The 57,671-nt window shown below is 40.9% G+C and carries 54 protein-coding genes, 1 tRNA gene and 1 pseudogene (2 of these 56 running past the window's edge); 27 read left to right on the top strand and 29 right to left on the bottom strand.

What is annotated here, in order from left to right:
* Window positions 1-93 carry the 3' end of a DUF599 domain-containing protein gene (locus tag HBH39_RS12985; RefSeq protein ID WP_167680080.1) on the top strand. The gene continues 636 nt to the left of window position 1, outside the view, so 93 of the gene's 729 nt are visible here — the last part of the coding sequence; the start codon falls outside the window, past its left edge; it ends in the stop codon at window positions 91-93.
* Between the two features lie 297 nt (window positions 94-390).
* Here the strand turns inward: HBH39_RS12985 and HBH39_RS12980 are convergent.
* The 5 genes from HBH39_RS12980 to rpsU form a co-directional block, all read right to left on the bottom strand.
* Window positions 391-466: transfer RNA gene (locus HBH39_RS12980), tRNA-Ile, on the bottom strand.
* A gap of 183 nt (window positions 467-649) precedes the next feature.
* On the bottom strand, window positions 650-2,491 hold the full coding sequence (gene rpoD, locus HBH39_RS12975; RefSeq protein ID WP_208764160.1) for an RNA polymerase sigma factor RpoD: 1,842 nt from the start codon (window positions 2,489-2,491) through the stop codon (window positions 650-652).
* A 146-nt stretch (window positions 2,492-2,637) separates the two neighbouring features.
* Window positions 2,638-4,365 (bottom strand): DNA primase, encoded by a 1,728-nt coding sequence (dnaG, locus tag HBH39_RS12970; protein WP_167678928.1) that lies wholly within the window; start codon window positions 4,363-4,365, stop codon window positions 2,638-2,640.
* A gap of 90 nt (window positions 4,366-4,455) precedes the next feature.
* Window positions 4,456-4,899, bottom strand: coding sequence for a GatB/YqeY domain-containing protein (locus HBH39_RS12965; RefSeq protein ID WP_167678926.1), 444 nt, complete (start codon window positions 4,897-4,899; stop codon window positions 4,456-4,458).
* Between the two features lie 7 nt (window positions 4,900-4,906).
* Window positions 4,907-5,122: a 30S ribosomal protein S21 gene (gene rpsU / locus HBH39_RS12960; protein WP_006080725.1), complete on the bottom strand. Its 216-nt coding sequence runs from the start codon at window positions 5,120-5,122 to the stop codon at window positions 4,907-4,909.
* A 293-nt stretch (window positions 5,123-5,415) separates the two neighbouring features.
* Between rpsU and tsaD the strand changes: the two genes are divergently transcribed.
* Window positions 5,416-6,432 (top strand): tRNA (adenosine(37)-N6)-threonylcarbamoyltransferase complex transferase subunit TsaD, encoded by a 1,017-nt coding sequence (gene tsaD / locus HBH39_RS12955; RefSeq protein WP_167678924.1) that lies wholly within the window; start codon window positions 5,416-5,418, stop codon window positions 6,430-6,432.
* Window positions 6,433-6,471: 39 nt separating this feature from the next.
* Here tsaD and plsY read toward each other — a convergent pair whose 3' ends face one another.
* The gene (gene plsY, locus HBH39_RS12950; protein ID WP_432280157.1) at window positions 6,472-7,059 is read right to left on the bottom strand and encodes a glycerol-3-phosphate 1-O-acyltransferase PlsY; all 588 of its coding nucleotides are present in this window, start codon (window positions 7,057-7,059) and stop codon (window positions 6,472-6,474) included.
* 256 nt (window positions 7,060-7,315) lie between these two features.
* Between plsY and folB the strand changes: the two genes are divergently transcribed.
* The 4 genes and pseudogenes from folB to HBH39_RS12930 all read left to right on the top strand — a co-directional run bounded on the left by folB (window position 7,316) and on the right by HBH39_RS12930 (window position 9,999).
* Entirely contained in the window at window positions 7,316-7,669 is a 354-nt protein-coding gene (gene folB, locus HBH39_RS12945) for a dihydroneopterin aldolase (RefSeq protein ID WP_167678920.1), read from the top strand.
* Between the two features lie 49 nt (window positions 7,670-7,718).
* Window positions 7,719-8,219 (top strand): 2-amino-4-hydroxy-6-hydroxymethyldihydropteridine diphosphokinase, encoded by a 501-nt coding sequence (folK, locus tag HBH39_RS12940; RefSeq protein ID WP_167678919.1) that lies wholly within the window; start codon window positions 7,719-7,721, stop codon window positions 8,217-8,219.
* Between the two features lie 26 nt (window positions 8,220-8,245).
* A pseudogene (locus HBH39_RS12935) lies at window positions 8,246-9,045 on the top strand (undecaprenyl-diphosphate phosphatase).
* A 90-nt stretch (window positions 9,046-9,135) separates the two neighbouring features.
* A complete protein-coding gene (locus tag HBH39_RS12930) occupies window positions 9,136-9,999 on the top strand; it encodes a putative RNA methyltransferase (RefSeq protein ID WP_167678917.1) in 864 nt (287 codons plus the stop codon).
* 132 nt (window positions 10,000-10,131) lie between these two features.
* Here the strand turns inward: HBH39_RS12930 and HBH39_RS12925 are convergent, their stop codons facing one another.
* Both HBH39_RS12925 and HBH39_RS12920 read right to left on the bottom strand, forming a co-directional pair.
* Window positions 10,132-10,398 (bottom strand): Lpp/OprI family alanine-zipper lipoprotein, encoded by a 267-nt coding sequence (locus HBH39_RS12925; protein WP_167678915.1) that lies wholly within the window; start codon window positions 10,396-10,398, stop codon window positions 10,132-10,134.
* A gap of 239 nt (window positions 10,399-10,637) precedes the next feature.
* Entirely contained in the window at window positions 10,638-11,894 is a 1,257-nt protein-coding gene (locus HBH39_RS12920) for a multifunctional CCA addition/repair protein (protein ID WP_167678912.1), read from the bottom strand.
* 128 nt (window positions 11,895-12,022) lie between these two features.
* On the opposite strand from HBH39_RS12920, the gene HBH39_RS12915 reads away from it, so the two are divergent.
* Together HBH39_RS12915 and HBH39_RS12910 are read left to right on the top strand one after the other, a co-directional pair.
* Window positions 12,023-13,648, top strand: a complete 1,626-nt coding sequence (locus tag HBH39_RS12915) for an ExeA family protein (protein WP_167678910.1) — start codon at window positions 12,023-12,025, stop codon at window positions 13,646-13,648.
* On the top strand, window positions 13,648-14,706 hold the full coding sequence (locus HBH39_RS12910) for a general secretion pathway protein GspB (RefSeq protein WP_167678908.1): 1,059 nt from the start codon (window positions 13,648-13,650) through the stop codon (window positions 14,704-14,706). Before HBH39_RS12915 ends, HBH39_RS12910 begins: the two co-directional genes overlap by 1 nt.
* Window positions 14,707-14,762: 56 nt before the next feature.
* On the opposite strand, the gene nhaD is transcribed toward HBH39_RS12910, so the two are convergent.
* The 5 genes from nhaD to HBH39_RS12885 all read right to left on the bottom strand — a co-directional run bounded on the left by nhaD (window position 14,763) and on the right by HBH39_RS12885 (window position 21,686).
* Window positions 14,763-16,010: a sodium:proton antiporter NhaD gene (gene nhaD, locus HBH39_RS12905; protein ID WP_167678906.1), complete on the bottom strand. Its 1,248-nt coding sequence runs from the start codon at window positions 16,008-16,010 to the stop codon at window positions 14,763-14,765.
* A 217-nt stretch (window positions 16,011-16,227) separates the two neighbouring features.
* Window positions 16,228-17,514, bottom strand: a complete 1,287-nt coding sequence (gene hemL / locus HBH39_RS12900; protein ID WP_167678904.1) for a glutamate-1-semialdehyde 2,1-aminomutase — start codon at window positions 17,512-17,514, stop codon at window positions 16,228-16,230.
* A 28-nt stretch (window positions 17,515-17,542) separates the two neighbouring features.
* Entirely contained in the window at window positions 17,543-18,562 is a 1,020-nt protein-coding gene (locus HBH39_RS12895; RefSeq protein WP_167678902.1) for an aspartate carbamoyltransferase, read from the bottom strand.
* Window positions 18,563-18,840: 278 nt separating this feature from the next.
* A complete protein-coding gene (locus HBH39_RS12890) occupies window positions 18,841-19,953 on the bottom strand; it encodes a glucosaminidase domain-containing protein (RefSeq protein ID WP_167678900.1) in 1,113 nt (370 codons plus the stop codon).
* 8 nt (window positions 19,954-19,961) lie between these two features.
* Window positions 19,962-21,686 carry a chloride channel protein gene (locus HBH39_RS12885; protein ID WP_167678898.1) on the bottom strand — a complete coding sequence of 575 codons (1,725 nt, stop codon included), beginning with the start codon at window positions 21,684-21,686 and terminating at the stop codon, window positions 19,962-19,964.
* Window positions 21,687-21,748: 62 nt separating this feature from the next.
* Between HBH39_RS12885 and HBH39_RS12880 the strand changes: the two genes are divergently transcribed.
* Complete coding sequence (locus tag HBH39_RS12880) at window positions 21,749-22,546, top strand: DUF6776 family protein (RefSeq protein ID WP_167678896.1); 798 nt, start codon at window positions 21,749-21,751, stop codon at window positions 22,544-22,546.
* A gap of 19 nt (window positions 22,547-22,565) precedes the next feature.
* Window positions 22,566-22,916: an iron-sulfur cluster insertion protein ErpA gene (erpA, locus tag HBH39_RS12875; RefSeq protein WP_167678894.1), complete on the top strand. Its 351-nt coding sequence runs from the start codon at window positions 22,566-22,568 to the stop codon at window positions 22,914-22,916.
* A gap of 79 nt (window positions 22,917-22,995) precedes the next feature.
* Here erpA and HBH39_RS12870 read toward each other — a convergent pair whose 3' ends face one another.
* The 5 genes from HBH39_RS12870 to HBH39_RS12850 form a co-directional block, all read right to left on the bottom strand.
* Window positions 22,996-23,505 carry a hypothetical protein gene (locus HBH39_RS12870; RefSeq protein ID WP_432280117.1) on the bottom strand — a complete coding sequence of 170 codons (510 nt, stop codon included), beginning with the start codon at window positions 23,503-23,505 and terminating at the stop codon, window positions 22,996-22,998.
* 11 nt (window positions 23,506-23,516) lie between these two features.
* A complete protein-coding gene (locus tag HBH39_RS12865) occupies window positions 23,517-23,903 on the bottom strand; it encodes a DUF2750 domain-containing protein (protein ID WP_167678892.1) in 387 nt (128 codons plus the stop codon).
* A gap of 132 nt (window positions 23,904-24,035) precedes the next feature.
* Window positions 24,036-24,737, bottom strand: coding sequence for an aquaporin Z (gene aqpZ / locus HBH39_RS12860; RefSeq protein WP_167678890.1), 702 nt, complete (start codon window positions 24,735-24,737; stop codon window positions 24,036-24,038).
* A 119-nt stretch (window positions 24,738-24,856) separates the two neighbouring features.
* Window positions 24,857-25,969 (bottom strand): anhydro-N-acetylmuramic acid kinase, encoded by a 1,113-nt coding sequence (locus HBH39_RS12855; RefSeq protein ID WP_167678888.1) that lies wholly within the window; start codon window positions 25,967-25,969, stop codon window positions 24,857-24,859.
* A 60-nt stretch (window positions 25,970-26,029) separates the two neighbouring features.
* Window positions 26,030-27,472, bottom strand: a complete 1,443-nt coding sequence (locus HBH39_RS12850) for a peptidoglycan DD-metalloendopeptidase family protein (RefSeq protein WP_167678886.1) — start codon at window positions 27,470-27,472, stop codon at window positions 26,030-26,032.
* Window positions 27,473-27,652: 180 nt separating this feature from the next.
* On the opposite strand from HBH39_RS12850, the gene tyrS reads away from it, so the two are divergent.
* Complete coding sequence (gene tyrS / locus HBH39_RS12845) at window positions 27,653-28,849, top strand: tyrosine--tRNA ligase (protein ID WP_167678884.1); 1,197 nt, start codon at window positions 27,653-27,655, stop codon at window positions 28,847-28,849.
* A gap of 109 nt (window positions 28,850-28,958) precedes the next feature.
* On the opposite strand, the gene HBH39_RS12840 is transcribed toward tyrS, so the two are convergent.
* The 7 genes from HBH39_RS12840 to gltB form a co-directional block, all read right to left on the bottom strand.
* Window positions 28,959-29,435: a nuclear transport factor 2 family protein gene (locus tag HBH39_RS12840; RefSeq protein ID WP_432280116.1), complete on the bottom strand. Its 477-nt coding sequence runs from the start codon at window positions 29,433-29,435 to the stop codon at window positions 28,959-28,961.
* Window position 29,436: 1 nt separating this feature from the next.
* Window positions 29,437-30,063: a trimeric intracellular cation channel family protein gene (locus HBH39_RS12835; protein WP_167678880.1), complete on the bottom strand. Its 627-nt coding sequence runs from the start codon at window positions 30,061-30,063 to the stop codon at window positions 29,437-29,439.
* Window positions 30,060-30,449, bottom strand: a complete 390-nt coding sequence (locus HBH39_RS12830; protein WP_244325651.1) for a DUF2721 domain-containing protein — start codon at window positions 30,447-30,449, stop codon at window positions 30,060-30,062. The genes HBH39_RS12835 and HBH39_RS12830 overlap by 4 nt, the downstream gene beginning before the upstream one ends.
* A gap of 71 nt (window positions 30,450-30,520) precedes the next feature.
* Window positions 30,521-31,534: a cobalamin biosynthesis protein gene (locus tag HBH39_RS12825; RefSeq protein WP_167678876.1), complete on the bottom strand. Its 1,014-nt coding sequence runs from the start codon at window positions 31,532-31,534 to the stop codon at window positions 30,521-30,523.
* Between the two features lie 66 nt (window positions 31,535-31,600).
* A complete protein-coding gene (locus tag HBH39_RS12820) occupies window positions 31,601-32,293 on the bottom strand; it encodes a 5'-methylthioadenosine/adenosylhomocysteine nucleosidase (RefSeq protein ID WP_167678874.1) in 693 nt (230 codons plus the stop codon).
* Window positions 32,294-32,498: 205 nt separating this feature from the next.
* A complete protein-coding gene (locus HBH39_RS12815) occupies window positions 32,499-33,905 on the bottom strand; it encodes an FAD-dependent oxidoreductase (protein WP_167678872.1) in 1,407 nt (468 codons plus the stop codon).
* A gap of 5 nt (window positions 33,906-33,910) precedes the next feature.
* Window positions 33,911-38,359: a glutamate synthase large subunit gene (gene gltB, locus HBH39_RS12810; RefSeq protein WP_167678870.1), complete on the bottom strand. Its 4,449-nt coding sequence runs from the start codon at window positions 38,357-38,359 to the stop codon at window positions 33,911-33,913.
* A 521-nt stretch (window positions 38,360-38,880) separates the two neighbouring features.
* Between gltB and HBH39_RS12805 the strand changes: the two genes are divergently transcribed.
* The 3 genes from HBH39_RS12805 to oxyR all read left to right on the top strand — a co-directional run bounded on the left by HBH39_RS12805 (window position 38,881) and on the right by oxyR (window position 41,464).
* Window positions 38,881-39,813, top strand: coding sequence for a TIGR01212 family radical SAM protein (locus tag HBH39_RS12805; RefSeq protein ID WP_167678868.1), 933 nt, complete (start codon window positions 38,881-38,883; stop codon window positions 39,811-39,813).
* Window positions 39,814-40,031: 218 nt separating this feature from the next.
* The gene (locus HBH39_RS12800; RefSeq protein WP_167678866.1) at window positions 40,032-40,397 is read left to right on the top strand and encodes an Hpt domain-containing protein; all 366 of its coding nucleotides are present in this window, start codon (window positions 40,032-40,034) and stop codon (window positions 40,395-40,397) included.
* 152 nt (window positions 40,398-40,549) lie between these two features.
* The gene (gene oxyR / locus HBH39_RS12795) at window positions 40,550-41,464 is read left to right on the top strand and encodes a hydrogen peroxide-inducible genes transcriptional activator OxyR (protein ID WP_167678864.1); all 915 of its coding nucleotides are present in this window, start codon (window positions 40,550-40,552) and stop codon (window positions 41,462-41,464) included.
* Window positions 41,465-41,516: 52 nt separating this feature from the next.
* On the opposite strand, the gene HBH39_RS12790 is transcribed toward oxyR, so the two are convergent.
* Together HBH39_RS12790 and mutH are read right to left on the bottom strand one after the other, a co-directional pair.
* Window positions 41,517-42,551: an adenylate/guanylate cyclase domain-containing protein gene (locus HBH39_RS12790; protein WP_432280115.1), complete on the bottom strand. Its 1,035-nt coding sequence runs from the start codon at window positions 42,549-42,551 to the stop codon at window positions 41,517-41,519.
* Window positions 42,552-42,859: 308 nt separating this feature from the next.
* A complete protein-coding gene (gene mutH, locus HBH39_RS12785) occupies window positions 42,860-43,528 on the bottom strand; it encodes a DNA mismatch repair endonuclease MutH (protein WP_167678860.1) in 669 nt (222 codons plus the stop codon).
* A gap of 874 nt (window positions 43,529-44,402) precedes the next feature.
* On the opposite strand from mutH, the gene rppH reads away from it, so the two are divergent.
* The 3 genes from rppH to HBH39_RS12770 are packed head-to-tail and all read left to right on the top strand — an operon-like array spanning window position 44,403 to window position 48,042.
* On the top strand, window positions 44,403-44,924 hold the full coding sequence (rppH, locus tag HBH39_RS12780; protein ID WP_167678858.1) for an RNA pyrophosphohydrolase: 522 nt from the start codon (window positions 44,403-44,405) through the stop codon (window positions 44,922-44,924).
* A gap of 36 nt (window positions 44,925-44,960) precedes the next feature.
* Window positions 44,961-47,201 carry a phosphoenolpyruvate--protein phosphotransferase gene (gene ptsP / locus HBH39_RS12775; RefSeq protein ID WP_167678856.1) on the top strand — a complete coding sequence of 747 codons (2,241 nt, stop codon included), beginning with the start codon at window positions 44,961-44,963 and terminating at the stop codon, window positions 47,199-47,201.
* 40 nt (window positions 47,202-47,241) lie between these two features.
* Window positions 47,242-48,042, top strand: coding sequence for a sulfite exporter TauE/SafE family protein (locus HBH39_RS12770; protein ID WP_167678854.1), 801 nt, complete (start codon window positions 47,242-47,244; stop codon window positions 48,040-48,042).
* Window positions 48,043-48,069: 27 nt separating this feature from the next.
* On the opposite strand, the gene HBH39_RS12765 is transcribed toward HBH39_RS12770, so the two are convergent.
* A complete protein-coding gene (locus HBH39_RS12765) occupies window positions 48,070-48,921 on the bottom strand; it encodes a thymidylate synthase (protein WP_167678851.1) in 852 nt (283 codons plus the stop codon).
* A gap of 370 nt (window positions 48,922-49,291) precedes the next feature.
* Between HBH39_RS12765 and nhaA the strand changes: the two genes are divergently transcribed.
* From nhaA to HBH39_RS12740, 5 genes are all read left to right on the top strand, one after another.
* A complete protein-coding gene (gene nhaA / locus HBH39_RS12760; RefSeq protein ID WP_167678849.1) occupies window positions 49,292-50,464 on the top strand; it encodes a Na+/H+ antiporter NhaA in 1,173 nt (390 codons plus the stop codon).
* Window positions 50,464-50,850, top strand: a complete 387-nt coding sequence (locus tag HBH39_RS12755) for a hypothetical protein (protein WP_167678847.1) — start codon at window positions 50,464-50,466, stop codon at window positions 50,848-50,850. Before nhaA ends, HBH39_RS12755 begins: the two co-directional genes overlap by 1 nt.
* 227 nt (window positions 50,851-51,077) lie before the next feature.
* Entirely contained in the window at window positions 51,078-52,010 is a 933-nt protein-coding gene (gene nhaR, locus HBH39_RS12750; RefSeq protein WP_167678845.1) for a transcriptional activator NhaR, read from the top strand.
* Between the two features lie 42 nt (window positions 52,011-52,052).
* Entirely contained in the window at window positions 52,053-52,301 is a 249-nt protein-coding gene (locus HBH39_RS12745) for a succinate dehydrogenase assembly factor 2 (protein WP_208764159.1), read from the top strand.
* Window positions 52,282-52,725 (top strand): protein YgfX, encoded by a 444-nt coding sequence (locus HBH39_RS12740; protein WP_167678843.1) that lies wholly within the window; start codon window positions 52,282-52,284, stop codon window positions 52,723-52,725. The genes HBH39_RS12745 and HBH39_RS12740 overlap by 20 nt, the downstream gene beginning before the upstream one ends.
* Before the next feature lie 90 nt (window positions 52,726-52,815).
* Here HBH39_RS12740 and nadB read toward each other — a convergent pair whose 3' ends face one another.
* Window positions 52,816-54,423 (bottom strand): L-aspartate oxidase, encoded by a 1,608-nt coding sequence (gene nadB / locus HBH39_RS12735; protein WP_167678841.1) that lies wholly within the window; start codon window positions 54,421-54,423, stop codon window positions 52,816-52,818.
* Between the two features lie 232 nt (window positions 54,424-54,655).
* Here nadB and rpoE point away from each other — a divergent pair, with 232 nt between their 5' ends.
* The 5 genes from rpoE to lepA all read left to right on the top strand — a co-directional run.
* Entirely contained in the window at window positions 54,656-55,237 is a 582-nt protein-coding gene (gene rpoE, locus HBH39_RS12730; RefSeq protein ID WP_167678839.1) for an RNA polymerase sigma factor RpoE, read from the top strand.
* Window positions 55,238-55,259: 22 nt separating this feature from the next.
* Entirely contained in the window at window positions 55,260-55,865 is a 606-nt protein-coding gene (locus HBH39_RS12725; RefSeq protein WP_167678837.1) for a sigma-E factor negative regulatory protein, read from the top strand.
* A gap of 62 nt (window positions 55,866-55,927) precedes the next feature.
* Window positions 55,928-56,857 (top strand): MucB/RseB C-terminal domain-containing protein, encoded by a 930-nt coding sequence (locus HBH39_RS12720; protein ID WP_167678835.1) that lies wholly within the window; start codon window positions 55,928-55,930, stop codon window positions 56,855-56,857.
* Window positions 56,858-56,891: 34 nt separating this feature from the next.
* The gene (locus HBH39_RS12715) at window positions 56,892-57,401 is read left to right on the top strand and encodes a SoxR reducing system RseC family protein (RefSeq protein WP_167678833.1); all 510 of its coding nucleotides are present in this window, start codon (window positions 56,892-56,894) and stop codon (window positions 57,399-57,401) included.
* Between the two features lie 229 nt (window positions 57,402-57,630).
* Window positions 57,631-57,671, top strand: partial view of a translation elongation factor 4 gene (lepA, locus tag HBH39_RS12710; RefSeq protein ID WP_167678831.1) — the start only. The gene runs 1,750 nt beyond the window's last position; only the first 41 of its 1,791 coding nucleotides appear in the window; the start codon lies at window positions 57,631-57,633; its stop codon lies beyond the right edge, outside the window.

The raw sequence follows: 57,671 nt of genomic DNA, 5'->3' as shown, positions 1-57,671 counted from the left end.
CGAGAGTTTAACTCGCGGGCGGTACAAGCCATTACATTAGCGCAAACACATTTAGAAAAAGATCCCAATTATATAAATCTCGATAAACTTTAAGTTTAGCCTTATGGTGGCTAATGGGATTTTTATGGCATTAAAAGGTCATCACCTTTGTTACAGAGGGGCCGGATCATATTTTATTAACATAAGGGAATTTTTTCGTATCAGCCTGATCCGATCGGGCATGTTATTCCAATGAGCTTTATCCATGTCCTTATTTGAACACTTAAACTCATCGAAGATCTTGCTATCAAATCATCCTTGATTGTTCTGTGCAAATTACCATTACAACGCCAAAGCAACCAGAAATGAAAAAGGCGTAGCAAGTACTAACTTGCTACGCCTTATCAGAATTGGTGGCCCTCACGGACTTGAACCGTGGACCTAACGATTATGAGTCGTGTGCTCTAACCAACTGAGCTAAGGGGCCGACTTAAGATAGTCGTCACTATCGAAAGCGGGTGAAAGTATACGAACTTTATTGGTGCTTGTCACCCGTGTTTTTGCATCAATTAACTTATCTTGATTCAATTGGTTATCTGTTAAGCAAATTGTCGATTTATGCGCATAAAAAAACCTGCAAAAGCAGGTTTTTTTTGAAGTGTTTTTAAAATTATTCGTCTAAGAATGATTTTAAAATTTCTGAACGAGAAGGGTGGCGTAATTTACGTAACGCTTTCGCTTCAATTTGACGAATACGTTCACGTGTTACGTCAAACTGTTTGCCAACTTCTTCTAACGTGTGGTCAGTGTTCATGTCGATACCGAAACGCATACGTAATACTTTAGCTTCACGAGCAGTTAAGCCTGCTAGTACTTCGTGAGTTGCGTTCTTTAGACTTTCGCTAGTGGCTGAGTCTAATGGTAACTCGAGGGTGGTATCCTCGATAAAATCACCTAAATGCGAATCTTCATCGTCACCGATTGGGGTTTCCATTGAGATTGGCTCTTTAGCAATTTTAAGTACCTTACGGATCTTATCTTCAGGCATCATCATACGTTCTGCCAATTCTTCAGGAGACGGCTCACGGCCCATTTCTTGAAGCATTTGACGTGAAATACGGTTCAGCTTGTTGATGGTTTCGATCATGTGTACTGGAATACGAATCGTGCGCGCCTGGTCGGCAATCGAGCGAGTGATTGCCTGACGGATCCACCAAGTTGCATAAGTTGAAAACTTGTAACCACGACGATATTCAAACTTATCTACAGCTTTCATTAGGCCAATGTTACCTTCTTGGATTAAATCCAAGAATTGAAGGCCACGGTTGGTGTACTTTTTAGCAATAGAGATCACAAGACGTAAGTTAGCCTCAACCATTTCTTTTTTAGCACGGCGAGCTTTAGCTTCACCGATTGACATACGACGGTTGATGTCTTTAATGCCTGCAATGGTTAAATCGGTTTCTTGCTCAATTGCTGCAAGTTTACCTACGCAACGAACGATGTCATCTTCAATCATACGCAAGCCTTCTGCGTATGGCTTGTTGCTGTTCATTTCTGTGGTGAACCAATCAAGGCTGGTTTCGTTACCAGTAAATGCTTTAACGAAATTTTTCTTCGGCATTTTTGCTTGTTCAACAGCTAACTTAAGAATTAAGCGCTCTTGCACACGAACACGATCCATCATGTTGCGCATGTTTTTCACTAAACGGTCAAACTGTTTAGGAACTAAGCGGAATTCTTTAAACAGCTCACCAATAACAAACAATGAACCGATAGCTTCAGGGTGATCACGCCCCTTTAGTTCAATAATCGCTAGACTTTTTTCATAAGCTTCACGTAATTGTGTGAACTTTTCTTTAGCTTCTTCAGGATCAGGACCTTTTGGCCCTTCATCTTCATCACTAACGTCATCATCGTCATCATCATCATCGTCTTCGTCATCTAATTCTTCATCAGATAATTCGGAACCGATGTGAGTGGCGGTGGGCGCTACATCTTCTTCGTCAGGGTTGACAAATCCAGAGATAATATCAGACAAGCGTATTTCGTCAGCTTCATACTGGTCGAATTGCTCTAAGATCATTGCGATAGCTTGTGGGTATTCACTTACTGAAGATTGAACAGTGTTAATACCTTCTTCAATGCGTTTAGCAATGACAATTTCGCCTTCGCGAGTTAAAAGTTCAACTGTACCCATCTCACGCATGTACATACGTACTGGGTCAGTTGTGCGACCAAGCTCACTTTCAACAGTAGCAAGAGCGGCAGCTGCTTCTTCAGCCGCATCTTCGTCTGTGTTGTCTTCCGACATCATCATGTCATCAGCATCCGGCGCTTCTTCAAACACGCGGATACCCATGTCATTTATCATCTGGATAATATCTTCAATCTGGTCTGAATCGACCATGTCTGCAGGTAAGTGGTCGTTCACTTCTGCATAGGTTAGATAACCTTGCTCTTTACCTTTAGCGAGCAACAGTTTGAGTTGCGACTGCGGAGTGTGATCCATAGATATCATCCAATTTTGGGTAACTGAAATAACGAAGGGACACTTAGCTAAGCTGAGTGTCGCGCAAATCGTCAATTATAGCTGTGTGGACTATTATTCGCTAGTCCATGATATTGTTTAAACGCAATTTTTAGATAAAATTTACGTTATTCACCAATACCTTTCATTAATGAAATCAGCTTAATAAGCTGCATTTTTTCAGCTTTTGTTAACGTCTTCTTTAGACTAAGTTCCTGATAGCGTTGTTCTATATATCGGTTAGACAACCATATCAGGGATTGTTTAAACTCGGTCAACACATTTTCATCCGCCACTTGATGATCCCATTGGGCTAACTTAATTAGAGTGCTCTTTTGTTCATGCTCTCTATGCAGTTCAAGTAGTTGTGCGCTGTTCAATTGTTGAGTTCGAGTTACTTCAAGCAAATGGGTTAGCAAGTCAATGCCAGCCATCTGAATTTCGCTTAATGCGGGTTGTGGTTCTAGCTTATAGCCTAGACTAGGTTGCTGAACAAGCAAGGCGATGGCAAGCCTCAGCGGCGTCCCTCTACCTTGTAAACCTTTTGCATTAAGTGGCTGTGCTTTTTTAGTCGCAAAGCCTAATTTTTTCTTTAAATCATCGCTGCTATTCATCCCTAGTTTATGGGATAAATTTTCTAACAATAGATTTTGCAATACGCTGTCTTGGACTTTTTCGATTAGCGCCATGGCTTGTTTTGCAAGCGCGCCTTTGTCTGTTCCGTAGGTATTGCTTAATGTTTCAAATAAAAACTCAGGTAACAGCATTGCTTGTTGCATTAATGCTTCAAATGCGTCTTTACCTATTTTTCTTACCATAGTGTCAGGGTCTTCTCCCTGAGGTAAAAACATAAATTTTACGTGATCGCCGGGCTTTAATAAGGGCAGTGCAGTTTCTAATGCACGCCAAGCCGCTTCTCGACCTGCTTTATCTCCATCGTAGCAACAGATAACTTCTTTTGCACTGCGGACTAATAATTGAAATTGTTCTGCTGTGGTTGATGTACCTAATGAGGCAACAGCATAATCAACGCCAAATTGCGCTAAAGCGACCACATCCATGTAACCTTCAACAATCAGTACATGCTGGGGATCTCTGTGGCGCTGTTTTAATTCATACAAGCCGTAAAGCTCGTTACCCTTATGAAATATGGGCGTTTCTGGAGAATTCAAGTATTTTGGTGTGCCATCACCTAAAACTCTTCCTCCAAAACCAATAACTCGACCTCGTCGATCACGAATAGGAAACATTAGCCTATCGCGAAATCGGTCATAACGTTTGCCGCTGTCATTTTCAATCAACATGCCGGCGGTTAATAGCTTATCTTGAGCAGCTTGGTTTTGGCGGTAGCGGCCTAATAATCCGTCCCAGCCATCGGGTGCAAACCCAATTCCAAAATGCTTTATTACTTCATCTGATAAACCACGAAAGTTGAGATAATCAATTACTTTTTGTTTTTCTTGGTGTTGGCGTAATTGGCTCTGATAGAAAAGATTTGCTTCTTCCATCAATTGGTATAAATCGCGACTTAACCCTTGGTCTGGACGCTTGCCATTACCTTGTTCACGAGGAACATCTAAGCCAAGCTGGCCTGCAAGCTCTTCAATGGCATCAACAAATTCGAGACGGTCATACTCCATGACAAAATCAATGGCGTTGCCATGCGCACCGCAGCCGAAGCAATGGTAAAATTGTTTGTCTCTGCTGACGGTAAAAGAAGGCGATTTTTCGCTATGAAAAGGACAGCATGCCGAATGATTTTTTCCGGCTTTTTTCAAAGGAACTTTGCGATCAATTAGATCGACAATGTCTGTGCGAGCTATAAGCTCATTGATAAAATCACGAGGGATCGCCATTGATTGCTATATTTTCTCGAATTCACTTTATCAATTAGTTTAAACAAACAAGCCGTGCGAGTGCACGGCTTATTCAACATTAAAATCTTGTTACTTCAATTTTGCACGGATTAAAGCACCAATAGCGCTCATATCTGCACGACCTTGAACTTCAGATTTTAATGCTCCCATTACTTTGCCCATATCCGCCATGGATGCAGCACCAACTTTAACAATTGTTGCATCGATAATCGCTGCAATTTCGTCTTCAGTTAATGGTGTTGGCAAGAAAGTTTCAATTACTTGAACTTCTTCCGCCTCAGCCTGCGCAAGCTCAGGGCGATTCGCTGCTTCATATTGAGCAATTGAATCACGACGTTGCTTGACCATTTTGGTTAAGATAGCTATCGCTTGTTCATCAGTTACCGTCTCGCGGGTATCCACTTCGACTTGTTTGATGGCGGAAAGTGCCATACGAATAGTGCCTAAGCGTACCTTTTCTTTGGCACGCATAGCTTCTTTCATTTGGTCTTTTAGCTTATCGACTAGGCTCATAATGAGATTAGTATAAACGTACGCGACGTGCGTTTTCGCGAGAAAGCTTCTTAGCTAGACGTTTAACTGCAGCAGCTTTTGCGCGCTTACGAGCAGTAGTTGGCTTCTCGTAAAATTCACGAGCACGTACATCAGCTAAGATACCAGCTTTTTCACAAGAGCGCTTGAAACGACGAAGAGCTACGTCGAATGGTTCGTTTTCACGTACTTTAATAATTGGCATACGCCATCACCCCTTAGGTGTAGTTGAGTTGGTTATTAATGTTTTAAGTCGAAACTTAAACCCATAAATAGCCAAAGGCTAATTAAAATGGTGCGGAATTTTACACCGAGCAGAAGGTATTTGTAAACCCTTAGTTCAGATAAGTCTGAGTTTCTCATCGACGTGAGGCTATGGTGAAGCTTTGTTAGTTATCCTTGTTTTGTCTCTGAGAATGGTTTTAGGTGATTTTATCTGGAGAAAAATAGCGTCAACAGCTAGAATTAGCCGCCTTATTTTACTGGAATTGAGACATTATGCGCATTATTGGTATAGAAACTTCATGTGATGAAACCGGCATTGCCGTTTATGATGAGCAACAAGGGTTGTTGTCGCACGTATTATATAGCCAAGTAAAGTTGCATGCTGATTACGGTGGTGTTGTGCCTGAGCTGGCATCTCGTGATCATGTCCGCAAAATTGTCCCGTTAATTAAACAAGCATTATCGCAAGCAAATTCAACCCTTAATGATATTGATGGTGTTGCATATACTAAAGGTCCTGGATTAATTGGCGCGCTATTAGTGGGAGCCTGTGTTGGGCGTTCTTTGGCCTATGCTTGGGGTAAACCAGCCGTTGGTGTGCACCACATGGAAGGCCATTTACTTGCACCAATGCTTGAAGATGATGCGCCTGAGTTTCCTTTTGTAGCTCTGTTAGTGTCAGGTGGCCATTCTATGCTGGTTAAGGTAGATGGCATTGGTCAGTACGAAGTATTAGGTGAGTCTGTTGATGATGCCGCAGGTGAGGCGTTTGATAAAACAGCTAAATTGATGGGGCTTGATTACCCAGGTGGCCCACGTTTAGCCAAGCTTGCCGCTAAGGGCTTTGATGCGGGGTATCACTTTCCACGCCCGATGACAGATCGTCCAGGGTTAGATTTTAGTTTTTCAGGTTTAAAAACCTTTGCTGCCAATACGATTGCAGCAGAACCAGACGATGAGCAGACTCGTGCCAACATTGCCAGAGCCTTTGAAGAGGCGGTAGTTGATACTCTTGCAATTAAATGTAAGCGAGCGCTAAAGCAAACAGGCTACAAGCGCTTGGTTATTGCAGGTGGAGTTAGTGCTAATACACGACTGCGTGAGTCTTTGGCCGACATGATGCACAAGCTTGGCGGTAAGGTTTATTACCCTCGTGGTGAGTTTTGCACTGATAATGGGGCGATGATAGCTTATGCTGGTATGCAGCGTTTGAAGGCTGGCCAAGTTGAAGATTTAGCCGTTAAAGGTCAGCCGCGTTGGCCTTTAGATACCTTGCCTGCGGTTGATTAACACTGGGTTTTGAATTGATAAAAAAGCTTAACTTCGCGGTTAAGCTTTTTTGTTGCGTTTTTTACGAGATACCTTTGATTCTTCGCCGATGCGCAGCCTTTCGATGTTGTCTTTATGTCTGATAATAATAATAGTCGATAGCATTGCGACAGGTAATACAAAGCGCTCGTCTAACCATAAGGTGTAAAATGGGGCTAAAAATGCCGTTGCCATTGCCGCAACCGAAGAGTAACGAGTAAGTAGCACTAATACTATCCATGTTGCTATCAAACACAAAGCTAGATCATGCCCAATAGGGGCCATTGCACCAAATGCAGTGGCAACACCTTTACCCCCTTTAAATTGGAAAAATATTGGATATATGTGCCCCAAGCAGGCTGCTACGGCAATAAATCCAAGTGAAGCCGCATCCATTCCCATTAAGTAGCTTAAATAAGAAGGCAAAGCGCCTTTTAGCATATCAAAAAACAATACCAATACCGCAGAGCTTACACCACCAATTCGCAATACGTTTGTGGCTCCTGGGTTTCCAGAGCCATTCTCTCTTGGATCTGGTAGCCCCCGCATTTTGCAAACCAATATCGCACTGGAGATAGAACCAGCTAAATAAGCCAGAATTATCATCATAATCGTGAGTGCAATGGTGTTCAAATTGGTTTCCTTACTCGTCTTAGGGTATTATCTCGCATAATTTTTTTATGCGTGGTTACTCATATCAAAAATAAACTGAAATCAGTTCTTTCGTTATGATTTGATTTTATCACTTAGGTTTCAAATTGACTTATCCTACTGCTTTACGCTCGCAGGAAAAAGGCTAAACGGTGATTATATTTCCGTTTTTATACAATTTATGGCGTGCTGCAAGTTTTAGAAGGAGGTTTTTGTGGATAAAGTACTTATTCGCCAGTTAAAAGTAGAGACAGTGATAGGTATCTATGAGTGGGAAAAAAAGATCCATCAAACTTTATTGATCGATTTAGATATGGCCTGGGATAACCGACTTGCCGCTGCCACAGATGATTATCAACACGCACTTTGCTATGAAACCGTTTCGAACCGATTATCTGCTCTGATAACAGAAAAGCCAATCGAATTAATTGAAACCGTGGCTGAAATGGTGGCTAGCTGTTTGCAAAATGAATTTAATGTGCAATGGGTTAAAGTGGTCGTAATGAAGCCCGGTGCTGTGCCACACGCTAGTTCTGTCGGCGTTGAAATCGAACGTGGGCATATTTAAGTCTAGTACCTAATGAAAATACCTGTTTAAAAGTGGATTAATATATTCAATGGCAAAGATTTACATCAGTTTAGGGACAAATATTGAACCTGAACAGCATCTTAAAGCGGGTTTGTTGGACTTACAACAACACTTTGGCAAGCTTGAGTTATCAAGAGTTTTTGAAAGTGAGTCAGTGGGGTTTCAAGGTACAAATTTTTTAAATATGGTCGCCAGTGCCGATACTGAGTTATCTATTAGTGATGTTGTTGCAACATTTAAAATGATAGAACAAGACAATGGGCGGATACGTGGTGAAAAGAAGTTCAGCCCACGCAGCCTAGATATTGACCTTTTGCTTTATGATGATCAAATTATCGAATTTCCAGTCGAGTTACCTCGAGGTGAAATCCTCTATAACGCTTTTGTGCTATGGCCGCTAGCAGAATTAGCGCCGCAGCTTACTCATCCCTTGGTCAATAAAAGTTATCAATCACTATGGCTGCAATACGATAAAACCCAGCAAAAAATTTGGCCGATAGAATTTTGCTTCCCAGAACAATTATTTTAATTTTATATCTATAACGAAGGATTTTTATGGACACCATTCAGGTTATTTTACTCGCCTTGATCCAAGGATTAACTGAGTTTTTACCTATTTCAAGTTCGGCACATTTGATTTTACCTGCGCAGTTATTAGGGTGGGAAGATCAAGGTTTATCATTTGATGTAGCCGTGCATATTGGCTCTTTGTTGGCTGTAATTATCTATTTTCGCAATGAAATAGCTGAAATGTTTATCGCGTGGATTAACAGTATGTTTAAAGGTCAGCATACTGAAAATAGTAAGCTAGCTTGGTGGATTATATTGGCTACGATACCAGCTGTGGTGTTGGGATTTGCGTTTAAAGGTATCGTTGAGACACACCTGCGTGGCCCCGGTGTAATTGCTATTACCACAGTTATTTTTGGTCTTTTACTTTGGGTTGGTGACAAAATGTCACGAAACGAATTAACTGAATATCAAACGGGTTGGCGTAAAGCGTTGATGATTGGCTTTGCTCAAGCGTTAGCGCTTATTCCTGGTACTTCACGTTCCGGCATTACCATTACGGCGGCATTAATGTTGGGGTTAAATCGAGAGGCCGCAGCTCGATTTTCATTTTTGATGTCTATTCCTGTTATTGCTGGTGCAGCGTTATTGATGGGTAAAGACATTATTTCTGGCGAAGAGGTGATTGATTATCACGCCATGGGATTGGGGTTATAGTGAGTTTTGTGGCCGCTTATACCTGTATTTTCTTTTTCTTAAAATTGATTAGTCGCATGGGGATGACCCCGTTTGTGTTATATCGTTTGACCTTGGGTGCCGTGCTTTGTGGATTTATTTTTCTATAATTAAAACTGCATGATTTAACCTATAGAAATCTGGTTTAGGCCAGATTTTTTATTTGTTCTATATCGATGGAATATTTGGAATTACTTATTATGTCATTACCCCTCGTTTGCCCTGTTTGTCAGTCGGCCTTACATCAGCATCAAGCCTCGAAAGGCTTTTATTGTGATGCGAAACATCACTTTGACAAGCTTGAACAAGGTTATTATCCATTGATTAAAGTGAAGGCAAAAACACCGCAATCGAGTATTTCGCGTCAGCAAATGCGCTCACGGCAGTTTTTATTGCAAAGTGGGGTATTCAGCCCTTTAGTCAATTGCTTGCAAAAGGTGATATGTCAATTATTTACGGACAAAAAAGCAGACAGAATTGATGGCGAGCATCAATTAAATTGGCTTGATTATCAATGTGCTGACGGCTATTACTTGCGTCAAATATATCAATCATTGGCTGAAAATGGCCTTGATAAATCATTATCAGTTTATGGGGTGTCGGATGCCGAAAATGCGCTATTTGCTGCATCTAAGGCTGGCACTCCGGCAGACTTGCTTTATAGTTCAATGAAAGTCTTGCCTTTTGCTAACCATTCCATTGATTTAATTACTTTGTTTGATGCGCCATTTAAAGGCCAAGAATGCATTAGAGTATTAAAACAGGATGGCCGTATTATTTTAGTACAACCAACCAATCAGCATCTTTGGCAAATTAAACAAAAAGTGTATAGCGATTTAACGGTAAAACCGACTCAGTTGAATATTCCGAAAAAACTTAAAGTAGTGACTCAAAAGCAAGTGAGTTTTACATTAGATGTCACCGGTGAACAGGCATTGAGTTTATTAGACAATAGCCAGTTTGCATGGCGGGCAAACGATGAGATAAGACATCAGATTAAAGCGACTGCAATTGATGGCTTAAGGTGTGAATTTGAGGTGTTGGTTTTAGGGCTTACTGATTAACTCATATAAGCTAGTTTCAACCGGTAATACAAACAATTAAGGCTTGAATTTGATAAATCTGCTTAGCAGTATATCAAGATTCAAGCCCTAATAATCAACCTATGAACATAAGCTAATTTTCAACTAACCGTCTTACTTCTTGTAAGAAGAAGCCATGTTGTCTAAACGGTCGTTAGCACGTTTAGCTTCAGCTTGTGCGTCCATAGAAGCCGCTTTTGCGCCTTTTACGTCAGCAGATAGTTTGCTTTGCTCTGACTTTAAAGAACCAACTTCAGCAGATAGTTGATCAACTTTGTTGCCTAGGTTTGCAACGCTTTCTTCTAAAGCAGTTGTGTTTGCACAGCCACCGATTAAAGCAGTCATAGCAACACCAGCAATCAATAATACTTTCTTGTTCATGAGGGAATCCCTTAATATAGGTTGTAATTTTAGCGAGAAAACGTATGCCTTCTCAGCGGCGTAATTATGTCATAGTTTCTACAATTTACTATAGGTCAAACATAAAAACTCTAACTAAAGTAGCTAATTAAACGAAAAACGCAAGTACTTAGCTATTTTTGTGGTGACTAACCTTTGCTTTTTGTTTGCTTTTGGTGATAAAAACTCAAAATAAGCGAATAAAAGCAGTTAAATCCTCATTAAGAATAGCTGTTAGAATGACTTTTGTCATCCACTTCGGTCTGTTTGATTTTGGCAATTAATTCGATTCTTAAATGGGTTAATTGTTGCTTGATTTGTGCCCCTTGAAACCCTGATTTAATGATGCTTTGTACATCAATGTTAGCGGACTGCTCAAAGCATATGGTTAAGTAATTAGCTTGAGGATAATCAGCGTGCTCAAAGCCGGTTCGTCCTCTTATATCTGCATGGCAGCATAAAAGTGTTTGTGTCAACCGGGAAGGTTTACGCCAAAAATCGGCTTTATCAAAAATCTTGATAATAGTTTCGGGTTTCAGCTCATATGCATTATGAATATTCTGGTGTTGATCGCTGACTAATATGGCCAAGTCGCGGTATTCATTAGGCACTCGTAAGCGTTGGCAAAGTTGCTTAATTAACGGAACCCCTTTTTGTCCATGTCCATGATGTTTAGGCAGGGTTTCTTTTGGGCTTAATGCTTTACCAACATCGTGAGTTAATGAAGCAAAGCGAACGGCTTTATCTGTTGTTAATAAGCTAGCCTGTTCAAGCACCATTAAGGTATGAATACCAGAGTCTATTTCAGGGTGCCATTTCTCAGGCTGAGGTACACCAAATAACGCATCAACTTCAGGCAAAATAATCTTTAAAGCTTGGCACTCTCGTAATACTTGAAAAAATATCTGTGGATTGGCATTACTGAATACTTTATCAATTTCTTGCCATACCCGTTCAGGGGTTAAATGGCTTAGCTCACCGGATAGCGAAAGCTGGGTCATTAATGCTTGGGTTTCTGGTGCAATAGTGAAACCAAGATGATGGAATCTTGCGGCAAACCTTGCCACACGCAGCACCCTTAAGGGGTCTTCTATAAACGCGCCGGATACATGACGCAAAATACGCTGTTGAATATCTTGCTGACCGCCATAAGGATCGACTAGGTTGCCATCATCATCTTGGGCGATTGCATTAATGGTTAAGTCTCGCCTTAGTAAATCTTGCTCTAACGTCACGTGTTCAGATGCATCACAACTAAAACCTTCATAACCCTTACCGATTTTGCGCTCTGTTCTGGCTAAAGCGAATTCTTGCTGGGTTTTGGGGTGTAAAAAGACAGGGAAATCTTTGCCGACTTGTTGAAAGCCTTTGGCAAGCATCTTATCAACACTGCTACCAACCACAACAAAGTCTTTATCTTTTATGTTTAGTCCGAGTAATTGGTCTCGAACCGCGCCGCCGACTAAATAGGTTTTCATTTTTGATTAATTATGGCTAATTTATGCTGTAAAGCTTACCAGAGTTCAATTTTTGCAGCTAATTTTTGACAAGCTAGCATACAAGGATTAACTTGAGCCCTCAGTTTTAGATAAGGATGCTTGGTCGTATGTATAAAGCTTTTTATGGATTAAATGATAATCCATTTTCTATTGCACCTAACCCACATTACATGTTTTTAAGTGATCGCCATCGTGAGGCTCTTGTTCATTTAACTTATGGCTTGGGTGAAACCGGTGGCTTTGTATTACTCACTGGTGAAGTTGGTACCGGCAAAACAACCGTGTCGCGTTGTTTATTGCAACAGTTACCAGAAAATACGGATACGGCATTTATTCTTAACCCTTCTTTAACTGAGCAAGAGTTGCTGGCAACTTTATGTGATGAGCTAAAAATTAGCTATGGTGAAAACCCAAGCATTAAGCAGTTAACCGATTTATTGAGCCAATACTTGCTTCAAAATCATAAAAATGGCCGCAACACAGTATTAATTATTGATGAAGCGCAGCATTTGCGCTCGGAAGTGTTAGAGCAGTTGAGGTTGTTGACTAACCTTGAAACTGACACCAAAAAACTGCTTCAGGTGATTTTGATTGGTCAACCAGAGTTGCAACAGTTGCTAAAGCGACAGGACTTACGTCAATTAGCTCAGCGTATTACGGCTCGTTATCATTTATTACCATTAAACCTTGATGAGCTAGCTTTATATGTGCAACACAGATTGCAAGTTGCAGGTCGCCATCAACCTTTATTTACCGCAAAATCAATTCGTCGCCTCCATAAATACAGCGGCGGTATTCCTCGCTTGACTAATTTATTATGTGAAAGGGCGTTGATGGCTGGATATGGGCAAGCGAAAGTACCGATTGACCATAAAATGGTGGATCAGGCCGCCATGGAAGTATTAGGTGAGGTTGAAAAGTCGAATAATAAGCTTTGGTATGGCGCGGTAGCCGCTGCGGTATTGCTGACATTTGCAGGATCATTTTATTTTTTTAGTCAAGGTGATGACGCTGTTGCTAAACCTGTTAATCTTGACGCAGAACAAACACAACAATTACCAGTTTCTGTTGACGTGACAAATATGGCGCAGGCTACAAATTCTGCAGTGAATGATTCAAGCAAGCACATTATGCAGCAAGCAATGCGCCAAAGTCAGAATATTGATGTTGCTTTTGCTGGCTTATTTGGTTTGTGGCAGTTGCAGCCTATTAGTGGTTTAACGGCTTGCCAAGCTGCACAGCAACAAGGTTTAGCTTGTTATCAACAGCAAGGAAATTGGAATAGCATTATGCGTCTTAATTACCCCGCTGTTGTTTATATGCAAGATCCCCAATTGAGTCCTTTCTATGGTGTGATTGTTGAACGTCAATACGATCAAATCTTACTTCAACTTGGTGAGCAACAGTTTTGGGTAACCAAAGATTGGTTTGATCGTCATTTTAGTGGCACCTTTGAAATTTTATGGCAGCCAGAACAAACCTTACCTCGTGAGATTGCTCAGAGTTCACCATTGGCGCAGCTTCAGTGGTTAGAAAATAGCTTAGCAATGATAGGTAAGCGACCTGCAAGATTGATTAATCAGTTTGATAGTCAATTAGAACAAAGCTTAATAAGTTTCCAGCGATTACATGGTTTAAAACCTGATGGTATCGCAGGTAACCAAACCTTAGTGCAAATTAACTTATATTTAAGCCAGCAAGGGCCAAGATTAAGCACTACGGAGCAAGGCTAATGTCTATATTACTTGATGCGGTTGTGAAGCAAAAGCAGCAACAAGCGGGAGGGGCAAACGACACAATTTTGCTCCCGTCAACCTCAAGGAAAATTAACAGTCATAATGCTGTAGCAAAGTTTGGTTTGTTAGCTGTATCAATTGTATTAGCCGTTGGTGGGGCGTGGGCTTTGCATAAATTGTTAAATCGTCCAGCAGAGCATTTTACTAATACTCAGCCCGCTAACATGGTCAATCGCATCAGAAATACTGAAGATCAAACGCCTAACCCTAGCCAAGCAGTCACTTCGTCAGCTGATTTTAGACTTGCAGGTAAAGTGGCGTTGCCGGTGCCTAAGTCATCCGATAAGCCTTATGCCGTGGTACAAACTCAAGACAATCTTTTTCAAGATAAAATTCAGCCAAGCCTGCCGCAATCCTTTGAGCAAACACCCAGTGACGTTGCGCCGCTTCAGTCTAACAACACAGATGTTGATGGTTTATCTCTGGCGCAATTAGAATTGTTGAGCCAGCAATATGATCAACAGTTACAAAATGCCTACCAACAAGAAAGAATACTTAAGCAAGCTGAATCAGAATCTGAGCCAATTATTCTTGGTGCAAATGCTAATGAAAGAGGACTTCGAGAGTTAGAGGCTCTTCAGTTGCAAGTGAACATGGCTGCTAATGAAGTCGACTTTGCTTCAGTGAAACAGCCGGTAGGTCAAAATGATAATAATCTCACCGCGGCTTTTGCCGCTGCACTTAAAGAAGTGGAGTATGAGCAGTCGGCTAATTATGACGTTACGCCTGATGAATTGAGTCCAATCACCAAGCCTAAACCACAGGGGATCCCTAAATATGGTGATTTACCCGCCAGTGTGCAATTAAAAGTACCAGAATTTAATATCAATGCACATGTGTATTCCACTGACCCTAACAATCGCTGGCTCAATGTTGATGGTGAAGAGTTACAGCAAGGCGATATTATCCAAGGTAAATTGACTATTATTGAAATTCGCCCACGGGATGTGATTTTAGAGATTGATGGTCAAGAGTTTAAGGTGCCAGCGATTTAAAATTGATAGACACTTAAAAGGCGCTGAATCATTGCGCCTTTTAAGTACCTCATAAGTTAGACATGGATATAATTGGCGATCACTAGTGTTAATCCATAACCTACAACATAACAAAGTAACAAAGCGGGGACATATTTTAGGTAACTAACAAAAGTGAGCTCTGGCACTTTGCTCATGGCAATAATGCCCGCTGCAGAGCCGATGATTAATAATGAACCGCCTACACCAACTGAATAAGTTAAACCTAGCCATTGCACTGTGGTTAATACTGGCTCGGCTTTCAGCAACGCCGCCGTTAACGGCACGTTATCTAATAGCGCAGAACCAACACCAGTAAAAAAGTTAGAAATACTTGGGTCATACATAGAGTAAACCTGTGTCAGAAGATCTAATGTACCTATTTCTTTAAGCATTCCGACCAGTAGTAAAATACCTAAGAAGAACAGTAATGTATCAAACTCTACTTGGCGTATATATTCTAGTATTTGCACTTCTTCGGCACGGCTTCTACTGCTTCTACCCACCAAAAACATTAATGATAAGCCTGATAAAAAGGTGAGTACGGGCGGGATGCCAAAAAACACATTTAACACCATGGTCATTACAATGGTTAGTAAGAAAATCACCCCGATAATAATATCAATTTTTTCATAACTGGCTTTTATGGGGGTGGTACTTACTGCACCTTCGGCTCTGAGTGAGAATAATACTGCTAATAATAAAACACTGATTGATGCTGGAATAAATAGCATGAGTAGCTCGGAGATATGTACTTTACCTGCGAGGAAAATCATTAATGTTGTTACATCGCCGGTAATTAACGCTACGCCACCCGAGTTCACTGCAAAGATAATGAGTACCGCCATACGACGGCGCATTTGGCTATCTAAATTAAAGGTGGTAAGTAAGCCTAAAGAAACTAAAGTTGCTGTTACGTTGTCACAAAAGGTTGATAATATGAGCGCAAATGCGCCAACTTGTAGCATCAGCATTCTTACAGTGACTTGCTCTGGAAAAATGGTTTGCACCAGCATTTGGATCATGCCTTTGGCATTAAGATAGGCAACGAAGGTCATTGTCGACATTAAAAATAGCCATAATGTGGCAATTTCGAGTAAGTTTTCATTTAACTGATCAGAAATAATGGCAGTTTTTTCAGGACTTTGTGCTGCAATAAATAGGGTTATCCATGATATACAGCCTAAAAATAAGGTGGTTTTGGCTTTATTAATATGGGTGACTTCTTCAAATACGATACTTAATAAAGCGAGTACCGCAAGGGTGATCAGAAAGGTTTCTAGCATGACGGCAATTCCAACATTGAGTTGATGACATAGCTGCTATGTCATGAATTTAAGCTAGCTCAAATTAAGACAAAATTAATCTTAAATTAAGCTTTCTTCTGGCGCGCAGATCAAATCACACTATTAACTATTTCGCAACCTGGCTCACGCTTTTTGTTGGAAAAATGTCAAAAAAAGGGCTGCCGAATAGGCAACCCTTGTTGTGTAACCGCTAAGGTTATTTCATTGCTGCAAAAACACGATCGACCGCAGCTAATGTTATCGCAATTTCTTCTTCGCCATGAGCCATAGACAAGAAGCCTGCTTCATAAGCACTTGGTGCAAGATAAATACCTTCATCAAGCATCGCATGATAGAAGTGACGGAAATGTTCCATATTGCACTTGGTGACTTGGCTAAATGAAGTCATTGGTGCTGTTTCATCAGTAAAGAAGAAACCAAACATGCCACCCACATAAGTAATAGCAAGTGGAATACCATGTTTGTCTGCTGCAGCTTTAAAACCTTCTGCTATACGCTTGGTTTTATCTGCAAGTGAGTCATATAAACCAGGTTCACATAAGGCTTCCATTTGGGCTAAACCTGCGGTCATTGCAATGGGGTTACCTGACAAAGTACCTGCTTGGTAAACAGGACCTGTTGGGGCAATAAACTGCATGACATCTTTACGGCCACCAAATGCGCCAACTGGCATGCCGCCGCCAATCACTTTACCTAAGGTGGTTAAGTCTGGTGTTACGCCATAGAAACCTTGTGCTCCGCTCATTGATACACGAAAGCCTGTCATGACTTCATCAATAATAAGGAGTGCGCCAAATTCATCACAAATTGCACGAAGACCCTGTAAAAAACCTTCTACAGGCGGAATGCAGTTCATGTTGCCAGCAACAGGCTCAAGGATGATGCATGAGATAGCGTCAGGGTGCTGTTCGAATAGTGCACGAACTGAATCTAAGTCATTATAAGTTGCCGTTAGAGTGTGTTTTGCGAAATCTTCAGGAATACCTGGCGAGCTTGGTTGGCCTAAGGTTAATGCGCCAGAACCCGCTTTAACTAATAAGCAGTCAGCGTGACCATGGTAGCAACCTTCAAATTTTAAAATTTTGTCACGATTGGTAAAGCCGCGCGCAAGTCGAATGGCACTCATGGTGGCTTCTGTGCCTGAGCTAACCATACGAACTTGCTCGATTGATGGCACCATTGAAATCACTTTTTCAGCCATTTTGACTTCAAGTTCAGTGGGTGCACCAAAAGATAAACCATTTTCAACAGCTGCTAATACTGCTTCACGAATTTTAGGGTGATTATGGCCTAAAATCATGGGACCCCAAGAACCCACGTAATCAATATACTTTTTACCGTCAGCGTCATAAATGTATGCGCCATCTGCTTTTTCGATAAATAACGGTGAGCCACCAACGCCATTGAATGCACGAACAGGTGAGTTAACACCACCTGGGATGGTTTGTTTAGCCTGTTCAAATAGTGTTTCGGAACGGGTCATCTGTAATCCTTAAGTATGTTTCTGCCGATTAACGATCAGCTTTACGTGAATACCAGTTTACTGGGCACTCATATTTTTCGAGTTGGTTTTCAACACCAAGAGTTAATGCAAATAACGCCATGCGAATTAATAAGCCATTATCTGCTTGGCGGAAAATAGCCAAACTTGGATGGCTATTTAAATCATTGTCTAATTCGTTTGCTTGTTCGCGTGAATCGCGTGGCAAAGGATGCATGATCACGGTATTCGATTTACAGTGTTGGGTGTAAATATTGTGATTCAGGCGGAATTTACCGCGATATTTATTGGCTTCTTCTTGCGAAGGAAAGCGCTCTTCTTGAATACGGGTCAAGTAGAGGATATCAGCTTGATGTAAATTACCTTCAAGTTGTTCGGTTATTTTGATCTTATGACCAGCATTTTCAATGTCGGCGATCACATAGTCAGGCATTGCTAGTTCAGAAGGGGAAATTAATGTGAACTGGATATCCTTATACATGCACAATAAGCGTGATAAAGAATGGACTGTTCGGCCATATTTTAAATCGCCTACCATCGCAATGTGCATACCGTTGATGCTCATACCTGCATGATGTAGTTCTTTTTGTATGGTAAATAAGTCTAATAAAGCTTGGGTAGGGTGTTCATTAGGGCCATCGCCGCCGTTAATGACAGGTACACGACTACCTTGTGCAAACTCTTTTACTGAGTATGCGTCTGGGTGGCGCATCGCGATGACATCTGAATAAGTTGATAATACACGGGCCGTATCATATAACGATTCACCTTTAGATAATGACGACGAAGCCATTCCTGTGGTTTCGCGTACATGTCCGCCAAGTAAATTAAAAGCACAACCAAAACTGACCCGAGTGCGGGTGCTTGGTTCAAAAAACAAATTGCCTAAAATAGCGCCTTCTAACACTTTGGTGCGCTTATCACGCAGTGCATAGGGCATCATTTTATTAGCGACATTAAAAATAGTGTTGATTGAATCCAGATCTAGCTGGCTTACTGAAAGGATGTGTGAACCTTCGAACTGAGTCATCAGCCTGATTTCCAATTATTAGGGGGTAAACTAAACAGCAAAATATGCCTTTAATCTACCCAAGTTGTGTAGGGTGGCTGAGGCGAAATTGTAGCAGAGATTATTTAACAGTTAAACTTATACCAAGTTGTAATAAATAAATGTTTATTCCAGTTTGTGAAAACACCTGATACGGTGATAGTTTTTTCGATTGTAGATTAACTGTTTATCAAAAAAACTGCCTTATTATCAAGCATTTTCTAAACTGTTTCTGTTCAGTTTTTTTACTATGATTGATATCACTGGTCAGCATTCATTAAATGGATCGGATCGTCATCGGATAAATAAGCCTCGTCCACTTGGTCAAGTTTGTTATAGCGGATCATTTGTCTTAATCCATCAATATAATCTTGACCTCGTTCAGAATATTTATCTAAGGTTCCAGCTAATTCTAGTCCAGTAATGGGTGCTTTCTCTTCACGCAAAGTGGCACGCAAATCACGTAATTTTTGGTAGGCATTATTTGTATTGATGTTAATTAAATAGCCTAGGACAGAATCAAGTGGTGAGTCAAACCGAGCAATACCATAGTTTCCTAGTTCAGTGCGTTGCTGTTTAGGTGCCATGCCGTTACCACTAAAATCCCATTGACCAAAAAAGGCGTTGCCCTCGACGGTGAAGCGTGATGTTGCCCAGCCACTTTCTTCTGCAGCTTGCGCAAGCACTAAAGAGGGCGGAATAATATCAACACGATTAAGTAATGTGGCATATTGCTCATCTGTCAGCGCCAACTCTTGATTAAGCTGGTCAGTCTCAATCACACGATATTTTTGAGCTAGTTGTAATAGCTTTTTATCATCCCGTGCTGACATTTCAATATAACGCCGTTCAAGCAAGGTTTTTTCATTACCTATTAAAATTAATGGGGCCATTAACCTGAAAAAAATCATCTTTTTTTCAATAACAGGAATGCTATCAGCTGTTTCTTGCCAACGTTCGGTTACAGTTTCAAAGGTCAGTCTAGGCACTTCACGGTTACCCGCTTGCCAACTTTCGGAGTTGTAATTAAGTGAGTCGAATAGTTTTTTTATAGTGGATAACGAATGTACTTGAAGCTTTTTGGGTTGCTTTTTGGGGCGGTTATCTGAAATTAAATTAAAACTATTTTGAATTGTGTTGGGCTGATTTGTCGCAAATTCACTCAGTGGCGCAAGTTTTATGTCAACTTCTGTTGCCTGATTTTGTTGCTTGTTTGCTGCATCGGAATGTGTTGATGTTTTATCTGCATTCGTTTGAATATCCGGAGTTTCATTCCCCTTAGAATACAACGCTTTATACCAAGCTAAATTTAATCCAGCAAGACAGGCTAGGGTAATCACAATGATGAATATTTTCTTATTGCTAGATAGCATGAGAGACCTTAAATTTGTCCAGAACGAATTTCTTGTAATAAATTAGCCCAACTAATTACCCCAACCACATTTTTAGGGGTATCACGGTAAATATAGACTTCGCCAGCGCGTTTTGCAGCAAGCGCGTCGTAGGCTTCATTTAATGTAGCTGTATCGGGAAGACCAATCATAAGATGGCGTGATAGCGTGGTTTGATCTTCAAATGATGGAATTTCTAAACGTAACATTTCAATTTTTTGCTCGGCGTTTCGCACTAATACTGGCCGGCCTTCTGCTCTTTTCATCACTTCAAGTAACAATTCTTGGTCATCATTAACGACCACAAATCGTCGATTCATTAGCACTCTGACACCTTTTTTCTGTAACCCTTGGTTCAACGGCGGTACTTTATAATCTAGCCCCATTATTTCAAGTTGCTTTAAAAATACCGAGTCGGTTTTGAAGCCTTGATAGGCAACCAAAAATGCAGGGATGGTGACAAACATGGCCGGCATGATAATTGACGCATCATTGGTCAGTTCAAGTAAAGCGACTAAAGCCGCCAACGGTGCGCTTAAACACACGCCCATCATTGCCGTCATACCGATCACCGTATATAAGCCTGCATATGGCGCAATAGAGGGGAACAACGCACTACTGACTAAGGCCAAAATGGCTCCCACCAAAGCCCCAATCCCATAAAGTGGGCCAATTAATCCCCCTGGAACGCCAAAACCAATTGCAGCAATCGTGGCAATCATTTTTCCTAATAATAAAGCCATTAAGAACAACAGGCTGGGACTTTCGCTTATTGCTTCATGGATAGCTAAATCACCAGAGCCTAACGCTTGAGGTAAGAATAAGCCTACTAAGGTGGTGATGAATCCTGCAATTAACAGGCGATATATTAACGGCCAGTGTTGTCCTTTGGCTGTGACGGAAAGTAGAGTGAAATTAAATAGTGCAGCAGTACACCCTAACCCTAAACCACCGAGCAATAAAATGGGGTAATGATCAAGCGGGATGCGTATAACGTTAATCAATTCATATTCATGTACATTGCCGAAAACTAACTGGCTTGATACCGCACCGCAAATTGCTGACAGCATGATAGGGAAGAAGTAATGGATCTTGTATTCTCTCACAATGACTTCAAATACAAATAAAACGGCAGCTAAAGGGGCGTTAAAGGTTGCCGCAATACCGGCGGCTATGCCACTGGCACACATAATGCGGACACTGTTATCGGGAAGTTTAAATTTTTCTGCCATAACACTGGCACTAACGGCACCAAGATGAATTGCAGGACCTTCTCGACCCACTGAAAAATTAGTTACCAAGGCGATTAATGCTTGAAAGAATTGCCCCGCAGCAGATTGTAATGGCACTTTGCCATAATGAATTTTAAAGCGGTGAAGAACATATGCAATGCCCATGCGGCGATATCGTTTTGAGCCAATTAACGACAACAGCCAAATCAGCAGGGCGCCCAATAGCGGTAAATAGGTTCGCCAGTCAAGAATGATGTCACTGAAGGATGATGATTCAGCTTGGGTGTATTGTTCTGCCCAAATGAGCAGTAATCTGAATAAGATGATGACACAGGAAGCTATGATAGCGAAAAACAAGGCCAGTGCACATAATTGCACACTGATCCGCGCTTGTGACAGTTTATCGCGAAATTCATTGTGCAGATATTTGCGTGTTGCCCTTTTGGCGTGAATAATAGCAGCCTTATTAAGTTTGAGTTGCACTGTTTGCTCTATGTCTCCCAATATAACTTGAACATTATATTTTATTAAGGCCTTGTTACCTAATGCTAAATTATCATCGTTGGCTTGACAGACTTCAAGCAATTGAACGTAAAAAACGCACTTCAGGCAGTTATCTTATTGCATTAATCCTTACCGCATTTGTGATCGGTGTCTTAAGTCATCAAATTTGGTTATCATTTGCGCCAGAAGTGATCCAACATAGCAGCAGTGGTAAACGAAAATTGCTTGATGAGCTTGAACAACAGGCAAAAGTATTAGCAAGTCGTAATCTTGCTTTGACTATAGAGCAAGAAGCCAATAAAAACCTGCAACAAATGTTTAGTGAACAACTTGTTCGTCAAAAAGAGCTTGAAAAGGAGCTTCGTTTTTATCGAAGTCTTATGGTTCCTGAAACCGAAGTTGATGGGGTCATGATTCATGGTGTTGAGCTTCTCCCTGGCATGGTGACAAATCAGCAACAACTGAGGGTGATTTTAACTCAACAGCAAAAGCGTAAAGCAAATGTGCAAGTGAGTGTCGATGCTGATTTTATTGGGGTGCAAGCTGATAACGTGTCCGAATATCGTCTTTCAAAGTTAAATGATAAGACATACCAATTCGGCTTTAAATATTTCTATGTTATGGATACAGATTTTAGTTTGCCTGCCGATTTTGTTTTGCAACGAATTAATATAAAAGTGACAGTTCAGGCAGCAAGAGGTGTCAAAGGTGGGTCTATTGAACAGGTATTTGACCTTGCTGATATCAACACAATAAATAGTGAAATCACAAACAGTGAAAAAGAACCACGGGTAATACTTGAACAAAACAGTCAGGTATCGGATAATTCCCCGCAGTAAACTGAAGTTAGAGGTAGTAATGACTGAACAAACTGATGCAGCAATGCCGATACAATTTACCGATGCGGCAGCAAGCAAGGTAAAAGGGCTGTTAGAAGAAGAGCAGAACCCTGAATTAAAACTACGTGTTTATGTTACCGGCGGTGGTTGCTCTGGTTTTCAGTATGGTTTTACTTTCGATGAAAAAGTCAACGAAGGCGATTTCACTATTGAAAAACAAGGCGTGCAATTGGTTGTCGATCCAATGAGCTTACAATATCTGGTCGGTGGTGAAGTTGATTATACTTCTGGCCTTGAAGGCTCTCGCTTTTTTGTTAAAAACCCGAATGCAACCACAACATGCGGATGCGGGGCGAGTTTTTCTGTCTAGTATAAATGGCTAGATATCAGCAAAAAGCCGTCAATTGACGGCTTTTTCATTTTTAAGCTAATCCCCTAGAGGTTAGCGGCTAACTTAAAATATTCATATTAACTTTAGGTTTGAACCAAGCTTTAACTTTGGCGCCAAAACTTATCCAAACTTGGATAATGCCAATAAAGATCAGCACTGAAAAAATAATCCAGTCAGACACAACCGCTTGAAAAACACCAAAGTCGACCGTCGTTGGCCCAGCTACTAAGTTATCAGGGTCATACATAATCACGGGTAAAAAACTGTAAAAGCCCAATTGCAAAACACTATAACCTCGTAGCATATACAGTGCAGCTTTTTGACGTCCCATGATAGCAATAACCATTAACAAGGATAACAAACACATCATGACACCTAGATCAGATGTAGTTTTTGCAGCCATTAATCCACTGATTGATGCAAAAGTATACACGAGCATTAACCCAGCAAGACGCTTGGGCAATTTGGTTGCTATAGGCTGCTGAGTCATGTTTTGAGCGACTAAAGCCTCTTGTGATCTGGCATTATTAACCAGTGTATCAGCATGGGCTTTAGGCTTGGGGTCCATTGGATTAATCATTAGTGTTTTTGAGATTTTTTCGGCGTTAGACGTTGGTCAACTTCAAATGGCGCGACCACTACACCTAAATCATCTTGTACTGGGAAGACTGCGATAAATAAATCATCATCTTCCATGCCACTTACCCAGCGCTGTTGAAACTCAGCCAGTGGAATTGCTAATGGTTCACAATCTTTCCAATCATCTACGGCCCACTGTGCAGCAGTTTCTTCAGAAGGCCACATTGGAATACAGTCTTCATCTTCAGTGGTTAGCATGACACAGCCATCGTGATCTTGTAATGACCATATGACTTCATTAGCTTTAACTTGTTCAATCATATAATCGTAGCGACCCTCAGGCGTGAGGTTCATTAACTCGGCTAGACTTTTTTCTTTGTTACTCATGTGATTCTCATCTTACTGTTATCAGCATGAACTATGCCGATTCTATAGTTATTTATCGGCATGATAACACTGAGTGATAAATTGAAAAAGTCCGAACCGCCAAGGTTCGAACTTTGGGGGTAATGGCGACGGTTAATCTAATGAAGATGGGGTAAAACTGCGGTAAATAATACCAGCCATAATTGCGCCTATGATAGGAGCAATCCAGAATAACCATAATTGAGATAATGCCCAATCACCGACAAATAAGGCGGGACCTGTACTACGTGCTGGGTTAACCGAAGTGTTTGATACTGGAATACTAATCAAATGAATCAAGGTTAGGCCTAAGCCAATGGCAATTGGGGCAAAGCCTTTGGGTGCTCTGTCATCGGTTGCGCCAAGGATAATCAGTAAGAAAAATAATGTCATGACTATTTCACAGATAAGCACCGCGATTAAGTCGTAGCCCCCAGGTGAGTGTTCGGCAAATCCATTAGATGCAAATCCGCCTGATAATGAAAACCCATCTTGCCCAGATGCAATTAAAAATAAAATACCTGCGCCAAGAGTGGCACCAATGACTTGGGCAATAATATATGGGGCCAGTTCGTTGGCTGGAAAGCGCCCCCCAGCCCATAAGCCAAATGACACCGCAGGGTTAAGGTGGCAACCCGATACGTGGCCAATCGCATAAGCCATGGTTAATACCGTTAAACCAAAAGCCAAAGATACACCTAAAAGGCCTATGCCAACATCGGGGAACGCTGCGGCTAATACCGCACTTCCGCAACAGCCAAGTACTAGCCAAAGTGTGCCTAAACATTCGGCTAACATTTTTTGTTTCATATCCATCTGTTTTCTTCCTTGTTTACATGTGAAATCCGCGTGCGTAGTGATGACGCTGCTTACACATCAAGTTAAGTCAATAGATCAATATGTTGCCAGTTGCCGGTAATGAATATTTATCAAGATTATTTAGCGGAATATTTCCCACCTAATACCGCTTCTCGTCTTGCGCCAGTCACCGCTGGTAAATTGGATGGCAATTGGCGTTCAAAACGCATGGCTAGCCATGCAAATGCAATACCTTCTACCCATTTGGGAACCATGCCTAATTCGGTCGTGGTGGCAAGCTTATAGCCCGGAATTAAGTTACCTAATCGACGAATTAAAGCTTTGTTTAATGCGCCGCCACCACAAACAAATAACTCACCCGTAGCACTCAGCTTATTGATATCATTGGCAATGGTTTGGCAAGTTAAATCCAGCAATGTTGATTGAATATCTTCATCATCAAGGTGGCTATATTCAGCTAGTTGCTGTTCAAGCCAAGCACGATTAAATAGTTCTCTGCCGGTGCTTTTGGGGTAACTTAATGAAAAGTATGAATGCGAAAGTAATTGTTTTAGTAAATCTGGGTTGGTGTTTCCTGATTCTGCCCACTCGCCATCTTTATCAAATGGTTGTTGCTGACAATGATTTATCCAGGCGTCGATTAGGTTGTTACCTGGACCTGTGTCAAAGCCTAACACTTGGCTTGAATCACCCGGAAGATACGTGATGTTAGCAATGCCGCCAATATTAAGGATGACTCTTGTCGTATCGGGTTGAGCAAACATTTGCTGATGAAATGCAGGGACTAATGGCGCTCCCTGACCGCCAAGAGCCACATCTTTGCGGCGAAAATCAGCGATAACATTAATGCCTGTTTCGACCGCAATGGTATTTGGATCACCTATTTGCAGGGTAAATCCCATATCAAGATTTGGCATATGCCTGATCGTTTGACCATGAGAACCAATCGCTACCACTTCACTAGGGCTTACACCAGCATGAGTTAACAGTTGATTAACGGCTTTTGCAAACAATTGACCGACACTTCTATCGATTCTCCCTAAACGGTTGATTTCATCCGTTGCTGGCTGGCATAAGTTCTGTAAGCCTTTAAGTAAATGAGGGGGAATGGGTTCACTGTGAGAGCTAATGAGTACGGGGTAGCCGCTGCTAAAATCGACTAGAACGGCATCAACGCCATCCATAGAGGTGCCTGACATTAGGCCGATATAATATTCAGGCTGAGACATGACTGATTTACCTTCTGTAAATTGGACTTTAATAGGTTATATGACTTGCGATTAAGGGTATTAATTACTGGCCAATTGTTGTTCTTGATTCGATTTAAGTTTAGCCATTAATTGTTTACTAAGGGCATCAAATTTATTTTTTTCACTGCGAGCGATCGGCTCTGATTTGGGTAAATTTACGGTTCTTGGATTACGATGTACACCATTGACGATGAATTCATAATGTAAATGCGCCCCTGTGACTCGGCCAGAACGACCAAGGGTGCCAATGATTTGACCTTGTTTGACCGTGTCGCCACGTTTTACTTTGCGTTTATTTAAATGCAGATATTTAGTGGTATAGGTATCATTATGTTTAATAAATACGTAATGACCGTTGTATTGATTGTAACCTGCCTCAGTCACTTTACCTCGCCCAGCGGCTTTAATTGGGGTGCCAATAGCAGCGACATAATCAACACCACGGTGAGCTTTGACTTGTCCTGTTACTGGGTGTAAACGGCGCGGGTTAAAATTTGAGCTAACATAATTAAAATCAACCGGTGAGCGTAAGAAAGCTTTACGCATGCTACTTCCATTTTCTGAGTAATATTCACCATCTGTGTAACGAACTGCAGTGTAACGCTCACCCTGATTAACAAATTCAGCGGCTAAAATATTACCTGTTCGCACAAATTCGCCATCGGCAAACTCTTGCTCAAATAGCAAAGAGAAATGATCGTTTTTACGAATATCTAAGGCAAAATCGATATCCCAGCCAAATACATTGGCTAACTGCATAATATGGTTGGCTGATAAACCTGCATCTATTGCAGCGTTCCAAAAGCTTGTTTTAATGTTAGCCGTAATAAATGATTGACGAGTTTCTAGCTCTTTCTTCGTAACCGTTTCTTGATACTTATCATTTTGCTTAGTGATCACTAAGGTTGATATTTTATCCATACGGTAACTGAGCTCAGCTAAGTTACCGTCATCGGTTTTACGAATAGCAATTTCTTCACCGGGTATAATTTTTAGCAGGTTCTTTTTTGCAATAGGGAGTTGGGTGATATCGTAAACATCTTTGGCTGTTAGCCCTGCACGTTTAAATAATCCACCTAAGGTATCGCCTTTTGTTACTTCATAATATTCAACCGGCTGTTCAGTTTGTTGGTGACTTTTCTGTTGGGCTACTTCTGCCTCGATTTGATTAATGACTTGATCTGTCTTTGATGACGATGACATTGAACTCAAGTGTTCAGCAAAGGCTATATCATCCGTTGTTATCGCTTGCGACTCTTGACTGCTAGATGCTGCATTTGGTGCTGTAGGGCTTCTAAATGCTAAAGGGACTGAATAGCGAGTATTGGTTTCCAATTGGGTTGACTTATTTGCTGTTTGCTTAGACGCTTGAGCATCTTCTGACGGTAAGAGTAAAATAACGAAGGTAAAGATAGCTAATAAGGCTAATGTGATTTGATGTGCTTTAGGCAGCAAGTTAAATAATGTAATCAGCTTTGCCATTGACTCGAGTACCAATCTCTCTGTTTATTGTTATTTTATCTTCAAGTTGTTTATAACCGAATGCAGTAACTTGAAGTTGCTTGGGTATATTAGTGTACACTCTTTCATTTGCCGTGGCTAACAAGTAACATAGGCCTCTTTATTTTATTCAAATTTTAAGCTCTAGGAGTTTCAGTAGAGATGGCTGAGTTAGATCAAGTATTGGCAGAAATCAAACGTGGAACAGATGAAATTTTACTTGAGGCGGATCTGCTTGAAAAGCTTAAAGAAGGTCGCCCTCTTAAAATCAAATTAGGCGCAGACCCAACCGCACCAGACATTCATTTAGGTCACACTGTCATTTTAAATAAAATGCGCACTTTCCAAGAGCTTGGTCATGAAGTGATTTTCTTAATTGGCGACTTTACCGGTATGGTAGGTGATCCAAGTGGTAAAAATAGTACTCGCCCACCATTAACCCGTGAGCAAGTGTTGGCTAATGCTGAAACTTATAAGCAACAAGTCTATAAAATTCTAGATCCTGCAAAGACTCGTATTGAGTTTAATTCAAGTTGGTTAGAGCCATTAGGCGCTGCAGGCATGATCCGTTTAGCCTCACAACAAACTGTGGCGCGCATGATGGAACGTGACGACTTTAAAAAGCGTTATGCATCAGGTCAATCAATCGCTATTCATGAGTTTATGTATCCATTATTGCAGGGGTATGATTCTGTTGCGCTAGAAGCTGATGTTGAGTTAGGTGGAACAGACCAAAAATTCAACTTGCTTATGGGGCGTGAATTACAAAAAGCTGAAGGCCAAAAACCACAAACGGTTATTATGATGCCATTGCTTGAAGGTTTAGACGGCGTGAAAAAAATGTCTAAATCCGCACATAACTATATTGGTGTGAGCGAGCCTGCTAATGAAATGTTTGGCAAAATTATGTCGATTTCAGATGACTTGATGTGGCGTTACTTTGAATTATTGTCTTTCCGTCCGTTAGAAGAAATTGCGGGCTTTAAAGAGGCGGTTCAAAATGGTACTAATCCTCGCGATATTAAGATTACCTTAGCCAAAGAAATTATTGCTCGTTTCCACGATGATGCTGCTGCTGAAGCCGCGCATCAAGAGTTTATTAATCGTTTTCAAAAAGGTGCCATACCGGATGATATTGAAACGATTACGCTTGAAGCCGGTGAAGGTTTAGCGATTGCTAACTTACTAAAAGAGGCTGGCTTAGTTGGCTCGACTTCTGATGGTATGCGAATGATTAAGCAAGGCGCAGTAAAAATTGATGGTGAAAAAGCTGAAGATACTCGTCAGGTGTTTAATGCTGGTTTTGAAGCGGTAGTCCAAGTTGGTAAGCGTAAATTTGCTAAAGTGGTATTAAGTTAATACGCTATCATGGGCATGCTAAAAAGGCTCTTTGGAGCCTTTTTTTGTTACCTGTAATTGGCAAGTCTGATGGGGTTGCTTGTTATGATTGATTTCAATTGATAGCAGACTACTGAGATTCAAGTTGATCTGACATCGTTTGGTAATCCATTAAATCCATGTGCTCAATAATCCGCTGAGTATTCATATCAAATTTAAGGGTCGTCACCCCTGGCACGGCAATATCAATGATCTTACCGGGTTTACCATATTGATCGCCCGGCCCACGCAAGCGATAACTGCCGATAATCACAACGAGCGAACCATTATTAAACATGTGCTCGATATTAAGTCTATATTCTAAAACGCCTTCGTGAGCGCGTTTTAAAAACTCAATAATATGGCGATTACTTTTGTATTGCACTCCTGCCGTTTTATCAAAAAATACACTGTCACGAGAATAAAAGCGCATTAAGGCACTATAGTCATGATCGGTATAGGCTTTGATATAACGCATGGCCAATTGTTGCTCAGCAGGCATGTCGCCAAGATTAGCCTTCACTGGAAGGCTAATCATTAAGCAAAATAGCAAGCAAATTAAGCGCAAATCAATGTCTCTTTGTTTTTAAGTCAAATGCAGGAAGTGAAAGGTGCCAGCGAATAGCACTTAAGCGAATAACCAGCGTGCTGGTCATGGCTAAAAACATCGATGTCATACTATCCATTCCTGATAGCAAGCTCAAGGTATAACAGATACCTCCAATTATTGAGGCTGTTGCATAAATTTCTGTGCGTAACACCATAGGTACTTGGCGACATAAAATATCACGAATAATGCCACCACCCACACCAGTGATGAGTCCCATCACTACCGCTATCATACCCGAATGTCCTAGTACTAAGGCCTTTTGAGCACCGATCACGGTAAATAAAGCTAACCCAAATGCATCTGCTACCGGCAAGGTAAAAGAGGGGAGTTTGTGCGGCTTACGTACTAAGATTAAACAGGCAATCACGGTCGCTAGTATCACGATGATGTAATTAGGATCGCTTATCCAAAATACTGGCGTAGCCCCCATTAAGGTGTCACGGATACTGCCGCCGCCAATCGCGGTAACTGAAGCTAAAACGATGACGCCAAATGGATCCATTCTATGTTTGCCAGCCGCAAGTGCGCCAGATAGGGCAAAAACGGCGGTGCCACACAAATCAAAAAAGTAGATCCACTGAATCATTTACTTAACTCTTTAAGGTGAATATTAAGTGCGTCCACAGAAATACGGATCTCAATCACTGATAAAATCAAAGAGTAAAGCAGTAATAATAAACTGATCCCAAAAACAATTGAGCCAGTTTGGTTAAAGCCGGTATAAATAAAAATCATACTTAATACGCAAAAAGCAAAACTGCTAACGCCGCCTTCTTGCATGCGGCGAATAATATTAATTCGTTGCTTAAGGTTTTTAATTTGGTTGCTATTGACGGGCTGATTTTTATCACTCAATTGGCGGATCAATGCTGCTAATGCAAAAAATCGATTGGTGTAAGCCAGTAACAATAACGAAATTGCTGGAAACAATAACGCTGGTGTTGTGAGTGATACATGTAAATTATTGAACAATTGGTTTTTCCTGTTAAGAAAATAAAGTCTAGTCAAAGCAGCCGCAAATAATACCGCTTTTAGTTCTAAAATTACATATTTCTTAGCAGTACCCATATAATAGGCGTGATTAAAGAAAGCGTTAAAAAGAAAAATTTACCATTTTGAGCAACTCTAACTGCAGTGGAAATATGCTGATATTGTGGAAATGCGCCCGCTTTTATCTTGGCAAGCTCAACTCTACTTGGTGATGGATTAGGCGCGCCTGTTAATAAGCAGTTGTTATCAATAAATTGCTGAGGACCGCCTAATTCTACTTTTAATAAATGGGCGCCTAAGTGAACGGTATTAAAATCATTGTTCAGCCCTTTGGCGAGTTTATCCTCGGCGACAAGTGAGCCAAAGTGAAAGCGCCCGAATTGCATCGCTAATGAAACATGCCAGATCACTTTAGGCACAAAAAAGATCATTCGATTAAATTGGCTGACAAAACTCGAAAAGTGTTTAAAGCGGGGGTGATAGGGAGGCCAACTCAGCTCTAATTGTCTCAGCAAATGAATCGCTATAACCGTTGACGCACCCCCTATTGCAAAAAATACGATGCTGGAAATGGGGCCATATAGTGGGGTTGTTAAGGTTTTTTCTATAGTTGTTTTGCATAACCCTACAGAGGATAACCCTTGTGAAGACTGGCTCACCCAAGGAGATAGAATGTTTTTAGCTTGCTGGTTATTGCCTTGGCTTAATGACTCGGCAATGGCCTTGGCAGGTTGAGTAAATTGATAAGCGCTTAAACAAACATATAAAACTAAAAATTCAAAAAACCATGGAAAGGCAGCAAGTTTAAGTAAAAGTGCACCAATGACAGTGATCGGGACGACTAATATGATTGTAGCTAAAATGCCGGCAATCATTTGCTGGGATACCGCGCGTTCAGGATGATTAACTTTATGTGCCAACGTTTTGGCTAGTAAACAGAACCATTCAAGGGGTTGCCAGCTTCTTGCTAAAGGCAATAATTGGGCAGCCCCTATTGCAGCGATTAAGATTAAACAGCTCTGAATGGTGTCACTTTGTACAGCAAGTTGGTTAATATCTATCTGCATATCTATTTGCCATAAATGTTATCACGTACATTGTTCAGAGCTAAATCTATATACCTAGCGCCAATTTTATAGTTGTTGCAAAAGTGCAATCACCATCATGGCAGAATGGTGGCCAGCTTTAATGATGTAAGTATCAAAGTCGACTGGCGAGTCATTATTGGCGTTATCAGATAACGAACGAATAACGACAAAAGGAGTATTGAATTGGTGACATACCTGAGCAATTGCAGCGCCTTCCATTTCACACGCGGCCATAGTGGGGAAGTTTGTCAGCATGATTTTGGTGCGTTCAGGGTCACAAATAAAGCTATCACCGGTACAAATTAGGCCTTCTATGGCTTTCACTTCTCCTAATGAGGCAATGGCTTGTTTTGCTGCATTAACTAAGACTGCATCAGGCAGAAAAGCGGCGGGCTGCTGCGCCATTTGACCAATCTCGTAACCAAAGGCTGTCACATCTACATCGTGGTGACGTACTTCTGATGAAATAACGATATCGCCAATAGCTAAGTCATCAACAAAACCACCAGCAGAACCGGTATTAACCACATGACTTACAGCAAACTTCTCAATTAATAAGGTTGTCGCAATACTTGCGGCCACTTTTCCGATACCTGAACGTGTTACCACGACTTCTTTGTCAGCAATTTTGCCACTCACAAATTCAATGCCTGCAATGGTGGTGTGTTCAGGTGATGTGATTGCTTGAATTAAATGAACCACTTCAGGTTCCATTGCGCCGATAATACCAATTTTCATGTAGAGACCTTTGAATACGTTAAAGACAAAATTTGCTGGGCGCTAATATACCATGCACTAGGCTATTTGGTGAAAGCTTAGGTTAAATTCTGCGGTTGAGTTGGTGATATTTTAGGTCTCGACATAAAACAAAAAAGCACATCCAAAGATGTGCTTTTGATAAACTACCTTAGGTTAATCAAGAGATGAATAACCCAACATATGACTAATCAAGGTAATTTAAAATACCTAACGCGGCATCACGGCCTTCTGCAATTGCAGTGACCACCAAATCAGAACCGCGCACCATATCACCACCGGCAAACACTTTAGGGTTGGTTGTTTGGAATGGGTTGGCATCTGTCTTAGTGGCTTTGACTAAGCCCCAATCATTTGTTTCGATGCCAAATTCACTAAACCAAGCTGCAGGGCTTGCTTGGAAACCAAAGGCAACGATAACCGCATCTGCTTCAAGTACTTGTTCACTGCCGGCGATAACCTCAGCGCGACGACGACCTGAGGCATCTGCTTCACCCATTTGGGTTTCAACACATTCAATACCAACGACTTTACCATTTTCAGCCTTAACTGAAACCGGTTGACGATTGAACAAGAAATTAACACCCTCTTCGCGAGCGTTTTGCACTTCACGTACTGAACCTGGCATGTTGGCTTCGTCACGTCGATAAGCACAGGTAACGCTTTTGGCACCTTGACGAACGGCTGTGCGAACACAGTCCATTGCAGTATCGCCACCACCTAGCACAACCACATTTTTACCTTCTAGGCTAATATAAGGCGTGCTGTCATCACTGGTACCCATCACTTTATGGGTGTTACCAATTAAGTAAGGAAGCGCTTGTAATACACCATCAGCATCTTCATTAGGCAGTTTAGCTGGCATGGCCGTGTATGTGCCCATTCCTAAGAATACGGCATCATACTCATCAAGTAAGCTTTGGAAGCTGATATCTTTACCAACGGTAACACCAAGCTTGAATTGAATTCCCATTCCTTCAAGCACCATGCGGCGAGTGGCTAATACTGATTTATCTAATTTAAATGAAGGGATACCATAAGTTAATAATCCCCCAATTTGTGGATATTTATCAAATACCACAGCTTGAATACCGTTACGGGCAAGAATATCTGCACAACCAAGACCAGCAGGCCCTGCACCAACAATTGCCACACGCTCTTTACGTGGGGTAACACTAGTCATATCTGGACGCCAACCTTGGGCGATAGCAGTATCGGTAATGTATTTTTCAACATTACCAATCGTCACAGCACCGAAGTCATCGTTTAGGGTGCACGCACCTTCGCATAAACGGTCTTGTGGACAAACTCGACCACAAATTTCAGGCAAAGTATTTGTTTCATGCACTAAATCAGCGGCTTCCATAATACGCCCTTCTTTGGCTAGTTTTAGCCAATTGGGAATATAGTTATGCAAAGGGCATTTCCATTCACAGTATGGATTACCGCAGTCTAAACAGCGATCAGCTTGCTCTGATACTTGTGGTTGTGAAAACGGTTGATAAATCTCAATAAACTGAGTTGCACGCTTTTCTGCTGCGTGCTTAGTTGGGTCAATTCGGCCAACTTCGACAAACTGAAAATCATTACTCATGTGTATTATCCCGCCTTAACAACTAGTTCTGGGCTTTTTTGCTCGATTTTGAGTAAATCAGCAACGGCAATATTTTTAGGTTTAACTAGCACGAAGCAGTCAATCCAATTGTCAAAATCACTTAAAATCATATTGGCGTGTTCACTGCCGGTTTCGGCAACGTGATCTTCAATTAAGCCTTTTAAATGTTGACGTTGGATAGTGCTCTCAACTTTTAAGGTATCAACCAGTTCGGTATTTACACGGCGATTAAAGCGGCCAAATTGATCAAATATATAAGCAAAACCACCTGTCATACCCGCACCAAAGTTAACTCCGGTTTTACCTAGTACGACCACAATGCCGCCAGTCATATATTCACAACCGTTATCACCTAAGCCTTCAACTACGGCAATGGCGCCAGAATTACGCACCGCAAAACGTTCACCGGCTTGGCCTGCTGCAAATAACTTACCGCCGGTTGCACCATATAGACAAGTGTTGCCTATGATTGCACTGCGTTCTGATTGGAATGGGCTGCCCACAGGTGGATGAATGACAATTTTGCCACCTGACATACCTTTACCGACATAATCGTTAGCGTCACCGCAGAGTTTTAAGTTAAGTCCTGGGCTATTCCAAACGCCAAAACTTTGGCCTGCGCTGCCATTGAAGCCGAGTGAAATAGTTTCTTTAGCACCAGTGACGCCCAACGTTTTGGCAATATAGCCTGATAAGGCTGCACCAACAGAGCGATCAGTGTTATTGATAGCGTATTGGTAAGAGTATGGCTCGCCACTATCAACAGCTTGTTTGCAATCAGCAAGCAATGTTTGGTTGAGTTCACCAATATCTGATGGTGGGTTAGTTTCTTTCCAAGTGAGTGCCGACGTGCTTGGCACAGTAGGCTTGTAAAGAATTGGCGCAAAATCAAGACCACGCTGCTTGTCAGTGGTGCCTTCAAGTGCATGAAGCCATTCTGTACGACCAACAAGTTGTTCAAATTGAGTCACACCCAATGCTGCCATCCACTCACGCACTTCTTGAGCGACAAACTCAAAGTAAGTCATCACGCGTTCAGGTAAACCGTGATAGTGGTTATCACGCAAGTTTTTATCTTGGGTTGCAACCCCTGTCGCACAATTGTTTAAGTGACAAATACGTAAGTACTTACAACCTAAAGCAATCATAGGCACAGTACCAAAGCCAAAGCTTTCAGCACCTAATAACGCGGCTTTGATAACGTCAGTCCCAGTTTTTAAGCCACCATCCACTTGTAAACGGATTTTATGACGTAATCCGTTTTCAACCAGTGCTTGCTGTACCTCAGCTAAACCTAACTCCCAAGGAGAGCCAGCATATTTTACCGAGGTAATAGGGCTAGCACCTGTACCACCATCGTAACCAGAAATGGTGATCATATCGGCATAGGCTTTAGCCACACCGGTAGCAATGGTGCCCACACCGGGCTCTGATACCAATTTAACTGATACCAGTGCGGTTGGATTAATTTGTTTCAAATCAAAAATAAGCTGAGCTAAATCTTCAATCGAGTAAATATCATGATGAGGCGGTGGCGAAATAAGCGTCACGCCCGGGCGAGCATGACGAAGGCCTGCAATTTCAACACTGACTTTATGGCCAGGTAATTGACCACCTTCACCAGGCTTTGCTCCTTGAGCGACTTTAATTTGCAGCACATCAGCATTCACTAGGTAGTGTGCAGTTACACCAAAACGGCCTGATGCAATTTGCTTGATAGCCGAATTACGCTCACTGTTAAAGCGACGCGCATCTTCTCCGCCTTCACCAGAGTTTGAACGACCACCTAAACGGTTCATTGCCACGGCAAGTGCTTCATGTGCTTCCGGGCTTAATGCACCGATACTCATTGCGGCACTGTCAAAACGGCCATATAAGTGACTGGCATCTTCTACGCTATCAAGGCCTATCGCAGCTTGATCACCTTTGATGCCAATTAAATCACGCAAGGTTGCCACGGGGCGATTATCGACCAAGTTAGCGAACTCTTTATAGGCTTGGTAGTCTTGGTTCTTAAGTGATGCTTGTAAGGTATTAACTACATCTGGGTTGAAGCTGTGGTATTCACCACCTTCAACATACTTAAGTAGGCCACCTTGCGGTAATGGCAAATGGGCTCGATAAGCGGCTTTGTGCAGTAGTTTTTGGTCATCAGCAATATGACTAAAACTAACGCCTTCAATTCGACTGATGACCCCTTTAAAGCATAATTCAATCACATCACTTGCTAAACCAACGGCTTCAAACTGCTGGCTGCAACGATATGAACCAACCGTACTGATCCCCATTTTAGACATGATTTTACGCAGGCCTTTGTCGATACCGTAGCGGAAGTTAAGCATGAGAGGTGTCACATCCTCAATACCTTGATTTTTGGCCATTGCAGCAATTGATTCATAGGCTAGGTATGGATAAATTGCTGTCGCACCAAAGCCTAATAATACGGCAAAGTGGTGTGGATCACGGGTTGATGCGGTTTCAACAATAATGTTGGTATCGCAACGTAAGCTCTTATCGACTAAACGATTTTGCACTGCTCCAACCGCCATAGCCGCCGGGATAACCTGGGCATTTTGGTCTACAGCACGGTCAGATAAAATCAATAAGGTTGTGCCACTTCGCGCTAAGCGTTCAGCTTCATCTGTGATGCGATGAATGGCTTGCTCTAAGGATTCGTGCGCGTCGTAGTTTAAATCCACAGTGTTTGCACGGTAGTTTGTACTATCAAGCCCGAGTAATTGATTGAAGTCGCTAAACAACAAAATTGGCGAGTTAAACATTACGCGGTAAGCATTACCCGTGGTTTCACTAAATAAGTTTTGTTCACGACCAATACAAGTGGTTAACGACATTACGTGTTTTTCACGTAATGGATCGATGGGGGGGTTAGTTACCTGCGCAAATTTTTGGCGGAAATAGTCATACAGGGAGCGTGACTTTTTCGATAACACAGCCATTGGAGTGTCATCACCCATAGAGCCAATAGCTTCTTCGCCTTTACTGGCTAAGACCCAAATGACTTGTTCCAGTTCTTCACGAGTATAGCCAAATTGTTTCTGATACTGGAGCAGGGTTTTAGGATCAAATCGCTGCGAACCTTGTTTATTAGGCTCTACTTTTTCCGCAGGGATCAGTGTTTGGCTATTTTTTGCCATCCACTCTTTATAGGGGTGACGACGCTTTAAGTCATTATCAATTTCAAAAGATTGGTATAAACGACCGTTTGCCGTATCTAAAACCAATAATTCACCTGGGCCTACGCGGCCTTTTTCAATCACTTCATCAGCGGCATAATCCCAAATACCGACTTCTGATGCGAGCGTAAGAATGCGATCTTTGGTGATAACATAACGAGAAGGGCGCAAACCATTACGGTCAACGGCACAGGCTGCATGACGGCCATTGGTCATCACAATGCCCGCAGGGCCATCCCATGGCTCCATATGCATAGAGTTGAAGTCATAGAAAGCTTTTAGTTCATCATCCATTTCAGGGTTTGACTGCCAAGCGGGTGGAATTAGCAAACGCATCGCACGGTATAAATCCATCCCACCAGATAATAGCATTTCCAACATGTTGTCTAATGATGAAGAGTCCGAGCCCGTTTCATTCACAAAGGGGGCCGCTTGCTGTAAATCGGGCAACAAAGGTGAATTAAACTTGTACGCACGTGCACGGGCCCATTGACGGTTACCCGTAATCGTATTGATTTCACCATTATGAGCTAAGTAGCGAAATGGCTGCGCGAGCGGCCATTTAGGTGAGGTGTTGGTTGAAAAGCGCTGGTGGAATAAACAAATAGCACTTTTTAATCGAATGTCCGCAAGGTCTGTATAGAAAGACGGTAAGTCCGCAGGCATCATCAAGCCTTTATAGACTATGACTCGGCCAGACAAACTTGAAACATAAAAGTCTTTGTCATTGGTAATTTGTTGTTCAAGACGGCGACGAGCCATGTATAGGCGGCGTTCTAAGTCTTTTTCACGCCAACCAACAGGTGCATTAATTAGTACTTGGTATATTTGTGGTAGGCTCTCGCGACCAATTTCACCGAGAACATCCGGGTTGATAGGTACTCGACGCCAACCTGCAACGCTTAAGGTTTCACGTTGTAGTTCTTTTTCTAAAATAAATTTCGCTTCGTCAGCTTTTTGCTGATCTTGACTAAGAAATAGCATGCCAACGGCAAAGTTACGACTTAAATGCCAGTCGTTTTCTGCTGCTATAGCCTTAAAAAAATCGGTTGGCATTTGCATTAATAAACCACAGCCATCTCCTGTGCGTCCATCGGCTGCAATACCACCACGATGTTTCATGCGATCGAGTCCATGAATTGCAGTGCGCACGATGCGGTGGCTAGCGTCGCCATCCATTTGTGCAATCAATCCAAACCCGCAATTGTCCCGCTCGAAACTGGGATGATATAAGCTCATACAAAAACCCCCTAAAACCTCTACTAGATACGACTCGGGGTAAATGTGAAAAAATTCCATAGATATGCACCCGAACCTCTCAAATTAAACTGACTTAAGCTAAAGGTCAAACGCAATTATTGCATCATTTTGAAATATTATTACTAACTAGACGTAACATTCTACCATGTTTACGTTAACGTAAACTGTTGGTTTTTTCGTATAACGTTATGAATAAAAAGAATTTTAGTGTTTATTAGCTGGTTTTGTAACTTTTTGGTAACAACGAAAGTGAATTGATTTTGAAATAAAAATAGTGAATTTTATATCAAACACAGTCAATTAATAGAATTGTGTGTTTTTTGACTAAATATTCACTTTTGGTAATTTAAAATTTAGCCGAAATGGTTTGAAAATTCAGCTTGGATTATCTAAAACTAAAATATACAAAGAACTAGATAGTGTTTATTTGATTTAAATCTAGGTTTGTTATTTCAATTTAACCTAAATTAGCCGCCTTTTTTATGATAAAGAGGTATTAAATGGGCTTGGATGATTTCGTCAATACTTATGGCGCAGATTGTAAACTGCGTTATGGTAAAAGACTTAAAAAACTTACAATAGATGCCAAGTTCACTTGCCCTAATCGAGATGGAACCTTAGGTAAAGGAGGTTGTACTTTTTGTAATGTGGCATCGTTTAATTCACAACAAGGTGAGTTTCATACGATCGCGACGCAATTAGATACTGCCAAAATCAATATAAAGGCCAATGATAGGATCAGTCGAACACATAGTGATGAGCAATACATTGCTTATTTTCAAGCCTACACTTCTACTTATGAAGAGTATCAGCAACTTAAAGATAAATATGATCAAGCCATTGCAGATACGCAAATTGTTGCATTGCATATTGGTACTCGGCCTGATTGTGTACCAGACGAGGTATTGGATTTATTGGTAAGCTATCAACAAACGGGTATTGATGTCTGGTTAGAATTAGGCTTACAAACCGCTAACGACACAACCCTTAAATTGATTAATCGTGGCCATAATTTTGCCGCTTATGCAGATACGGTTAAACGTGCGCGAGCACGCGGTTTGAAAGTATGTTGCCATCTAATTTTGGGACTTCCACGAGAAACCTTAGATGACTATATAAGCAGTTTACAAAGTGTGCTTGCAACAGGCGTGGATGGCATCAAGTTGCATCCTTTGCATATTGTTGAAGGTAGCACTATGGCTAAGCAGTGGCGTTATCAAGGTATGAAACTATTAGATTTAACCGAATATGCAGAAGCTGCGGCTAAGTTAATTAGGCTAACACCAAAAAATGTCATTTTTCATCGTGTTACAGCATACGCTAAAAAACCATTATTGCTTGCACCTGATTGGTGCGGGTATCGTTGGGAAGGAATTGTCGCCATTACACAGCAGCTTGCTTTGCATGGCGGACAGGGGAGCGAGATACCCTAATCTTAAAATTCCACATCCTAATACTTTATAATGAGTTCATCGTGATTTGTTACGATGTTTTTTTCAGCGTTGAGGTGCTAAGTTTATCAGCTTGTTAAGGTAGTGTTTCAGTTTTTAGATTATAGACCTCAGCGCCGCACAAAGCTTGCATAGAGAAGTAGACTGGGTATTATGAATCAATATTTTATAGACTTAGAACATTTATCGAGGTACCTCACATGTCCGCAACGCAACTAGATGCTATTTTGGATCTTAATACTCTTGAGCAATATATCAGCGCAATTGGAGCCGGTACTTTACTAAAAAGTGTCGTACTTTTTGAACAGTTAATGCCTGAATATGTAGGTGGTTTAGTTCAAGCTAGTGATGCGAATGATAAAGATACCTTGTGTTCAGAAGCGCATAAGTTTAAAGGTGCCGCTGGTTCTGTTGGTCTGAAGCGCATTCAGCAGTTTGCACAGCTATTACAGCATGGCGAAGAATCTAAATGGGAAGTTGAGCATCAAGCTTGGTTAGCCCAAATCGTTGAGCATGCTGAAGCCGATTTACAGCAATTAAAACTATTTTTAGAAGCAAAAGCTTAATTTGGCAAATAGCCAGAATGTGAATGAAAATGCTCCTTTATAATAAGGGGCATTTTTTTTATATTTCGTGAGCTAAACGGAGTTTAAAAGCTTGTTATTTATCATTGACTAATTCATTATTTGAATTATTTACTGGTTATATAATCGATTATATGAAAACACTGCCAAGCCTTAAAAACCTCTATTACTTAGTGAATCTCCATCAAGAACAAAACTTTAACCGTGCAGCTAAAACTTGTTTTGTGAGTCAGTCAACCTTATCTAGTGGGATTCAAAATTTAGAAGAGCAGTTGGGCTATCAACTGATTGAACGTGATCATAAATCGTTTATGTTTACAGCTATTGGAGAAGAGGTTGTTGAACGGGCCAGAAGTATCTTAACTAATGTTGATGATTTAGTCGAACTGGTGAAAAATCAAGGAGCGCCGATGACGGGGGAGATCCGTTTAGGTTGTATTCCAACAATTGCCCCTTTTTTATTGAGCCGCGTTGTAAAGCTATGTCAGCAGGAATTTCCTCAATTATCGTTACTGTTAAAAGAAGACACTACAGATAGGTTATTAGACGCATTAGGTAAAGGGGAGTTAGACTTACTAATTTTAGCGTTACCTGTTGATACGAGTGGCTTTCATAGCATGAAAGTGGGAATAGATCTTTTCAAAATGGTCGTTCACAAAGACATGTCACAAGACATGAATACCCCGCTAGATTATCAAGCCATGCCTGATGAAAGTATCTTTTTATTGCAAACAGAACACTGTATCACTGGCCATGCTATTACTGCTTGTCAATTAGGCGACAGCGCCAAAATCAATCCATTTGCCGCGACGAGTTTGCACACATTAGTGCAGATGGTAAACAGTAAACTGGGTACCACCTTTTTGCCGCAAATGGCTATTGATGCTGGTATATTGAATGACACTGATTTACAGGTGATGACACCACCGGGTGAAGCACCTTATCGAGATATAGGTTTAGTGTGGCGACAAACCACGAGTCGAATTGCCACCTTTAGAACTTTAGGCTTAGCGATTCAGCAAAAACTAATGCCACAGAATATGAAATAGTCTACAGCTACAAGATCTAAAATATAGCTGCACACTGATAACTCAGAGAAAACTAAGTACGGGGTTTATTGTGGGGAGGCTGTTTTCTGCTTGCACCGTAAACCTCAATAGGGTGCTGCTTACCTTTTAGCGGCACTAAGCCTAAGTTTTGTAATTGGTACATACTATCTTGTTGCTCTAAACGTTGTACTACATCACCAGATAATAACATTCTTTGCCCAAGAGGATTGCATTGGTCTTGTAAACGCGCGAGCGTGTTAAGCACATCACTAAAGAAACTAATTTCTTGTTTATGAACTCCAACAACTGCAGCAACCACCTGGCCACAGTGCGCAGCGGCTTTAAACTTAGGTACAAAGCCATATTGTTCTTCAAAGTATGCCCGCTGCCAATTTAGCTCTTGGCAAAAATCAAAGTAAATATTTAGACAACGGTCATATTGGACACCCTCTTCAAGCGGCCAGTGAATTAACACCGCATCACCCATATAACGATAAATTTCAGCATCGTTATTGACCACTGTATCGGCTAATAGACTGAAGCTATCTTGTATTAAACGAGAAAATCTATAATCACCTAGTGATTCTGCATGAGACGTGGAGGAGGTCATATCGACAAATAAAAAGAGTCTTTGTTCGTATCGAGGACGATGATAGTTACCTAAACCAATATTAAGAAGTACCCTTGGGCCAACTAGCAAACTCATTTGTTCAATAAATGCTAAGCCAACACGCACAACGACTAAGTAGACCAGTAAAGCCTGAAACGATGGGCTGTATAAAACATGGGTGGTAAGCATTTGTCGCAAGGTCACCATATGGTTTTCGACCGCCCACATATTCAAAAACTGGATCACATAGGCCAATGTTGTTGCACCTAATAATAGGAACAAGCCTTTAAATATCACCGAGAATAAATAGGGCAGTCGATTAATCGCACTAAAATCAGCAATAAGATTAGACATCCAATGCAGGCTACCAAAAATGAATCCCATAAAAATGGCGAGTGTAGCTAGGTCGGCTTGACCTACTGCCCATTGAGGTAATTCGGGAGTTTGTGCATATCGAAAAAACACAAATGCAGCCATAGCTATACACCAAGCTAATATAGCAAACAGCAGTTTTTTCGTTTGTCTACTGGCTCTCACTGGTTTAAATAGCTTCCCAATTGCGGTTAAAGTGAGGCGGCATTTTAGCGAAAAAACCTAAGTTGTGTTAGTGATAATTGTGATTTAGATCAATACAGGCACAGAAAATGTTAAATAAAGAGTTAATATTAGAAATTTCAACTTTAATTTTACATTTGGGCAACGTTATCTGTGGTTAGTGTGTTACAGATCGTACAAAGAAAGTTGATGACTCGAAAATATTCTAGAGTTTAGTTAATAGAAAAAGTTTAGTTGAATGCATGGGTTAGGATTTGTTGAGTGAATGCTATCTTTAAATAGAAGCCTCGAGGATTAGATAATTGAGTTTGACCATCAGGACCAATACTTTCGGTTAAGGCTTGGCTGTTAGCGGCTTTGGGTCTTAGTTGAAGTACCTCGCCATGTCGAGCTGTGATTGTGTCGACTTTACCCAGTGCAATGAGTTCCATAATCTCTTCCCAATCTTGTTTTAACAATGACATTTCTGAAGCTGAGGGCGACCAAAGGAGCGGCGTGCCTATTCTTCTTTGACCCACCGGAATACTTCTGTCCCCTTCGACAGGTATCCATAGAACACGTTGTAATTTGTGGTAAACGAGGCTATTTTCCCATGTTAGTCCCTGTATGTTAGTTAAGGGAGCGACAGTGACATAAGTCGTTTCAAGAGGTTTGCCAGTATGGTCTATCGGGATGGTTTTAAGTTCAACGCCTAAGTGCAGAAAATCTTGCTCAGGTTTGGAACCTGCCATTGCCCCGAGTTCTAATTCTATCAACTGCCCAATCCAGCCTTTATCTCTTCTGAGGTTATCTGGCACGGTAATGCCATTGTCATTGGCAATATCGGCTAATGAAATTCCTGCCATTAAATTAGCACGTTGCATTAGTTCAGCTAAATCTTTAGGTGATGATTTTGACATAATGACCTTTGGTATTTATCAGGCGACAACAGGGCTGTGTAGTAAGGGTATCAACAACAAATTACCACTTAAAGTATATAGATGATTTATATAGCTAATACTTGGATTTGTCATCTAAGTTATCAAGCTCAATGATATATTCAAGTATCAAGTTTCTGTGGGGCGTTATTGTTTCATTACCAATATGAGAAGGCCATAGTCATATCTTATATTGTTGCTGCTGAAAAAATAAACTCTGCGATTTGCTTAAGTTATACCGTGGCTTACTATTACTGTAAGTTAATGAAATTTAGTTATTTATAATTAAAAAGGTCAAGTTTAAACTGTCAATTGAAAAAGTTACTCGCGACTATTCCTTGTATTTTTCACATAGTTATCCACAGAATTGCTGGATAACACAATAAAAATGTTGCGTTTAACTGAAGAAAAAGCTCGCGTCAATGACTTTTAACACTAAAAAAATGAAAAAAAATCGAAATAACTATTGTTATTTGTGAATAAGTTTTATTTGGTAACTCAGGCTTATTGAATAACTTTGTGTGTGATTAAAAAGTAAACAGCGCTGGGTTGTCTGTGTTTTTGTTGTTTTGGTTGCATCTTATCATTCTGATAGTAAAGGTTTTTTGTTTGCTATGGTATTTTGTAGTTGAATAGCGATGAGTCGTAATTCAGTACATTTACTCACGTTTATTTAAGTTGCAAACAGACATATCCACAGATTTTGTGGATAAACTAATATGTTACCTCATGTTGTTGTTGATAAAGTTGCCAAATCTTTAGACTTATCCATAAATATGTTGTAAATAGGGGTTTGCCGACAAGCATGCTTTGTGAAACAATCACAATAATTATATTTTGTTAATTTGGAGTCCATGTGATTGATAGCGACGGCTTTCGCGCAAATGTGGGCATCATTATCTGTAATAAGTTTGGTCAAGTAATGTGGGCAAGACGATTTGGTCAACATTCTTGGCAATTTCCACAAGGTGGGCTTGATGATGGCGAAACTGCTGAGCAAGCTATGTATCGTGAATTGTACGAAGAAGTCGGCTTAAGGCCTGAACATGTTCAAATTTTAACAACTTCGCGGTCATGGTTACGTTATCGTTTACCTAAACGTCTGATTCGTCAAGAAAGTAAGCCTGTGTGTATCGGCCAAAAACAGAAATGGTATTTGCTACAACTTAAAGGTCATGACAATACAATTAATTTAAACTCATCAGGTCATCCTGAGTTTGATGATTGGCGTTGGGTAAGCTATTGGTATCCTGTTCGGCAGGTGGTGTCATTTAAGCGTGATGTATATCGAAAAGTAATGAAAGAATTTGCAGCCACGACACTAGCCTTGCAAACACGAGAGCCGCATAACAAAAAAAGAGGTCGTAATCGCAGTTAACTATTTATCCTTGTTAACTTATTAAAGGAGAGCAAGATGCTTAGCACGCTCAGGGATATTACACAGTCGGTTGCCGCGGCTAATTCATTAAATGCGGCACTAAAACTATTAGTTGTGCAAACTAAGCATGCCATGATGACTGAGTGTTGCTCGGTCTACCTCCTTGAGCAACAACAACTTGTTCTAAGTGCCACTGAAGGTTTACAACCGTCTGCTGTGGGCACAGTCAAAATGCCATTATCACAAGGTCTTGTTGGTTTGGCAGCTCAACGTGAAGAGGCCATTAATTTGGCCGATGCACGTATTCACCCACGATTTAAATTGTTTCCCGAAGCTAATGAAGAGGAATATCGTGCTTTCTTAGCTGTTCCTATTATTTATCAAAAAATTGTTGTTGGGGTGATTGTCGTTCAGCAAGCTGATTCTAGAGAGTTTAGTGAAAATGAAGAAGCGTTTTTAATGACCTTGGCAGCTCAGCTAGCGGTGGTGATCCGCAGTTTAAAAAATAAAGCCGCTATTACTAATGAACAGCATCAGGTGGTATTTGACGGGACTCCAGCATCTAGCGGTATTGCAATAGCCAAAGGCTTAGTTTTGGGGGGCGTCATCACCCTAGAACAGCCTGATTTAGCTTGTGACAGCATTGAGCATGAGATTACGCGTTTGAAACTAGCGATTAATCGCTGCAAAAGCATGTTGAGTTCAATCTCGCAACGTTTTGAAAATGATAATGCCGATGATGTGGCTTCCATATTCTCAGCTTTCCAATTATTGCTCGATGAACACAGTCTTGGCGGGGAATACGTTCGAGAAGTATCAGAAGGTTGGCGTGCAGAATCCGCGGTTAGCCGAGTATCGATCCGCTATATTGAGCAGTTTTTGGCAATGGATGATCCTTATTTAAAGGAGCGTGCCAGTGATATTCGTGAGTTAGGCCAAAAAGTGTTACGACAACTGATTGAACCTGACAAGCTTGAATTAGAGCCAGAAACACCGGTAATTTTAGTTGCTAAAGAAGTTGATGCGACGTTATTAGCTGAATTCCCTCGACATAAATTAGCCGGCATAGTTACCAAGCTAGGCGGTGTGAATGCTCACACTGCTATCTTAGCAAGAGCTTTAGGTGTGCCAGCACTGGTTGGTGTTGAACAAGTATTAGATTCAGATACGGATATAGATGGTAAATTATTAGTTTTAAATGCTAATCGTGGCCAATTACTTGTATCACCATCGCCTACTGTGGTTGCAGAATACAAGGTGCTTATTAATGCTGATGTTGAAAAGCAAAAGCGCTTTTCGGCAGAGTTATCGCAACCTTCACAAACCATTGATGGTAAGAGAATTCATCTCTATCTTAATGCTGGTCTACTCAGCGGTGTCCAATCTAACGTTGCCGAAGGTGCCGACGGGATTGGCTTATATCGTACTGAAATTCCATTTATGCTTCATCAACGATTTCCTAGTGAAGCCGAGCAAATTAAAGTTTATAAACGCGTATTAAATGCAGTAGGCGATAAACCAGTTGTCATGCGAACATTAGATGTTGGCGGTGACAAACCGCTGCCATATTTTCCTATCAAAGAAGAAAACCCATTTCTTGGCTGGCGCGGGATCCGCCTATCGCTTGATCACCCAGAATTATTTTTAGTTCAGTTAAGGGCCATGTTACAAGCTGGTGGCAGTGGTAAGCAATTGCAGATTTTATTGCCTATGGTGAGTCATTTAGGTGAAATAGATGAAACATTGGAATATTTAGATCAAGCATACAATGAGTTAAATGTCGAATTAAATACTAGCATTGCTCGCCCACCGATAGGGGTAATGCTTGAAGTCCCGGCACTCTTATATCAATTAGAAGATGTGGCTAAAAGGGTGGATTTTGTGTCCGTCGGTAGTAACGACTTAACCCAATATTTATTGGCTGTTGATCGCAATAATCCGAGTGTCAGTTCGCTATTTGACAGCTATCATCCGGGAATTTTACGAGCGCTTAAACGAGCCGTAGAGGATTGCCAGCAGTTTAATTTAGATGTCAGTGTTTGTGGTGAGTTGGCGGGTGAGCCATATGGTGCTTTGCTATTAGTGGCGATGGGCTATCAAAAATTGAGTATGAATCAAGCCAGCTTAGCGCGGATTAATTATTTAATCAGACGTGTGTCTCATTGCCAATTGCAAGTATTGCTAAGTGATTGTTTAGAAAAGTCAAATGCATTAGAAGTTAGACACGTTTTACACGACTTTATTAAACAAAACCATTTAGAAGACATACTGCATTAATTGCTGACATTGCCACTGTGAAGTTTTGCTGGGGAACCATTTGGATAATTTACTGCTTATTTTTGCAATTTGTTTAGTGCTTGGTTCATTTGTTGGTTTGATGGCAGGATTATTAGGCATCGGAGGTGGTTTAATTATTGTGCCTTCGTTGTTATATATTTTACCTTGGGTAGGGGTCAGTACATCACAGTTGACTCATGTCGCTATTGCAACCTCGCTAAGTACCATTATCTTAACTTCAATGTCTTCAACGCTTGCGCATCATAAGCGAGGCAATATTCCATGGGGTTTATTCAAACCCATTTTACCAGGGATTGTCATCGGGGCGTTTGGAGCCGGATTTGTGTCAGAACTTATTCCTTCAGATGAACTCCAGCAAGCCTTTGCGGTATTTGTCATTTTTATGGCCATTAATATGGCATTTCCATTTAAACCTAAAGCAGAAGCCGCTTTACCCTCACTTTGGGTGTTGTTTGTGGTATCAATTTTAATTGCTTTAATTGCAGGTTTGATGGGAATTGGCGGGGGAGTGTTGTTAGTGCCATTTTTGATCTTTTGCGGCTTACAAATGCGTCAAGCTGTCGGGTTTTCATCTGCAACTGGTTTTTTAATTGCCATAGCTGGAACCGCAGGCTATGTCATTGCTGGCATTAATGCACCAGATTTACCCTATGGCACATTAGGTTATATTTACCTACCAGCGTTATTTGGCATTATTTTTAGTTCAATGTTGTTTGCACCATTAGGAGTTAAAGCTGCATCAAGGTTACCCACTCCAATATTAAAAAAGGCCTTTGCAGGCCTTTTATTCATTGTTGGTCTTAAACTTATTTTTAGCTAATACAAAGCAATAAGAGTAGATTTGGTGTTAAACAGCAAAAGGATAATGAATGGCATCGTGATGCTGATAACCTTCAACTTTGAAATCATCTAAAGTTACCCAAGTTTCAATATCTTTTAAGCTTTTAATTTCAGGGTTGATGATCAATTTAGGCGCAGGAAAAGGCTCACGTTTAAGTTGAATATCACGCATTGGTGCGAGTTGATCTTCATAGATGTGAGCATTAACAATTTTATGATAGGCCTTGCCTGGCTTATTCCCTGTAATTTGTGCCATCAATGCGAGTAGTACGTATACTTGTACCATATTGAAATTTAACCCAAGCGGCACATCACAACTTCTTTGGGTGCTATTTAAATATAAAGTATCCCCCAACAAGGAAAAGTGGTGTTCATACATACAAGGGCGTAGGCAGCCTAAGTCAAACGCACCGGGATGTAAAAAAGTTAAAATTTCACCTCGATTATCTATACCTTTTGATAAGTCATCGACGATATTTTGCAGCAAATCTACATGACCACCATTAGGTTTTGGGAACGCGCGACCTAGTGCACCGTAAATTAACCCAAGATCATCTTCGCCCTTACGATTTGGATTGTTAAGCCATGCTTCATTTAAGTTTGCATTGGCGTCCCAAGTTTTGGTGCCTAATGCTCGGAAGTCTGCAGCACTTTGGTAGCCTCGCATATAGCCGATAATCTCTGCTATGGCGGATTTCCAGAAGCTTTTACGGGTGGTAACCAGTGGGAATTGATTATTAGCGACATCATAAGTGAGATCGGCATTGATAACGGTTAAACAACGTTTATTGGTCCGTTCATTATTTATCCAAGTGCCTTCATCGACAATGCGTTGGCAAAGATCCAAATATTGTTTCATTCTGTCCCTAATTTAATGGATGAGCTTATCAACATTATACCTTTGTGTTGGTTAGAGTTCATCAGTCAATTTCAATGATTTTAAACAACAGAGCTGATGAGATGATATTCAGTTAAATGCTATATTTAGTTAATCAATGTGAATAAAAGCTTATTTTTGTTGAATTTATAGGCGTATAGTACTTAGATTATTCTTTAGTGAAAAAGTTAAAATACCTGTACGGGTTCTCATTTGGTTGCGTCAATGTGATCTAGGCTGTATGTTTTACTTAATACCTCGGCTTAATCGAGGTATAAGCTCGAAACATTCGATTATATTTGCTTAAGCATTTTGTTATAGACTCGAAATATTCTGTTTTTTGGAGTTAGATATGGAAAAGGCACTACGTAATTTTTTAAGTCAAGAGTCCGCAGGTGGGATCATCTTAATGATTTCTGTCGCACTCGCGATGATATTAGCTAACTCACCTTTAGCTGGTTTGTATAACGGCTTTTTAGGTACTGAAGTTCAAGTTCGGGTAGGTTCGTTAGATATTGATAAGCCATTGTTACTTTGGATCAATGATGGCCTAATGGCTTTATTCTTCTTACTCATTGGTTTAGAAGTAAAGCGTGAGTTATTAGAGGGCGCCCTTTCTACTGCGGCTAAAGCATCTTTACCTACATTCGCTGCAATTGGCGGTATGGTTTTCCCTGCGCTGTTTTATTTGATGTTTAATTATTCAGATCCTGAGACGCAAGTCGGTTGGGCGATTCCTGCAGCAACAGATATTGCTTTTGCTTTGGGGATCATGGCGTTATTAGGTAATCGTGTACCTGTGGCATTAAAAGTGTTTTTACTTGCCCTGGCTATTATTGATGACCTAGGTGTAATTGTCATTATTGCTTTATTCTACAGTGCAGATTTATCAATCATCAGTTTAGTGGTGGCCGCGATTGCAATTACCTTTATGGTTGCACTCAATCGTAAAGGGGTCTCATCATTAACGCCATATGGACTATTAGGCTTAATCTTGTGGATAGCTGTGCTCAAGTCGGGTGTGCATGCAACCTTGGCTGGCGTTATTATCGCATTTTGTATTCCACTCAGAGCAAAAGATGGTTCATCTCCCTCTGAACATTTAGAGCATAGTTTACACCCGTGGAGCACCTTTTTGATTCTACCTGTGTTCGCGTTTGCTAATGCTGGATTGTCCCTTGCTAATATGACTTTCGCCTCTTTTGGTGAACCTATCACAATCGGTATTATTTTAGGTTTACTACTGGGTAAACCAATAGGGGTCATGCTGTTTAGTTACTTAGCCGTTAAATTGAAATGGGCTGAGTTACCGCCTGGAGTAAGCTGGGGGCAAATTGCGCCGGTGGCTGCCATGTGTGGTATCGGTTTTACCATGTCAGTCTTTATCGCATCACTGGCATTTGAAAGTGCTCCAGCAGCTTTTGGTGATTATGCAAGGCTTGGGATTTTGACTGGTTCATTCTTTGCTGCTGTTATTGGTTACTTCTGGTTAGATAAGGTTTTACCAAAACAAGGGGCAAAATAATGAACAAACTGTCAATGGTTGCTTTGATTGCAGGTGTTAGTGTGTTTGCTTTACCCGCTAAATCGGAATCTTTTAATGTATGTTTATTAGATGCAAATAGCCAAACTTGCCAGGCATATCTTGAAGGTATTGTTGATGGTGCAATGATGTATCGTATTGATAAAGCAAACAATTTTTCGGGCAATGACTATGAGTCTCGTGCTCTTAAATATCGTGCGGGGAAACGTTATCAAAAAGCCAATAGCAAGTATTGTTCAACCCATGAACCTGTAAAAGCGGATATTGTTGCAGTGTTAGTTGAGCAAGTATCAATAAATAACGTAGCTAATAGCGATGATTTAGAGTTAGTGATTAACTCGTTGTTGGATTGCAGTTTAAAAAAGTAACTTGATGACTTATCTAAAATCGCTCACAGTGTTGAGCGATTTTTTTTGGCATAATTATGCAATTAGTCATTAAGGTGATCAGTAACAAGAGTAAAGTTCATAATTAATGATATGATTATTCTTCGTTTTGTTGATGGCAAGCCTATTGATAACAAGCCTACTTTTAGGTTCCTAGAATTGGTCTTTAGGTGTTGCATTGGTCATCATTTATTTTAGGTTAATTCCCTATGCAGCATCTTAATTATAATCACCTTTACTATTTTTGGATGGTGAAACGCAAAGGCTCAGTGACTAAAGCCGCTGAAGCGTTGTGCTTAACTCCACAGACTATTACAGGTCAAATTCGCTTATTAGAAGAACGGCTAAATGGCTCACTTTTCAAGCGAGTTGGTAGAGGGCTTGAGGCGACTGAATTAGGCGAATTAGTTTTTCGTTATGCAGACAAAATGTATAACTTAAGCTACGAAATGCTTGATCTTCTAAATTACCAGCAAGATGATTCGGTGTTGTTTGAAGTAGGTATTGCAGATGCATTATCTAAAGCGTTAGTCAGTAGGGTGTTACTGACTGTACTCCCCCATGATGGTTCAATGCATTTAGCTTGTTACGAGTCGACACATGAAAGCTTAATCGAGCGATTACGTGAGCACAAGCTTGATATGATTTTGTCTGATTGCGCTGGCGAATCGTTAAAATACAGTGATATTTTATCTAAAAAATTAGGTGAATGCGGTGTTAGTTTTTTTTGTGCTCATCCATTAGCCGCAGAGTTTCCAGCCTGTTTAGAGCAAGAAAAATTACTTATTCCAGGCATTCGAACCTCACTTGGTCAACAGTTACATCGTTGGTTCGCTGAAAAAAATCTTAATGTGAGTATATTGGGGGAATTTGATGATGCCGCAATGATGAAAGCTTTTGGTTATTTCAAACGGGGTATTTTTGTCGCACCGTCGATATATCGTCATGATATACTGTCGCAAGGAATGGTTTTGCTGGGTGAAACCACCGATATAAAAGAAGAATATCATGTCATGTTTGCTGAGCGGATGATTCAACATCCAGCAGTGAAATTGCTACTAGAAACTGACTTTACTGAATTGTTTGCGGGTAATGATCAACAAGTGCAAGATTTTGATAATCGCTTAGGATTAGCTGACTAACCTACTATAAAAGGTTAATAGAATTATCGCAGGAGTATCGCGTTGGAATTAATGAATATTGCCAGAGTGCGTTGGGCTTGTCGCCGTGGAATGTTAGAGCTTGATGTCTTGTTTCAACCTTTTGTAGAAGCACACTATGAAGGGATGAGTGTTAAAGATAAGCAAACCTTCATTCGCTTACTAGAATGTGAAGATCCCGAGTTATTTGCGTGGTTTATGGGACATGAACAATGTCCTGATGCTGATTTAGCTGCAATGATAGTTAAAGTTCGTGGACGAGCAGCACCTTAATCACAGTGACAGAAGTGCTGGCTCAAGCATTTTTGTGCTGAGTGCTTCTGTTAACCAATACCTGAGTTTAGTAATGGCGTTCGCTGTTATTTTTAGTAGTTTTATTGCTTGGCCTCCGTTATCTTCCTGGTTGATCTCTTGTATTTTTTATCTCTTACTTTTGATTACTTTTAGCATATTTATCAAAGTATTATTTATGATTCGTAATTGGCAGTGTCGTTTTAGTTTAAACAAAGATGGTCATGGAATATTAAATGCGGCGGATGCTTTTCACTTTGCTAAACGACCTTTTATTAGTCCGTTTATCTGTATCTTATATATTGAGTTTGAAGATAAATATCGGGATAGTATTTGGGTTTGGTCTGACATGCTTAACGATAGCCAGTATCGGCTATTGTGCCGCTTAGCTAATCACGTTAGATGAAATTTAATGGTAGCGATTAAAAAAAGCCAACATTTCGATGTTGGCTTGATTTAAGTCATTTAGTTCTCATTTTAAGTACTAACATGGCGACTAGTTGGGTTGTAAAATGGTCGGTTGTGGCGAATCAATTTGCTCTGGGTAGTCAAGATTATAATGCAAGCCACGGCTTTCTTTGCGTGCCATCGCACAGCGAATAATCAGCTCTGCCACTTGAACTAGGTTACGTAATTCAAGCAAATTGTTACTGACTCTGAAGTGAGAGTAATACTCTTGAATTTCTTGTTGCAGCATCATACACCGGCGTAATGCCCGCTCTAAACGCTTATCTGTCCTTACAATGCCAACGTAATCCCACATAAATAGTCTTAGTTCATGCCAGTTATGAGCAATGACCACTTCTTCATCAGAATTTGAGACCTTACTTTCATCCCAGTGTGGCACCTGAGTTGGCATAGTAATTTTATGTAGCTGACTTTCAATATCTTGGGCTGCTGCTCTAGCAAATACCAAACATTCTAATAATGAATTACTAGCAAGACGATTCGCGCCGTGAAGTCCGGTATAAGCCACTTCGCCGATAGCATATAATCCATTAAGATCGGTTTGGCCATGCAGATCTGTCATTATGCCGCCACAAGTGTAATGGGCAGCGGGCACGGCTGGGATCGGGCTTTTGGTCATGTCGATACCCAGTTCCATACAGCGCTGATAAATTGTCGGGAAATGTTTAATAATAAAATCAGCGGGTTTATGACTTATGTCTAAGTAAACACAATCTGAACCTAAACGTTTCATCTCATAATCAATTGCTCTGGCGACAATATCACGCGGCGCAAGTTCGGCTCGCTCATCAAAATCAGGCATGAAACGACTGCCATCAGGGCGACGTAAATAGGCTCCTTCACCCCGCAGCGCTTCGGTCAATAAGAAGTTTTTAGCATCAGCATGGTAAAGACATGTTGGATGAAATTGATTAAATTCCATATTGGCCACACGACAACCTGCTCGCCATGCCATTGCAATTCCATCGCCACTGGCGATATCGGGATTAGACGTATATTGATAGACCTTTGAGCTACCACCAGTTGCTAAGGCAACAAATTTAGCTGTTATGGTTTCAACTTGTTCTTTGTCACGATTCCAAACGTAAGCGCCTAAAACACGATTACCTGGGCGGTTTAATTTTCGCGTTGTAATTAAATCAATGGCATTATAGCGTTCTAATACCTGAATGTTAGGGTGGTTAAGTGCGCGCTCTTGTAAGGTGGTTTGTACTGCTTTGCCGGTCGCATCAGCAGAGTGCAAAATGCGGCGGTGGCTATGGCCACCTTCACGGGTTAAATGATATGGTGCATCATCATTATCACCGTGATTTTCTTCTTTATCGAATGCTACGCCGCAGTCGATAAGCCATTGCATTGATGCTTTAGCGTTTTCAGCTGTAAAGGTGACCACGTTTTTATCACATAAGCCAGCGCCTGCGATAAGAGTGTCATTGACGTGCGATTCAATGGTGTCGTCTTCATCAAATACAGATGCGATGCCACCTTGAGCATATAAAGTTGAACCTTCAGCTAAAGGGCCCTTGGAAAGCAAGATTACGCTAGATTTTTCGGCTAAGTGAAGTGCTAACGTGAGCCCTGCAGCGCCACTGCCTATCACCAAAATGTCAGATTGGTATTCAACTGCTTGTGTCATCGGGTATTATGGGTCATCAAATGGTGATGATATGGTAAATCAAAACACAATTATTGGGTACATTTACTCTTAATTGAAACTATTTATTTTGTGTATTTATTGAGCAGTTGCTAGGTAAATTAATTTTTTTTTATATTTCATCGAACTTTTTTCATAAAGCTCAGTCTACATATGTATACAAGATTCGAGCGACTGAATATCAGTGATATAGATTTAGGAGTAGTCGGCTCGGATGAGTGGACAATATAGTGATCAACAACTCGTTGAGCGTGTACAACAAGGTGATAAAAACGCATTTAATCTATTGGTGATGAAGTACCAGAATAAGGTGATGAGCCTTATAGGAAGGTATGTTCGAAACCAAGCTGATGTAGCAGATGTTACCCAAGAAGCGTTTATTAAAGCATACCGGGCATTAGCCAATTTTCGTGGTGAAAGTGCTTTTTACACATGGTTGTACCGAATTGCAGTGAATACGGCAAAAAATCATCTTACATCGCAAGGCCGTAAGGCGCCTGCAAATGATGTAGATGTCGAAGATGCAGAATATTATGAAGGCAGTGATGCGTTAAAAGAATTTGCGTCTCCGGAGCGGTTATTAATGAAAGATCAAATGAGTAAAGTGATCTTCGATACCCTAGATACATTGCCAGAAGAATTAAAGATGGCTATATCATTACGTGAACTTGATGGTATGAGTTACGAAGATATTGCTAATATTATGGATTGTCCCGTTGGTACGGTTAGATCACGAATATTTCGTGCTCGAGAAGCAATCGACAAACAGCTCCAGCCTCTACTGGATCAATCTTAGCCTTTATCAAGATAGGTGAAAAATGGTTAAATCAAGTCAAGAGTGGGTATCTGCAGCAGTAGATGGTGAAGTTGATGAGCAAACATTGGCTCAACTTTCCTCTGATGTAGATTCACATGATGAGTGGCATCGTTATCATATGATAGGCGATACAATGCGTGGCGAATTGCCCGCAGCCATCGACTTAGATATTACAGCAAGTATTGCAGCTGCTATTGATTTGGAGCCAACAATTGTAGCTCCACAAGTTAAAGCTAAAGATAATATTGCAACAACACAGCCGCAATCTAGGAATAATGTTGTTTCATTATTCAAGCAGTTTGGTCAATATGCTATTGCTGCCAGTGTCGCTTTAGTCGCGATTATTGGGGTGCAAACCTATAACCTTGATCAAGATGTCGAGGACCCATTACCTGTATTTAATACTCGTCCTCTTGTTGGTACCGTGTCACCGGTGAGTCTGCAAACTGGCCCAGTGGCTAATCAGCAAGGCTTTACAAACGAGCAAGTGGTTGAACAACGTCGTCGTATTAATGCGTATATTCAAGATCATATGCTACAACAACGGTTAAATAACGGCCTTGAAGTTGAAGATCAAAACTTCTCAGATTTGCCATTAAACCAATAGTTGTCATTCTTTGTTCAGCAATGGTCTAATAGATCATTGCTGTTTTACTTTTAGGAGTTAGCTTGCGCCTTTTCCTGCTAGCACTGTTAATCATTTCCCCGTTTAGTCATGCTGATGAATTGTCGGCAAAAGATTGGCTTGTTAATATGAGTCAAGCTTTGCAAAATAAGCAATTCAAAGCATCAATTATTCAAATTCAAGCTGATCATGTTCGTCCATTGGTTTACCTACAAGGCCATGTGGAAGGGCAACAAGTTGCTTATTTGGAATATCTAAACGGACCACCTAAAAATGCGGTAAAAGTTGCCAATACAGTGACTTTTTTAGAGCATGATCAACCTCCATATAGTGTAGCCTCTAATCGTATTCAGGGTGTTTGGCCCAGATCGTTATCGGGAGATATCAGCAAATTAGAACAAGGTTACCAATTTGTGTTAGGTGGTCGCAGTCGTATTGCTGGTCGTCCCGGGCAGATGGTGCGTTTTATTGCTAAAGACGAATATCGATATGATGCACAAATATGGCTAGATTTAGACACCTTCTTACCCTTACGTTATGACACCATTAATCGCGAAAAACAATTACTTGAACAAACCATGGTTGTTGAGTTAATTGAATTAAGCGAGCCTGCCAGTATTTTAATTGAAGCCACCAAGCATGATTGGCCTGATGTGATAGTGCAAGCAGATCGTAAAGATGCCCAAGATTGGCAGTTTACTTGGTTACCAGAGGGGTTTGATGTCGTTGTTAAAGATAACCATCGTTTGATAGGTATTCATGAACCCGTCGAATATATCGCTTTAACAGATGGCCTTGCTCATATTTCAGTTTATGTTGCGCGTGCACCAGAACAACCTATGCCAGAAGAGTTAATGACTCGAAATGGGCTATCTATGGTGGTTGAAAAGGTCGGAAGTGCAGAAGTTGTTGCGCTAGGTAAAGTGCCGATCCAAACTTTACAGCGGATTGCCAAAAGTCTTGCGTTAAAATAGACTTTATTAACTCTCTTTTTATTGAATTATTATTATGTCTGAACAACCATTGAACGCTCAGTCAACCACAAGCCCTTTACTTGAAGAGCTTGCGCGAGTGGTTGAACACAAGGATGGCTGGGTAATGGTTGAAGTTGAGCTTAAAAGTGCCTGTAACCATTGCTCTAATAGTGATAATTGTGGCACATCTGCAGTAGCCAAAGCTTTTTCCGTTAAAACTCAACGTTTTTCTATCGCCAGTGATAACGCATTTCAAGTTGGCGATATGCTGAAACTTGGCTTACCTGAAAGCGTCATTTTACAAGCTGCAGCCTTGGTCTATTTGTTACCTTTGATTGGGCTATTTGTATTTGCTGCCTTGGGGCATTTTCTTGGTTTGGGCTTAGATATTGATACCAATATCAGTGCGATTATGATGTCATTTGTTGGTGGTTATCTAGCTTGGCGTTTGGGAAAGCATTTTGCGTTTAAGATTGAAGATAATGCCCAGCCAATTATCATCTCTAATCTTGGTCAACAAGTAGATTTAGCCATTAAAGTTTAATTTGTATTAATTAGCCGCTAAATTGCAGCTTAGGCAATACTATTTCATAGGCAGCGTACTTAAAAGTCTATAAATTTGTGCGATTAGGTTTTGATAAACGCGTTCACTTTGCTATTTTTATCGCTTGTTTTAGTGAACCATGATGAATCTGATTGGTATTAGCACCCTAATCAGGTACAATTTGCCACCTTATTTTTCATCCATTTTTAGTAGTAGTCATCGCAGCATAATGAAACATATTAGAAACTTCTCGATTATTGCCCATATTGA

Origin of the sequence: Shewanella aestuarii (genome assembly GCF_011765625.1) — a bacterium.
Lineage (GTDB): Bacteria > Pseudomonadota > Gammaproteobacteria > Enterobacterales > Shewanellaceae > Shewanella > Shewanella aestuarii_A.
The sequence above is the reverse complement of the archived record's forward strand: the minus strand, read 5'-3'. Positions and strand labels throughout refer to the sequence as shown.

Excerpts from the sequence above, each read along its gene's own strand:
- nadB (WP_167678841.1), bottom strand. The coding sequence starts at position 54,423 with ATGACACAAGCAGTTGAATACCAATCTGACATTTTGGTGATAGGCAGT.
- hemL (WP_167678904.1), bottom strand. The coding sequence starts at position 17,514 with ATGACCCGTTCCGAAACACTATTTGAACAGGCTAAACAAACCATCCCA.
- HBH39_RS12870 (WP_432280117.1), bottom strand. The coding sequence starts at position 23,505 with ATGGACCCCAAGCCTAAAGCCCATGCTGATACACTGGTTAATAATGCC.
- nhaA (WP_167678849.1), top strand. The coding sequence starts at position 49,292 with ATGGAAAAGGCACTACGTAATTTTTTAAGTCAAGAGTCCGCAGGTGGG.
- tsaD (WP_167678924.1), top strand. The coding sequence starts at position 5,416 with ATGCGCATTATTGGTATAGAAACTTCATGTGATGAAACCGGCATTGCC.
- ptsP (WP_167678856.1), top strand. The coding sequence starts at position 44,961 with ATGCTTAGCACGCTCAGGGATATTACACAGTCGGTTGCCGCGGCTAAT.
- HBH39_RS12920 (WP_167678912.1), bottom strand. The coding sequence starts at position 11,894 with ATGAAAACCTATTTAGTCGGCGGCGCGGTTCGAGACCAATTACTCGGA.
- tyrS (WP_167678884.1), top strand. The coding sequence starts at position 27,653 with ATGGCTGAGTTAGATCAAGTATTGGCAGAAATCAAACGTGGAACAGAT.
- plsY (WP_432280157.1), bottom strand. The coding sequence starts at position 7,059 with ATGATGATAATTCTGGCTTATTTAGCTGGTTCTATCTCCAGTGCGATA.
- HBH39_RS12865 (WP_167678892.1), bottom strand. The coding sequence starts at position 23,903 with ATGAGTAACAAAGAAAAAAGTCTAGCCGAGTTAATGAACCTCACGCCT.
- oxyR (WP_167678864.1), top strand. The coding sequence starts at position 40,550 with ATGAAAACACTGCCAAGCCTTAAAAACCTCTATTACTTAGTGAATCTC.
- HBH39_RS12965 (WP_167678926.1), bottom strand. The coding sequence starts at position 4,899 with ATGAGCCTAGTCGATAAGCTAAAAGACCAAATGAAAGAAGCTATGCGT.
- HBH39_RS12835 (WP_167678880.1), bottom strand. The coding sequence starts at position 30,063 with ATGATTCAGTGGATCTACTTTTTTGATTTGTGTGGCACCGCCGTTTTT.
- HBH39_RS12910 (WP_167678908.1), top strand. The coding sequence starts at position 13,648 with ATGTCTATATTACTTGATGCGGTTGTGAAGCAAAAGCAGCAACAAGCG.
- HBH39_RS12915 (WP_167678910.1), top strand. The coding sequence starts at position 12,023 with ATGTATAAAGCTTTTTATGGATTAAATGATAATCCATTTTCTATTGCA.
- rpsU (WP_006080725.1), bottom strand. The coding sequence starts at position 5,122 with ATGCCAATTATTAAAGTACGTGAAAACGAACCATTCGACGTAGCTCTT.
- HBH39_RS12805 (WP_167678868.1), top strand. The coding sequence starts at position 38,881 with ATGGGCTTGGATGATTTCGTCAATACTTATGGCGCAGATTGTAAACTG.
- HBH39_RS12850 (WP_167678886.1), bottom strand. The coding sequence starts at position 27,472 with ATGGCAAAGCTGATTACATTATTTAACTTGCTGCCTAAAGCACATCAA.
- HBH39_RS12820 (WP_167678874.1), bottom strand. The coding sequence starts at position 32,293 with ATGAAAATTGGTATTATCGGCGCAATGGAACCTGAAGTGGTTCATTTA.
- nhaR (WP_167678845.1), top strand. The coding sequence starts at position 51,078 with ATGCAGCATCTTAATTATAATCACCTTTACTATTTTTGGATGGTGAAA.
- nhaD (WP_167678906.1), bottom strand. The coding sequence starts at position 16,010 with ATGCTAGAAACCTTTCTGATCACCCTTGCGGTACTCGCTTTATTAAGT.
- HBH39_RS12755 (WP_167678847.1), top strand. The coding sequence starts at position 50,464 with ATGAACAAACTGTCAATGGTTGCTTTGATTGCAGGTGTTAGTGTGTTT.
- HBH39_RS12715 (WP_167678833.1), top strand. The coding sequence starts at position 56,892 with ATGTCTGAACAACCATTGAACGCTCAGTCAACCACAAGCCCTTTACTT.
- HBH39_RS12930 (WP_167678917.1), top strand. The coding sequence starts at position 9,136 with ATGTCATTACCCCTCGTTTGCCCTGTTTGTCAGTCGGCCTTACATCAG.
- gltB (WP_167678870.1), bottom strand. The coding sequence starts at position 38,359 with ATGAGCTTATATCATCCCAGTTTCGAGCGGGACAATTGCGGGTTTGGA.
- HBH39_RS12790 (WP_432280115.1), bottom strand. The coding sequence starts at position 42,551 with ATGGCTGCATTTGTGTTTTTTCGATATGCACAAACTCCCGAATTACCT.
- rpoE (WP_167678839.1), top strand. The coding sequence starts at position 54,656 with ATGAGTGGACAATATAGTGATCAACAACTCGTTGAGCGTGTACAACAA.
- HBH39_RS12800 (WP_167678866.1), top strand. The coding sequence starts at position 40,032 with ATGTCCGCAACGCAACTAGATGCTATTTTGGATCTTAATACTCTTGAG.
- aqpZ (WP_167678890.1), bottom strand. The coding sequence starts at position 24,737 with ATGGATATGAAACAAAAAATGTTAGCCGAATGTTTAGGCACACTTTGG.
- HBH39_RS12765 (WP_167678851.1), bottom strand. The coding sequence starts at position 48,921 with ATGAAACAATATTTGGATCTTTGCCAACGCATTGTCGATGAAGGCACT.
- HBH39_RS12880 (WP_167678896.1), top strand. The coding sequence starts at position 21,749 with ATGCTAAATTATCATCGTTGGCTTGACAGACTTCAAGCAATTGAACGT.
- HBH39_RS12815 (WP_167678872.1), bottom strand. The coding sequence starts at position 33,905 with ATGAGTAATGATTTTCAGTTTGTCGAAGTTGGCCGAATTGACCCAACT.
- mutH (WP_167678860.1), bottom strand. The coding sequence starts at position 43,528 with ATGTCAAAATCATCACCTAAAGATTTAGCTGAACTAATGCAACGTGCT.
- rpoD (WP_208764160.1), bottom strand. The coding sequence starts at position 2,491 with ATGGATCACACTCCGCAGTCGCAACTCAAACTGTTGCTCGCTAAAGGT.
- erpA (WP_167678894.1), top strand. The coding sequence starts at position 22,566 with ATGACTGAACAAACTGATGCAGCAATGCCGATACAATTTACCGATGCG.
- HBH39_RS12890 (WP_167678900.1), bottom strand. The coding sequence starts at position 19,953 with ATGCTATCTAGCAATAAGAAAATATTCATCATTGTGATTACCCTAGCC.
- HBH39_RS12825 (WP_167678876.1), bottom strand. The coding sequence starts at position 31,534 with ATGCAGATAGATATTAACCAACTTGCTGTACAAAGTGACACCATTCAG.
- folK (WP_167678919.1), top strand. The coding sequence starts at position 7,719 with ATGGCAAAGATTTACATCAGTTTAGGGACAAATATTGAACCTGAACAG.
- HBH39_RS12855 (WP_167678888.1), bottom strand. The coding sequence starts at position 25,969 with ATGTCTCAGCCTGAATATTATATCGGCCTAATGTCAGGCACCTCTATG.
- HBH39_RS12925 (WP_167678915.1), bottom strand. The coding sequence starts at position 10,398 with ATGAACAAGAAAGTATTATTGATTGCTGGTGTTGCTATGACTGCTTTA.
- HBH39_RS12895 (WP_167678902.1), bottom strand. The coding sequence starts at position 18,562 with ATGACTCAGTTCGAAGGTTCACACATCCTTTCAGTAAGCCAGCTAGAT.
- dnaG (WP_167678928.1), bottom strand. The coding sequence starts at position 4,365 with ATGGCGATCCCTCGTGATTTTATCAATGAGCTTATAGCTCGCACAGAC.
- HBH39_RS12725 (WP_167678837.1), top strand. The coding sequence starts at position 55,260 with ATGGTTAAATCAAGTCAAGAGTGGGTATCTGCAGCAGTAGATGGTGAA.